Source organism: Parapedobacter soli (assembly GCF_025460835.1).
Lineage (GTDB): Bacteria > Bacteroidota > Bacteroidia > Sphingobacteriales > Sphingobacteriaceae > Parapedobacter > Parapedobacter soli.
Genome location: NZ_JAMXAY010000030.1, coordinates 1 through 57,671, shown reverse-complemented (window position 1 = coordinate 57,671; position 57,671 = coordinate 1). Strand labels below are relative to the sequence as shown.

At 50.6% G+C, this 57,671-nt stretch carries 47 protein-coding genes (1 of these 47 running past the window's edge); 28 read left to right on the top strand and 19 right to left on the bottom strand.

Annotated elements, in window-relative coordinates; all coding sequences use genetic code 11:
- Positions 1–502: the end of a methionine--tRNA ligase gene (gene metG / locus NGM62_RS13565; RefSeq protein ID WP_262248708.1), read on the top strand. 1,574 nt of this gene lie to the left of the window's left edge; only the last 502 of its 2,076 coding nucleotides appear in the window; the start codon falls outside the window, past its left edge; it ends in the stop codon at positions 500–502.
- 35 nt (positions 503–537) lie between these two features.
- Here the strand turns inward: metG and folP are convergent, their stop codons facing one another.
- The 4 genes from folP to NGM62_RS13545 all read right to left on the bottom strand — a co-directional run bounded on the left by folP (position 538) and on the right by NGM62_RS13545 (position 3,302).
- On the bottom strand, positions 538–1,344 hold the full coding sequence (gene folP / locus NGM62_RS13560) for a dihydropteroate synthase (RefSeq protein WP_262248707.1): 807 nt from the start codon (positions 1,342–1,344) through the stop codon (positions 538–540).
- 1 nt (position 1,345) lies between these two features.
- Complete coding sequence (locus NGM62_RS13555) at positions 1,346–1,825, bottom strand: DUF4920 domain-containing protein (RefSeq protein WP_262248706.1); 480 nt, start codon at positions 1,823–1,825, stop codon at positions 1,346–1,348.
- 76 nt (positions 1,826–1,901) lie between these two features.
- Positions 1,902–2,480 (bottom strand): L-threonylcarbamoyladenylate synthase, encoded by a 579-nt coding sequence (locus NGM62_RS13550; RefSeq protein ID WP_262248705.1) that lies wholly within the window; start codon positions 2,478–2,480, stop codon positions 1,902–1,904.
- Between the two features lie 3 nt (positions 2,481–2,483).
- Positions 2,484–3,302, bottom strand: coding sequence for a 2,3,4,5-tetrahydropyridine-2,6-dicarboxylate N-succinyltransferase (locus NGM62_RS13545; RefSeq protein WP_262248703.1), 819 nt, complete (start codon positions 3,300–3,302; stop codon positions 2,484–2,486).
- Positions 3,303–3,419: 117 nt separating this feature from the next.
- Between NGM62_RS13545 and NGM62_RS13540 the strand changes: the two genes are divergently transcribed.
- On the top strand, positions 3,420–3,818 hold the full coding sequence (locus tag NGM62_RS13540; protein WP_262248734.1) for an RNA-binding S4 domain-containing protein: 399 nt from the start codon (positions 3,420–3,422) through the stop codon (positions 3,816–3,818).
- On the opposite strand, the gene NGM62_RS13535 is transcribed toward NGM62_RS13540, so the two are convergent.
- The 5 genes from NGM62_RS13535 to NGM62_RS13515 form a co-directional block, all read right to left on the bottom strand.
- A complete protein-coding gene (locus tag NGM62_RS13535) occupies positions 3,815–4,576 on the bottom strand; it encodes a hypothetical protein (protein WP_262248701.1) in 762 nt (253 codons plus the stop codon). The genes NGM62_RS13540 and NGM62_RS13535 overlap by 4 nt on opposite strands.
- A gap of 107 nt (positions 4,577–4,683) precedes the next feature.
- Positions 4,684–4,809 carry a hypothetical protein gene (locus NGM62_RS13530; RefSeq protein ID WP_262248700.1) on the bottom strand — a complete coding sequence of 42 codons (126 nt, stop codon included), beginning with the start codon at positions 4,807–4,809 and terminating at the stop codon, positions 4,684–4,686.
- An 11-nt stretch (positions 4,810–4,820) separates the two neighbouring features.
- Positions 4,821–5,324: a 6,7-dimethyl-8-ribityllumazine synthase gene (gene ribH, locus NGM62_RS13525; protein ID WP_262248699.1), complete on the bottom strand. Its 504-nt coding sequence runs from the start codon at positions 5,322–5,324 to the stop codon at positions 4,821–4,823.
- A 17-nt stretch (positions 5,325–5,341) separates the two neighbouring features.
- On the bottom strand, positions 5,342–6,025 hold the full coding sequence (locus NGM62_RS13520; protein ID WP_262248698.1) for a tetratricopeptide repeat protein: 684 nt from the start codon (positions 6,023–6,025) through the stop codon (positions 5,342–5,344).
- 72 nt (positions 6,026–6,097) lie between these two features.
- A complete protein-coding gene (locus NGM62_RS13515) occupies positions 6,098–8,029 on the bottom strand; it encodes a polysaccharide biosynthesis protein (protein ID WP_262248697.1) in 1,932 nt (643 codons plus the stop codon).
- Between the two features lie 202 nt (positions 8,030–8,231).
- Between NGM62_RS13515 and NGM62_RS13510 the strand changes: the two genes are divergently transcribed.
- Genes NGM62_RS13510 through NGM62_RS13500 form a run of 3 tightly spaced genes read left to right on the top strand, consistent with a single transcriptional unit; the run spans position 8,232 to position 11,244 of the window.
- On the top strand, positions 8,232–9,443 hold the full coding sequence (locus tag NGM62_RS13510) for an alanine dehydrogenase (RefSeq protein ID WP_262248695.1): 1,212 nt from the start codon (positions 8,232–8,234) through the stop codon (positions 9,441–9,443).
- Positions 9,444–9,495: 52 nt separating this feature from the next.
- Positions 9,496–10,368, top strand: a complete 873-nt coding sequence (locus tag NGM62_RS13505; RefSeq protein ID WP_262248693.1) for an alpha/beta hydrolase — start codon at positions 9,496–9,498, stop codon at positions 10,366–10,368.
- An 18-nt stretch (positions 10,369–10,386) separates the two neighbouring features.
- A complete protein-coding gene (locus NGM62_RS13500; protein ID WP_262248692.1) occupies positions 10,387–11,244 on the top strand; it encodes a glutamate--tRNA ligase family protein in 858 nt (285 codons plus the stop codon).
- On the opposite strand, the gene NGM62_RS13495 is transcribed toward NGM62_RS13500, so the two are convergent.
- The gene (locus NGM62_RS13495; protein ID WP_262248691.1) at positions 11,209–12,489 is read right to left on the bottom strand and encodes a replication-associated recombination protein A; all 1,281 of its coding nucleotides are present in this window, start codon (positions 12,487–12,489) and stop codon (positions 11,209–11,211) included. The two genes, NGM62_RS13500 and NGM62_RS13495, sit on opposite strands and share 36 nt — an antisense overlap.
- An 89-nt stretch (positions 12,490–12,578) precedes the next feature.
- Between NGM62_RS13495 and NGM62_RS13490 the strand changes: the two genes are divergently transcribed.
- The 10 genes from NGM62_RS13490 (at position 12,579) to bglX (ending at position 31,147) form a co-directional block, all read left to right on the top strand.
- Positions 12,579–13,715: a tetratricopeptide repeat protein gene (locus NGM62_RS13490; RefSeq protein WP_262248690.1), complete on the top strand. Its 1,137-nt coding sequence runs from the start codon at positions 12,579–12,581 to the stop codon at positions 13,713–13,715.
- A gap of 133 nt (positions 13,716–13,848) precedes the next feature.
- The gene (locus NGM62_RS13485; RefSeq protein WP_262248688.1) at positions 13,849–15,966 is read left to right on the top strand and encodes a carboxy terminal-processing peptidase; all 2,118 of its coding nucleotides are present in this window, start codon (positions 13,849–13,851) and stop codon (positions 15,964–15,966) included.
- Between the two features lie 538 nt (positions 15,967–16,504).
- Positions 16,505–19,546, top strand: coding sequence for a SusC/RagA family TonB-linked outer membrane protein (locus NGM62_RS13480; RefSeq protein WP_262248687.1), 3,042 nt, complete (start codon positions 16,505–16,507; stop codon positions 19,544–19,546).
- Between the two features lie 23 nt (positions 19,547–19,569).
- Positions 19,570–21,105 (top strand): RagB/SusD family nutrient uptake outer membrane protein, encoded by a 1,536-nt coding sequence (locus NGM62_RS13475; RefSeq protein ID WP_262248686.1) that lies wholly within the window; start codon positions 19,570–19,572, stop codon positions 21,103–21,105.
- Positions 21,106–21,135: 30 nt separating this feature from the next.
- Positions 21,136–22,212 (top strand): LamG domain-containing protein, encoded by a 1,077-nt coding sequence (locus tag NGM62_RS13470; RefSeq protein ID WP_262248685.1) that lies wholly within the window; start codon positions 21,136–21,138, stop codon positions 22,210–22,212.
- A gap of 7 nt (positions 22,213–22,219) precedes the next feature.
- The gene (locus tag NGM62_RS13465; protein WP_262248683.1) at positions 22,220–24,208 is read left to right on the top strand and encodes a glucoamylase family protein; all 1,989 of its coding nucleotides are present in this window, start codon (positions 22,220–22,222) and stop codon (positions 24,206–24,208) included.
- Between the two features lie 14 nt (positions 24,209–24,222).
- The gene (locus tag NGM62_RS13460; protein WP_262248681.1) at positions 24,223–25,578 is read left to right on the top strand and encodes a glucoamylase family protein; all 1,356 of its coding nucleotides are present in this window, start codon (positions 24,223–24,225) and stop codon (positions 25,576–25,578) included.
- Between the two features lie 17 nt (positions 25,579–25,595).
- Entirely contained in the window at positions 25,596–27,089 is a 1,494-nt protein-coding gene (locus tag NGM62_RS13455) for a sulfatase family protein (RefSeq protein WP_262248680.1), read from the top strand.
- A 23-nt stretch (positions 27,090–27,112) separates the two neighbouring features.
- Complete coding sequence (locus NGM62_RS13450) at positions 27,113–28,834, top strand: family 43 glycosylhydrolase (protein WP_262248679.1); 1,722 nt, start codon at positions 27,113–27,115, stop codon at positions 28,832–28,834.
- A gap of 9 nt (positions 28,835–28,843) precedes the next feature.
- A complete protein-coding gene (gene bglX / locus NGM62_RS13445; protein WP_315975870.1) occupies positions 28,844–31,147 on the top strand; it encodes a beta-glucosidase BglX in 2,304 nt (767 codons plus the stop codon).
- A gap of 3 nt (positions 31,148–31,150) precedes the next feature.
- On the opposite strand, the gene NGM62_RS13440 is transcribed toward bglX, so the two are convergent.
- The 4 genes from NGM62_RS13440 to porX all read right to left on the bottom strand — a co-directional run bounded on the left by NGM62_RS13440 (position 31,151) and on the right by porX (position 34,804).
- Complete coding sequence (locus NGM62_RS13440; RefSeq protein WP_262248677.1) at positions 31,151–31,774, bottom strand: alpha/beta hydrolase; 624 nt, start codon at positions 31,772–31,774, stop codon at positions 31,151–31,153.
- Positions 31,775–31,777: 3 nt separating this feature from the next.
- Positions 31,778–32,716 carry a ring-cleaving dioxygenase gene (locus tag NGM62_RS13435; RefSeq protein ID WP_262248675.1) on the bottom strand — a complete coding sequence of 313 codons (939 nt, stop codon included), beginning with the start codon at positions 32,714–32,716 and terminating at the stop codon, positions 31,778–31,780.
- Positions 32,717–32,805: 89 nt separating this feature from the next.
- A complete protein-coding gene (gene tsaE, locus NGM62_RS13430; protein WP_262248673.1) occupies positions 32,806–33,228 on the bottom strand; it encodes a tRNA (adenosine(37)-N6)-threonylcarbamoyltransferase complex ATPase subunit type 1 TsaE in 423 nt (140 codons plus the stop codon).
- A gap of 22 nt (positions 33,229–33,250) precedes the next feature.
- A complete protein-coding gene (porX, locus tag NGM62_RS13425) occupies positions 33,251–34,804 on the bottom strand; it encodes a T9SS response regulator signal transducer PorX (RefSeq protein WP_262248671.1) in 1,554 nt (517 codons plus the stop codon).
- A 172-nt stretch (positions 34,805–34,976) separates the two neighbouring features.
- Between porX and NGM62_RS13420 the strand changes: the two genes are divergently transcribed.
- The 6 genes from NGM62_RS13420 to NGM62_RS13395 are packed head-to-tail and all read left to right on the top strand — an operon-like array spanning position 34,977 to position 41,416.
- Complete coding sequence (locus NGM62_RS13420; RefSeq protein ID WP_262248669.1) at positions 34,977–36,239, top strand: HD domain-containing protein; 1,263 nt, start codon at positions 34,977–34,979, stop codon at positions 36,237–36,239.
- 31 nt (positions 36,240–36,270) lie between these two features.
- Positions 36,271–37,311, top strand: coding sequence for a UDP-3-O-(3-hydroxymyristoyl)glucosamine N-acyltransferase (gene lpxD, locus NGM62_RS13415; RefSeq protein WP_262248668.1), 1,041 nt, complete (start codon positions 36,271–36,273; stop codon positions 37,309–37,311).
- A gap of 43 nt (positions 37,312–37,354) precedes the next feature.
- A complete protein-coding gene (locus tag NGM62_RS13410; RefSeq protein WP_262248667.1) occupies positions 37,355–38,764 on the top strand; it encodes a bifunctional UDP-3-O-[3-hydroxymyristoyl] N-acetylglucosamine deacetylase/3-hydroxyacyl-ACP dehydratase in 1,410 nt (469 codons plus the stop codon).
- Entirely contained in the window at positions 38,761–39,555 is a 795-nt protein-coding gene (gene lpxA, locus NGM62_RS13405) for an acyl-ACP--UDP-N-acetylglucosamine O-acyltransferase (protein WP_262248665.1), read from the top strand. Before NGM62_RS13410 ends, lpxA begins: the two co-directional genes overlap by 4 nt.
- 3 nt (positions 39,556–39,558) lie before the next feature.
- The gene (locus NGM62_RS13400) at positions 39,559–40,179 is read left to right on the top strand and encodes an ABC transporter ATP-binding protein (protein ID WP_262248730.1); all 621 of its coding nucleotides are present in this window, start codon (positions 39,559–39,561) and stop codon (positions 40,177–40,179) included.
- 4 nt (positions 40,180–40,183) lie between these two features.
- Positions 40,184–41,416 carry a glycoside hydrolase family 76 protein gene (locus NGM62_RS13395; protein ID WP_262248663.1) on the top strand — a complete coding sequence of 411 codons (1,233 nt, stop codon included), beginning with the start codon at positions 40,184–40,186 and terminating at the stop codon, positions 41,414–41,416.
- Here NGM62_RS13395 and NGM62_RS13390 read toward each other — a convergent pair whose 3' ends face one another.
- The 3 genes from NGM62_RS13390 to NGM62_RS13380 form a co-directional block, all read right to left on the bottom strand.
- Positions 41,417–41,917 carry a phosphoheptose isomerase gene (locus NGM62_RS13390; RefSeq protein WP_262248662.1) on the bottom strand — a complete coding sequence of 167 codons (501 nt, stop codon included), beginning with the start codon at positions 41,915–41,917 and terminating at the stop codon, positions 41,417–41,419.
- Between the two features lie 190 nt (positions 41,918–42,107).
- Entirely contained in the window at positions 42,108–44,192 is a 2,085-nt protein-coding gene (gene feoB, locus NGM62_RS13385) for a ferrous iron transport protein B (RefSeq protein ID WP_262248661.1), read from the bottom strand.
- Positions 44,193–44,195: 3 nt separating this feature from the next.
- Positions 44,196–44,447, bottom strand: coding sequence for a FeoA family protein (locus NGM62_RS13380; RefSeq protein WP_262248660.1), 252 nt, complete (start codon positions 44,445–44,447; stop codon positions 44,196–44,198).
- 148 nt (positions 44,448–44,595) lie between these two features.
- Between NGM62_RS13380 and NGM62_RS22125 the strand changes: the two genes are divergently transcribed.
- The gene (locus NGM62_RS22125; RefSeq protein ID WP_315975869.1) at positions 44,596–46,812 is read left to right on the top strand and encodes a helix-turn-helix domain-containing protein; all 2,217 of its coding nucleotides are present in this window, start codon (positions 44,596–44,598) and stop codon (positions 46,810–46,812) included.
- Positions 46,813–46,858: 46 nt separating this feature from the next.
- A complete protein-coding gene (locus NGM62_RS13360; protein ID WP_262248658.1) occupies positions 46,859–49,744 on the top strand; it encodes a DEAD/DEAH box helicase in 2,886 nt (961 codons plus the stop codon).
- Here NGM62_RS13360 and gltX read toward each other — a convergent pair.
- Positions 49,725–51,257, bottom strand: a complete 1,533-nt coding sequence (gene gltX, locus NGM62_RS13355) for a glutamate--tRNA ligase (protein WP_262248657.1) — start codon at positions 51,255–51,257, stop codon at positions 49,725–49,727. The two genes, NGM62_RS13360 and gltX, sit on opposite strands and share 20 nt — an antisense overlap.
- A gap of 156 nt (positions 51,258–51,413) precedes the next feature.
- Here gltX and NGM62_RS13350 point away from each other — a divergent pair, with 156 nt between their 5' ends.
- The 4 genes from NGM62_RS13350 (at position 51,414) to NGM62_RS13335 (ending at position 55,763) form a co-directional block, all read left to right on the top strand.
- Positions 51,414–52,637 (top strand): sensor histidine kinase, encoded by a 1,224-nt coding sequence (locus NGM62_RS13350; protein WP_262248655.1) that lies wholly within the window; start codon positions 51,414–51,416, stop codon positions 52,635–52,637.
- The gene (locus NGM62_RS13345; protein WP_262248653.1) at positions 52,618–53,133 is read left to right on the top strand and encodes a DinB family protein; all 516 of its coding nucleotides are present in this window, start codon (positions 52,618–52,620) and stop codon (positions 53,131–53,133) included. The genes NGM62_RS13350 and NGM62_RS13345 overlap by 20 nt, the downstream gene beginning before the upstream one ends.
- Before the next feature lie 345 nt (positions 53,134–53,478).
- Positions 53,479–54,714 carry a sugar MFS transporter gene (locus NGM62_RS13340; RefSeq protein WP_262248651.1) on the top strand — a complete coding sequence of 412 codons (1,236 nt, stop codon included), beginning with the start codon at positions 53,479–53,481 and terminating at the stop codon, positions 54,712–54,714.
- Between the two features lie 197 nt (positions 54,715–54,911).
- A complete protein-coding gene (locus NGM62_RS13335; protein WP_262248649.1) occupies positions 54,912–55,763 on the top strand; it encodes a DUF2911 domain-containing protein in 852 nt (283 codons plus the stop codon).
- An 11-nt stretch (positions 55,764–55,774) separates the two neighbouring features.
- Here NGM62_RS13335 and cdaA read toward each other — a convergent pair whose 3' ends face one another.
- Positions 55,775–56,563, bottom strand: coding sequence for a diadenylate cyclase CdaA (cdaA, locus tag NGM62_RS13330; RefSeq protein ID WP_262248647.1), 789 nt, complete (start codon positions 56,561–56,563; stop codon positions 55,775–55,777).
- Positions 56,564–56,650: 87 nt separating this feature from the next.
- On the opposite strand from cdaA, the gene NGM62_RS13325 reads away from it, so the two are divergent.
- Complete coding sequence (locus tag NGM62_RS13325; protein ID WP_262248645.1) at positions 56,651–57,367, top strand: pyridoxine 5'-phosphate synthase; 717 nt, start codon at positions 56,651–56,653, stop codon at positions 57,365–57,367.
- The last annotated feature ends 304 nt before the right edge of the window (positions 57,368–57,671 follow it).

Below are 57,671 nucleotides of genomic sequence, written 5' to 3'. Positions count from 1 at the left end.
GTGCGACTGGGAACAGGCAGGTAATAGTACATTGCTGCCGGCAGGCCACCAGCTCGGAGAAGCACAGCTGCTTTTTGAAAAGATTACTGATGACCAGATAACGGCCCAGCTCGCCAAATTGTCGACAGCTGTAATCGATAGCAAAGAACCCACAGTCGAATTGGTCGATGCAAAGGACCCGATCGAGTTTGAGGATTTCGTGAAAATGGATATCCGGACAGGTGAAATCCTGGCAGCGGAAAAGGTGGCGAAAACCAAGAAATTGCTCAAGCTTAGCATAGACACCGGTATCGACCAGCGAACTGTTGTATCCGGTATTGCCGAATTCTTTGCCCCGGAAGAAATCATAGGTAAACAGGTGGCTATTCTGGTCAACTTGGAGCCCCGTAAAATCAAGGGAATCGTATCTCAGGGAATGATTCTGATGGCCGAGGCCCCGGACGGTCGGCTCGAATTTGTGTCGCCGCAATCGGCTATGCGGACGGGTAGCGTAATCCGATAGCCTATTGGGCACGATACCTATTGGGCAATAGTGGCCTACCGGAGCAAAGCGATGGCCTCCTTGGCGGCTTCCACGTCGTGCACCCGCAGGAGCTGCACCCCTTTCATCAGCAGTACGGTGTTGAGTACCGTAGTGCCGTTTAAGGCAGTATCCGGTTTGATGCCCAGCTTCCTGTAAATCATAGATTTGCGGGAGATGGCGCCGAGTATAGGTAACCCGTGCACATGCAATGCTTCTAGCCCATGTAGCAGCTCGTAATTCTGCTCCAACGTTTTGGCAAACCCAAACCCAGGGTCGAGGATGATATCTCGTACGCCCAATTGGCGTAGCGCTGCCACTTGTTTGCCAAAAAATGTGCTCACATCGTTGATGATGTCGTCGTAATCCGTCAGTTGCTGCATCGTGTCGGGGGTGCCTCGCATATGCATGAGGATATAAGGTACCTGCAGCTCGGCGACGGTGGCGAACATCCCACTGTCGAGGGTGCCTCCGGAAATATCGTTGACGATGTGTGCCCCGGCAGCCATGCAGGCGCGTGCTACATCGGCTCTGAATGTATCGATAGAAAGAACGGCTTCGGGAAATCGGGTGGTAATCGCCTCGATTACGGGTAGCAATCGGGCGGACTCTTCTGCTGCACTCACATCTGCGGCCCCGGGCCGGGAAGAGTATGCCCCGATATCGAGTATGTCGGCCCCCGCAGTGAGCAGTTTTTCAGCTTGTGCCAATGCGGCAGATACTGTGTTGTGGCGGCCGCCATCGTAAAACGAATCTGGTGTGATGTTCAATATGCCCATCACTTTTGGCTCAGAAAGATCGATTAATCGGCCGCGTACATTCATTTTATCGTACCACAACTACACCATCGGCGATGATGTTGATAGCTAATTTGGGCTCGGTGATTTTGGCGACCTCTTCTGCGTTTTTACCGGCATCTTCGGCAAAATGCTGTTGCTGTGCTACAGAAACCTCCCGCACTTTCGCCTGGCCCTCCAATACTACCGTTTTGCCTACGATATCCTGCGGCATGAAAAAGCCGTAATCCTTAAACCGTACCAAAATCGGGTCGCCTTCGCCACCCCGGGCTACACGGATGAAGCAACCTTTCTTTTTACACACTTCAACCACCTCGCCCTCAATCTTCCCGCTGTAGGTGGAGTCTGTATTCAATTTAATTTCCAGCTGCTGCACGCTGATGGAACCGTCTTTGGAAATGGCTTGGCCGTATTGCGTGCCCGGCAGTGCAGGGGGGATTTCGCTTTGAGCCATTACCGCCGTAGCGAAGCAAAAAAGCAGGGCAAATAGGGATGTTATCTTTTTCATGGCATACTATTTTTTTAGTTCTTCTCGATGGGCAAATTTAGCTGAATTCGTTGTCATAAATTGCTTTCCTAGTGTCTTATCTGCGTATAAATGAAAACCTACCATTAGGTTCGAGCTTCATTACTGTAGACGCCGTCCCTCCCTGCGGGTCATCTTGGCCATAGTTCACCACGTAGTCCACTCCCTCGAATATGGCAGGGTCGATCTCACTGAAGCTGGCCGGTGCCGGAAGGCCACTTACGTTGGCCGACGTGGAAACAATAGGCTTGCGGAACCGCTGGAGCAGTACCGAACAAAATGGATGTCGCACGATACGGATACCGATGCTCCCGTCTTCTGCGAGCAGGTTGGGGGCCAGGTTTTTGGCTCCCGAGTAAACGATGGTAAGTGGTCGCTCTGCATATTCAATAAGCTGGTAGGCAATATCGGGGACTTCCCGTACATAACCGTCCAACTTGTTTTCGTTATCGAGCAAAATGATGAGGCTCTTCGCCTGGTCACGTCCCTTGAGCCGGAATACACGCTCCACAGCATCAGGGTTTGTAGCATCACAACCAATGCCCCATATCGTATCAGTGGGGTAGAGGATAAGGCCACCCGCGCGTAGCGTTTCGAGCGCCTCGCGGGTATCCGTGGGTTTTACCTCGCTAGCCATGTGTTACACCGCCACACTGTGCTCGCGCAACGCATCGTTGAGCGATGTTTTCTTATCGGTCGATTCCTTACGCTTACCGACAATCAAGGCACAGTTTACTTGGTATGCGCCGGCTGGAAACGTTTTGGTATAGGACCCCGGGATAACCACGGACCTTTCGGGCACCACACCCTTGTATTCAATCGGTTCCGGGCCACTGACATCGATGATTTTGGTCGATCCGGTAAGTACCACATTGGCCCCTAGAACGGCCTCTGCACCCACGTGGACCCCTTCTACCACGATAGACCGCGAACCGACGAAAACATTGTCTTCAATGATTACAGGAGCAGCCTGTATCGGCTCCAACACACCGCCTATACCCACGCCGCCACTAAGGTGCACATGCCTGCCGATTTGTGCACACGACCCTACGGTGGCCCAGGTATCGATCATGGTGCCTTCATCTACGTATGCGCCGATGTTGACGTACGACGGCATCATGATGACGCCCCGCCCTAAATAGGCCCCGTAACGCGCAATACCGTGGGGGACTACGCGCACACCCGACTCTTTAAAGTTAGTTTTTAACTTCATTTTGTCGTGAAATACGAACGGCCCGGCCGCTACTTCTACCATTTGGCGGATGGGGAAATACAGGATGACGGCCTTTTTAATCCATTCGTTCACATGCCAGCGGGAGCCGATGGGCTCGGCTACCCGTAGTTCGCCGCTATCCAATCGTTGAATTACCGTCTCAATCGCTTCCCTGTATTCTTTATACTCCAAAAACTGCCGGTTTTCCCAAGCGTCTTCCACAAGTCCTTCTAATTCTTTAATCATATTTGAGTCGTGTATCGAAAGTTGTTCACACAAATAACGCAATTTCTTCCGACTTACGCTCGCTGGGGAGGTAGAAAACTTTTCGCTATCATCTACATTTTGGCTAAGTTTGCCATGATGGCTGAAGTTGAAAAACTACGTGTAGATAAATATTTATGGGCTATTCGCGTATTCAAGACGCGTAGCTTGGCAACGGAGGCATGCCGTGCCGGGCGGGTGAAACTCGACGGGCGCAGCGTTAAGCCCTCGGCGTTGGTGAAGGTCGGCGATGCCTACCACGTCCAAAAAGGGATGGAAAAGAAAGTATTGGAAGTGACGGGTTTATTGGATAGGCGCGTCGACGCCAAAACAGCCGTCACATTTTATAAAGACCTTACCCCTGTGGAAGATACCTACGGTTACAAATCGATGTACCGGGCATCCGTTCCGACGCGCGATCGCGGTACTGGGCGGCCCACCAAAAAGGAGCGCCGGGAGATTGATAACCTGCAAAACGACTGGTGGGACGAGGATTAAGGCTTGTTGAATTTCTGACCCTCGATATGTACCAATGCCGCGGCGATCGGAAAAGTAACACTTGCTGCACTATCACTGTTGGTGAAGCGCGTGGGCAACATCAGCCCGCTCCCGATTGCTTTATAACCACCCACGGAAAAGCCGGAGCCCTCGTGGCTGGGTCGCCATTCTCGTATCCGCCCAGTTTGTGAGTCGATATATAATTGACCTACTATGGCAACATCGGTATTCGTATGCTTATTTTCTATATCAACTACCGTAATACGCTGGGAGCCGATCAGCTTTTCCCCGGAGATGCTATAAGAAACGTGATTGTCATCCAAAATTGTCGGTAAAAAGAGAAGAAGGGCGTCTTTAGTGAACTCTTCGGTGATTTCGGCAACGATATCCGCTGTGGTGCGGGGATTATCGAGCTCCGTATCATTGATATAGGCCGCCCCCTTGCCGGTCCTGATATTAAACAGGGCAGTTACCGCCTCATCGTCGGTGGTAACGCCATCGAAACGGCAATTCCCCGTTTGTTTGTCCCAAAGGTATCTGCGCTCACCTTGTACGAAAGAATGGCGGCCCCCAACACAGCTGAACATAAAGTAACGGGCATTTTGCCAGTTCTCCTGCCCCCCTATGGCCTCCCAAAGTTTCTTTTCCAGTTTTACTTCCGTGTTGGGCGAATCGACCTGTCCGTTCGCCACTGCCATTGCGCAGTACCATAAGGCAATCGCCAGGTTTAGCTTGAGTTTGACAGAACGTTGCATCATCTTTATCATTCTTGATTTTTCAGCACAACTTATCACGTGAGGGGCTGAAAACGCGGAAAGTATTAATGACCGCAAAAAAGCGTTGTTTATCTGACCGATGATAACAATTACCGGAGCCGTTTTGTTTTCGGATACGTATTGTAGGCTGGGCAGGTTTTGGGCGAACAGGATTGCAATGACAGCAAAACGACTGTAAATAATGCCATGCCGATAATGACTGTCTTTTTTTTCATGCTCTAATGGTTTAACTGTCCTCGTTGGGCTCGCGAGCACTCAGTTCTGCCATCTGAATGGCGGTGATGGCAGCCTCTTCTCCCTTATTGCCATGTTTCCCGCCGGCCCTGTCCAGCGCTTGCTGCAAGTTATCAGTTGTTAGAACGCCGAAGATAACAGGTTTATTGTGTTTCAACGAAACATGGGTGATGCCATGGGCAACAGCACTGCAGATAAAATCGAAATGCCTGGTTTCCCCTTGAATCACGCAGCCGAGGCATATCACGACATCCAATCCCCGGTCGCGGAGGAGGATGTCTGCACCGCCGGTGAGCTCATAGCTGCCCGGTACCTGTACCACCTGGATATTATCGTCGGAGGCACCGTGTTTTATCAATGCCTGATAAGCACCATCCAAGAGTGCACCCGTCACCTCAGCATTCCATTGCGAAACCACAATCCCAAAGCGGTAGGGCGAGGCAGAAGCAACGTCGATATGGGAGAAATCCGAAAGATTTTTGTGGTGACTTGCCATGGGCGGTAAAATAAAGGTTACAGCTGCGCCGCCGCCCTTGCTATGTAACTTTCGATAGAAGTGGCTTCGTGGCTTTCGGGGAAGTCAGATTGGATACGCTTGTAAGCCGATACTGCGTTTTCGAAATCGTTCTGCGCTTCGTATACCAAGCCCAACTTCTTCAGCAGTAGGGGGGATGTGAACGCATTCGTATTTTTATCGGCTGCTTTTTTATAGTAAGAGGCCGCTTTTTTATAGTCTTTGAGCTCGGAGTACGCATCGCCCAAAAGGCCGATAACCAGTGGATCGAGTATAACACTGCCTGTATTGGTGTATTTTTCAAGCGCTTCAATAGCTTCTTGGTAGTTGCCTTGGCGGAGGTATAGGCCGCCCAGATACGCGTTAGCGATATTGGCCGATTTGGTGTTTTCGTATTCGGCAGCTATTTCCTTGAAGCCCGGATAAGATCCATCGCCATCAATGGCGCGTTGCTGCAGGGTATCGATAGTAGCATACGTTTCTGCCTTGAAAAGCTGATTGGCGGCCGTTTCGGCACGTGGTGCGAGGTAAAAGCGTTGGTAGCCAATGTAAAGCAATACCAATACGACTATGCCACCAACGATGAATACCAAACTCTTTTGGTTTTCCAGAATAAAACTGCTGTTTGTTGTACGCTTGGCGCCGGTTGATACCTTCGCCTTATGTTTTTGATTGTTTGACATTTCTGTTTCTGAATTCGGACTGCAAAAATACACTTTTACAACTTATATCCAAGTGCTTTTTACATGGGTACGTCAAACGTTGATCCCATTTTTATGTTTTTGGTCGAGTTCTTCATAAACGGAATTGTTGCTTTTGAATTCAGGGACTAGCTCTTTCATTTTCAATACAATCTCCCGCTCGTTCTGGTTTTTGGTTATGTTAATCAACGTGCTGACCTGTGCTTCCACCTGTTCGAAGTCATATTCCCGTACTTTAGCAACCATGATTTTATGATGGTGGGTGGGTAAAGTATTTTCCAAGTCGTTGAGTAGTTCCTCGTATAATTTCTCGCCCGGCCGCAACCCGGAGTACTCTATGGAAATGTCCTTATTAGGTATGAGCCCGGATAGTTTGATCATTTTCGTTGCCAACTCCACTATCTTCACCGACTTGCCCATGTCGAACACGTAAATCTCCCCGCCTTTGCCCATAGAGCCTGCCTCCAGTACCAATTGGCACGCCTCGGGGATAGTCATGAAATACCTAGTGATTTCCGGGTGGGTAACCGTAACGGGTCCTCCTCTTTCAATCTGGGCCTTAAACCGGGGTATCACCGAACCGTTGGAGCCCAGTACATTCCCAAATCGCGTAGTGATAAACCGGGTTTGCGGACCTTGAGCATCACCATTGAAGAGTGTGCGCCGCTGCGAGAGATGGTTGAAATATGTTTGAACATAGATTTCAGCAATGCGCTTGGATGCACCCATCACATTCGTAGGGTTGACCGCTTTGTCCGTAGATATCATGACGAAGTTTTCCACTCCGTAGGTTACCGCCAAACGCGCAAGTAAACGGGTACCCATAATATTGGTCCTGACCGCTTCTACCGGGTGGTTCTCCATCATGGGTACATGCTTGTATGCGGCCGCGTGGTAAACATAATGGGGCTTGAAGGTCTTGAAAAGCGCTAGCATTCGGTCCTCGTCGCGGATATCTCCGATGAACGCATGATATACTTGGTTTTTCTGCAGGTCTTCTAGCTCCATCTGCAATTCGTGCAACGGGGTTTCTGCTTGATCGTTGAGGATAATCATCTGGGGATTGTATTTACCCAGTTGCCTTGCTATTTCACTACCAATGGACCCCGCCGCTCCCGTCACCAATATCCGCTTGCCGGTAAGCTGCTGTTGGATAGACTGGTTGTTGATTCTGATGGGCTCACGCTCAAGCAAATCTTCGATACGCAATTTCTGTATCTGGTTCGCGGTTAGCTCGCCGTTGATCAGCCGGTGTACCGGAGGCATCGTCAGTACATTGATGTTGCGCTCCAAGCAGAGGTCAACGATGTTTGCTTTCTTCTCCACCGGGATGTTGTGGGTGGAAATGATAAGCTCATCCACCTTACCCTGAATAATAAGCTGCTCGAAATAGTCAGTGTGGTAAATATGTATGCCGTCGATGATTTTGCCGACCTTTTGCAGATTGTCGTCGATAAAACCGATAACCACGTTTTCCGCGTGATGATCGTGGTCAAGTGTCCGTTTGGCAGCAATGCCTAAATCGCCCGCACCATATATTACGGTCCGCTTCCGCGTAGATTTGAGGTTCTTGATATAAAGGAAAAACAATTTTACCGTAGAGCGGTAGGTAATCAACAACAGAAAACTCATCAAGCCATAGGCAATGAGCAGGCTATTCGACATCAGCGGCGGCCGGTTGATTGCAATCAGCACGGTATTGATCAGGAATAAGCCAGCAATGCTCAGCGATACGGATGAGAGAATGCGTACCGAATCAAGCGCGCTGGTATACCGCACAATGCCGGCATACATTTTCAACCAATAAAAAACGAGCGCACTTACCGCGAGTACCACGAGCAACTTTCTGCTGAAATCAGTGGAGTTAATGGCTTCGTAGGCGAAGCGGTTTAATAATAGATAAGCACAGAATAGAGCTATCGCACTGCAGCCCAAGTCTAGCGTGAAGATAATCCAGCGGGGGACGATATTGAATCTATCAAACATCCAGTGGGGTTAACATGCAGCATTACTTATGTCACCATATTGTAAATGCGTTTCAAATATAGGTATTTTCTATTACTAAACAAGATTAATTATATTTTAAATGGTTCTAGTCAAGCAAGTTGAGCCGGCCAGCACCGATTTTATTAAAAGTTTGATTATTTTCGCACGATGAACCCTAATTGTTTGATAAAGTGAGCGCATCATGAATGAGCTATCGAAGTTGGCGCGTCAAGCATTGCTGCAGCCGCAGGAAGCGTTGCTTGAGACAGGGAAGAAAAAGAACAGCCTTTACATAGGCATACCCAAAGAAATCAGTTTCCAGGAAAACCGCGTTCCGTTGACACCGCTTTCCGTTGCACTGCTTGTAGAATACGGACACGAGGTCGTTTTGGAAAGTGGGGCCGGCGATGCCGCTAATTTCCTAGACCACCATTACAGCGAACAGGGTGCATGTATCGTGCATGATAAGGCCGAAGTATACAAAGCGGATATCATCATTAAGATATCCCCGCCCACGCTTGAAGAAGTGACAATGATGCAGACGGGGCAGGTCCTACTCTCGTCGCAGCAGCCATCGTTGATGAGCATCGAACTGCTGCAGGCCCTTATGAAAAAGAAGGTAACGGCACTTTCTTATGAATATCTGCGCGATGAGGGGAATACATTGACGGTGGTGCGAGCCATGAGCGAAATCGTCGGAGCCACCTCTGTGCTTATCGCTGCGGAATACCTGAGCAATGTGTTCGATGGGAAGGGGCTGATGCTGGGCGGAGTAACAGGAGTGCCGCCGACAGAGATGGTGATTATTGGCGCAGGTACCGTGGGTGAGTTTGCGGCACGTACAGCCATTGCATTGGGAGCACAGGTGAAGGTGTTCGACAGCTCGGTTTATCGCTTGCGCCGCTTGCAAAACAATGTGGGAAGCCGTGTATTTACTTCGGTAATCCAACCGATAGTACTCCGTAAAGCAGTAATCGGCTGCGATGTGGTGATTGGTGCCATCCGCGCAACCCATGGTCGTAGCCCATGCATCATCAGTGAAGAGACCGTATCGCGGATGAAACCCAATTCGGTATTGATTGACGTCAGTATCGACCAGGGTGGGTGTTTCGAGACATCCGAAATCACCAACCACGAGTCGCCGATATTCCGTAAATACGATGTGATCCACTACTGTGTGCCCAATATCGCATCGCGCGTGGCACGTACCGCAACGTACGCACTCACCAATATCTTCACGCCCATACTGATAGATATCGGAGAGATGGGAGGTATCATGAACCTCATTTGGGCCCGCCCTGGCGTGCGGACAGCCATTTACTTATATCAAGGGCATCTTACGAACAAGGACATGGCGCACAAGTTTAACTTGACGCCCAAAGATCTGGACCTGCTGGTCGTATCCAACCACTAAATGAAAGCTAATGCAATATTTAAAAGGTATTTGTTGTGTAGCCATGTTAACGATGGGCACATTGACAGCTAGTAGTCAGGAAGAGATAGCACTGTACGGCACGGAAGTGCCCAATAGCAAACCATTTCCACTGGAAGAGGTGCAAACCACCGATGACAACGGCATTACCCGTGTTACCGGCGTCACTATTCCTACGTTGACAGCATACTTTCCGCCGGAGGGGGTTGCAAATACCGGAAAGGCGGTCGTTATTTGCCCCGGTGGCGGCTACGCCATATTGGCCATCACCCACGAGGGACACGATGTGGCCAAACTGCTTGCCGCGAATGGTATCAGCGCCTTCGTGTTGAAATATAGGCTGCCGAAAGACGAAATCATGCAGGATAAACGCATCGGGCCGCTCCAGGATGCCCAGCGGGCCATCCAACTGGTGCGTGAGAAAGCTCCTGAGTGGGGTATTTCCCAGAACGAGATCGGGATTGCGGGGTTTTCCGCCGGGGGGCACCTGGCAGCCACGCTATCAACCCATTATAAAGATCCAGTTATCGCCAATCCAAAACACACGTCGTTGCGCCCTGACTTTTCCCTGCTGGTATATCCCGTAATCAGCTTAAAAAAGGAGATGACCCATGGCGGATCGAGAACAAACTTGCTGGGCAGTGATCCGAGTGTAGACGATATAAACCGGTTTTCAAACGAATTGCAGGTTACGGCAGACACGCCGCCGGCTTTCTTGGTCCATGCCGAAGATGATACCGCAGTGCCTATCGCCAACAGTGAAGCTTATGCAGCGGCGCTCAAGCAGCACGGCATCGACGCTGAACTTATCACGTACCCCGAAGGTGGGCACGGATTTGGCCTCAATAATAAAACCACGCAAGATAAGTGGTTCGACCACTTTTTGAGTTGGCTAACCAAACATTGATTCCTGCTTTCGTACGTTATGCAGCAGTCTGTACGTACCCGTATTGCTCCAACCCCGAGCGGCTACCTACACTTGGGTAATGCGCTTTCTTTCGCAATCACCGCCGTACTGGCCCGGCAATCCGGGGCTAAGACCCTGTTGCGCATCGACGATCTCGACCAACCGCGTGTGCGGCCCGCATACGTTGCCGATGTGTTCGATACGCTGGCATACCTCGGGATACCTTGGGACGAAGGTCCTATGGATTATGATGCGTATCGGGCAACCTATTCGCAGGTTCATAGGCTAGGGCTGTATCAAGCGGCGTTGCGACAGCTGCGTGCGCAGGGTAAGGTCTTCGCATGTGATTGTTCACGGACCACGTTGCAGCACAACCATCCGGTCGGTGTTTATACCGGAAGGTGCAAGCATCGCGGCTTACCATTGGATGGCAACGGCTATTGTTGGCGTATCGATACCGACGAAGCGGACCTGCCGCCGAGCATGCATTACTTCATTGTAAGAAAGAAAGACGGTATGCCGGCATACCAATTGACATCGTTGATAGACGACGTGCATTTCGGTGTCGACCTCATTGTGCGGGGGCAGGATTTACACGACTCAACCGCTGCGCAGTTATTTTTGGCCCAGACGTTAGGCCACCGCCGGTTCGGCGATGCTACCGTGGTGCATCACAAATTGTTGCAAGCCGCCAACGGTGAGAAGTTATCCAAATCGGCCGGGGCCACAGCCATCCGTTCCCTGCGTAGTGCAGGGAGTTCCAAGTCAGCCATCTACCGCGAGATCGGCAAAATGGCGGGTTTGCCCACGCCGATTTCCGGGTGGGAAGATTTGATACCTTTAATATCCGTATTTATCCTTCCAGTTAAACCGTAGCTTTTCCCGTAGCTTCTCTTCAGCGGGGTTTTTACCGGGGTCATAGAGCTTTGTGCCGGCTAGGTCATCGGGCATGAACTCCTGATCAACAAAATTGCCCTCGTACGCATGGGCATACTGATAGTCCTTCCCATATTCCAGTTGTTTCATCAATTTGGTGGGCGCGTTCCGTATCGGCAGAGGTACCGGCAGGTCGCCCGTTTGCCGCACCAGTGCCTGCGCTTTATTGATTGCCTCGTAGGCTGCGTTGCTTTTGGCGGATGAGGCCAGGTACGTGACAGTTTGGGAAAGGATGATCCGCGATTCGGGCCAGCCGATCACATTTACGGCCTGAAAGCAGTTGTTGGCCAGCAATAGTGCATTGGGATTTGCATTGCCGATGTCTTCCGAAGCAAGGATGAGCAGCCGGCGGGCAATAAACGAGGGGTCTTCGCCGCCCTCTATCATGCGCGCCAGCCAGTATACCGCGGCGTTCGGGTCGCTGCCGCGGATCGACTTGATGAAAGCAGATATGATGTCGTAATGTTGTTCGCCCGTTTTGTCATAGCGAGCCATATTCTGCTGTACCTGTTTAAGCACGAAATCATTGGTGATCTCCAGGGGTTCTCCGCCCCCAGCATTGACCACCAACTCGAGCACGTTCAATAGCTTGCGGGCATCGCCGCCCGAGAGGCGGAGCAGTGCACCGTGCTCCTTCACGGTGACGGGCAAGTCTCGTAAGTGCTCATCTTCTTTCAGGGCCTTATCGATGATACTGATCAATTCATCCTCACTAAGGTGTTTTAACACATACACCTGGCAGCGTGAAAGTAGGGCGGAAATAACCTCAAACGATGGGTTTTCAGTGGTGGCCCCAATCAGCGTTACCAGCCCGCGCTCCACGGCACCTAGGAGTGAGTCCTGTTGCGACTTCGAAAAGCGGTGGATTTCGTCGATGAAGAGAATAGGTAGCTCCTGTTGGAAATCACGTAGTTGGGTGGCTTTCTCTATAACTTCGCGCACGTCTTTCACACCTGAGTTGATAGCACTCAAGCTAAAAAAAGGACGGTTCAGCTGCTTGGAAATAATCGAGGCAAGGGTAGTCTTACCCACCCCTGGCGGCCCCCATAAAATCATAGAGGGGATGTTTTGTTGATGGATGGCCCGGTATAATACGGCTCCTTCACCGATGATGTGCTGCTGCCCCACGTAATCGATAATTGTCGTGGGGCGCATGCGTTCTGCTAATGGGATTTTCGTTACCATGATTCTTAGCAAAAGTAATGGGAATTATAATACGCAGCGAACAATTCAGGAACAATTTTTGTATCTTGGTGCGCTGATTGGAATAATATATGAAGGTGAAACAGCCACTATGGCGATTTTCAGGGTGCTTTTGCCTCTTGCTATGGGGTGGTTTAATGAGTGGCTTCGGTCAGGAAAACATTGACTTTTCCGGCGTCATAACCAAATATGACAGTACTTTTTCGGGGATCGGACCCAAGGTTTATTTTCTCCCACCACCCAAAACAAGTGCAGAATTGTTGGACGACCGGTATGCGGAGAAAGAAATAGACTCTGCATTGGTAGAGGAATATGTAAAACGAATGCAATATTACCACCGGTTGGAGATGACCGGGAATGGCGACGTGGCCGAAAAGTATGTGCCTATCCGCGAGTCGCAGACATCCAGTGTGGAAGGCAAGTTGCTGATGGCGGTAGTATATAATGTTGCCAGCCATAACCTCAATGCACTGGCCGACGTCCAAAACAGACTGGCTATGGAGTATGTCGCAATCGGGACACTGGACTTTGCGGTGGAGTTTTTCGAGAAGGCCGTGCAAGCCAAAAAGGCGGTGGGTAATCAGTCTGATTGGGAGACCATTACCCAAAACCTTGCCGTAACCTACGAGTACCTCGGGCAATTGGATAAGGCCTATGCACTCCGGCAGCAACTGTATGAACAAGCCGTTAAGAACCATAATAATCGCGATCAGGCAAATGCACTGATGGAGCTGGCCCTGATTAAAGCGAAGCGGGGCGGGTGGGACGAAGCTGAGCGTGATATCATCCGGAAGGTGGTACCGCTGTTCCGCCGGTTACGGGATGAAGCCGGCCGGGCTTCGGCATACAGCACCTTGGCAACCATCTACACGCTCCAACAGAAGTACCCCGAAGCACAGTGGTTTTTAGTGCAAGCAAAAACGATTGTCGACCGGGAAGGAATCAGCGACCAACTGCCGGAAATTATTTTCAATCTTGCCGAAACAAAGAAGTATGCAGGCAATCCGCGGGTAGCCATTGAGGAATACAAGGTGGCTAGTGACCTCGCCAAGAAAGACCATCGAATAGGCATGCAGCTCGCCATCCAAGATGCACTGGGCAACCTATACCACGAGGCAGGTGATTACGATGGTGCGGCGCTTGCGCTGAATCAATACGACATACTGAAAAACATGTTGTTCAAAGGGGTGGCGCCGGTCGACAATTAATCACTGGCCTGAACAGATGACAAATAGCTAATAAAGATAATCGGATTTTTAATTACATTTAGCAACTTGAATAACGCTGGATTGTGGCTTGTCGCAATCGGGATAAAGGGATAGAATTACCAGTATGGAGAATATGTTGAAGAAAGTTTTTTTTGCTTTATTTGTAGTTGCCATAGCGGCATGCGGGTCTAAACCGAGAGTCAATCTCGATGCAGAGGTCGGGGCATTGCAACCCACGGCTCAGCATGCCGTGATTGCAAAAGATGTCGTAGGGTTATTTGAATCGGTGAGCTACAAGAAAGTCCCATTCAACGATTCCATTTCCTCCATCGTCTTCGATAACCTGATCAAAGCGGTGGACCAAGGGAAGAACTACCTGATGCAATCGGATATCGATGAGTTTGAGCAGTACCGCAATACGCTCGCACAAGACTTCCGTGATGGCGACCTGAGCGCGGCATATCATATATTTAACGTGTATCTGGAACGGTATCTCGATCGGTTGGATTATGCGCTTGGCCAAGTGGGAGAACCGCACGACTTTACGGTCGATGAGGTGTATGTCTACAACCGGGAAGGAGCAAATTGGTTTGCTTCGGAGGCCGAAGCAGATGAGCAATGGCGCAAGCGGGTTAAATACGACCTGCTCAACCTGCGCATCAGTGGCGATGGTAGCGACTCAACGGCGGCCAAACAGAAAGAAACGCTGACAAGCCGATATCAAAACCTGATTTCAATGGCCAAAAAGACCGATAATAATGAGGCCTTCCAGATTATCATGGCAGCACTTACTGACGCCATCGACCCACATACCAGTTACTTTAACCCATATTTCGCACAGCGGTTCAACGAGGAAATGGCCAATACCTTCGAAGGCATCGGCGCCCGGCTGACCATCGAGAACGAAGTAGTGAGAGTGGCCGACGTCATTGTTGGCGGGCCGGTATACCGGGAGAAAGCATTGCAGATCGATGACCGTATTATTGGTGTAGCCCAAGGCGCCGACGGTGAATTCGAAGATATCATCGGCTGGAAGCTGGACCACGCCGTTACTAAAATTAAAGGACCCAAGGGCACCATCGTACGCTTGAAAGTGATTCCGGCAGGGCAGGAGCTTACCGCCGAACCGAAAATCGTATCGCTTACCCGAGACCGCGTGGTGATTGAAGACGAGTCCGCCAAGCGTGAAATCAAGGAAGTGGTAGGAGAAGACGGGAAAACCTATCGGGTGGGTATCATCAGCCTCCCGAAATTCTATATCGATTTTGAAGCGTACCGTAAGAACGATCCCAACTATAAAAGTACAACCCGCGATGTGCGCCTGCTGCTGGATTCGCTTAAGCAAGACAATGTGGATGCGGTGGTGATGGATCTGAGGTTCAACGGTGGCGGCTCGTTACAGGAATCGATTGAGCTGACGGGGTTGTTTATCGATAAAGGGCCGGTGGTGCAGGTGCGCGACACACGCGACCGCATCGAAGTGAATAGCGACCGTGAGGAAGGGGTGGCTTGGGATGGGCCGTTAGGCGTTATTATCAATAGGTTTAGCGCCTCTGCCTCCGAAATATTTGCTGCCGCCATACAGGATTATGGACGGGGGATTATTTTAGGCTCCCAGTCTTACGGTAAGGGCACGGTGCAATCAGCCATCGATATGGGGCGTGTAATCAGCCCCACAGACCGCCTGCTGCTCAAAGCACGATCGAATGATGCCGATGGGTTACCGACCGGAGCACCGCAGTTCGGCCAGATCAACATTACACTGGCTAAGTTCTACCGCATTACGGGCAGCAGTACCCAGCATAAAGGGGTGGAACCGGATATCGAATTCCCGTCGATGTATGCTGCCGATAAGTATGGGGAAAGTTCGGAGCCCTCCGCATTGCCTTGGGATCAGATCTCAGCCACCGACTTTGCACCGGTTGCCGACTTAAGTTCGGTAGTCGGGCAATTGGCTATGAAGCATCAACACCGTATGGACAACTCTCCCGCCTATGGATTTCTGCTTGAAGATATCGAAACCATGAAGAAGCAGGAAACCGAAACGAGCGTTAGCCTGATGGAGGAAAAACTCCGGAAGGAGCGCGAAGAGAGCCGGTTGAAACGGAAAAGCCGTACGGATGCCCTCCAAGAGATGAATATCAATATGCCATTGGGCGGCGCAGCTACGAGCGTCGACGAAGGGTTGGATTTTATCCAAGAAGAAAGCCTCGCTGTGATGGCCGATTACGTGTCGCTAGCGAAGAAGTAACAAGGCGACCTTCGAACTCGGCTTCGGGAACTCGGATTATAATACTTATACTATACTCGTATTGGTCTCGGACATACCTCAGTGTGTAACGGCTAATACGAGTATAGTATACGTATAGACGTGGCTCCGAAGCGGGTCCGAGAGAGTCCTGTGTATTCCAGATGAGATAGCCGCCGTCATGGCTTCGTTAAAAACTATCCAAGTACTTCCCGATTTATCGAACTTACTACATCATTACCTCTCATCCTGAAGAGTGTATGTTGTACACACTTGAGACTATTTTGAGCAGCCTGTGTGTAGCTTTAAGTTGTTTATTATCAGTGTTTTATTAGATTAATAGCAATAGGGTTGAGAAGTTTTTCTGTTCATGATGTAGGGATGTGCAAGCCTTTTATTTGGTGCCTCTCACTATACATCACAATTTTGTAAAACAATATGGCGAATACAGCTGTATGGTTAAGAAAAGCTAGTCAATCCCACAAGTAGGGTGGGGCGTGAATTAAAAGAAAGATTGATAAACCAACTAATCTGAGACAACATGAGGAATTTATTTACATGCTTCTTTTTGCTGTGTATGCTTCCCGCTTTTGCGGAGGCACAACACAGGGTAAGCGGCCGGGTAACTGATGCATTGACGGCGGGCGGGATACCCGGTGTTACCGTAATGGTGAAAGGCGCGGTGACGGCCACACAGACCAACGCGACGGGTAATTATACCATCGATGCGAATGCAGCAGATACCTTAGTCTTCCGCTCATTGGGGTACGCCATGCAAGAGGTACCCATTGCTAACCAAACAAGCATCGATGTGGTACTGGAAGGTGAAGGGACAGAGTTGGAAGAGGTCGTAGTGATTGGGTATGGTACCCAACGGCAGCGTGACCTTACCACAGCTGTTGCTACAATAAGGGCCGACGACATTGCGAAGACGCCTAATGCGCAGGCCATGCAGTCATTGCAAGGGCGCGTGGCCGGTGTCCAAATCGTGAGCAACGGGGCTCCGGGTGCCTCTCCGACGGTCCGGCTGCGGGGGATCGGGTCATTTGAAGGGAACTCAGCCCCACTGTATGTGGTAGACGGAATGTTTTTCGATAACATCGACTTCTTGAATCCCAACGACATTGCAACGATATCGGTGTTGAAAGATGCGTCGGCGTCGGCCATTTACGGTGTGCGGGCGGGCAACGGTGTGGTACTTATCGAAACAAAATCAGGTGCATACAACAAACCGGGAGAGATTGTCTACGATGCTTACTATGGCATACAGAATCCACAGAATGTGTTGAAGATGGCAAATACCCAGCAATTCGTGCGGTACATCAACGCAACAGGGAGCCAAGCCGACATTAGTTTGATAGCGAACGCGATGCAGCGGTATGGCCGCAGCCGGCTGGATCCTAATCTGCCGAATGTCAATACGGATTGGTACAACGAGATCATGACTCCCGCTCCAATCCAAAACCACAACCTTTCCTTCAGTGGCGGCGGTGAAAGCACCCGTTATTCTATCGGTGCCAGCTATTTCAATCAGGAAGGACTGCTGGATTTGCAACGCAACGATTACCGGCGGTTGAATTTCCGTGTAAAAGTGGATAGCAAGGTGAAAGATTGGTTAAACGTAGGTGGTAATTTTAACGTCAGCACGGCCCGCCAATACAACGGTGAAAATACCGCTTGGTTCCGGGCGTATTTTTCCGTACCGATTTTACCGGTCTATGATGAAGACAACACCGATGCGTCGCCCGTGAAATATGCCAACGCGCAAAAGCTTGGATATCGGGGTGTCCAGAATCCATTCTTCCCACTGGAATACATCGATAACCGCAACCATGTGGCTAAACTGGCGGGTAACTTCCACGCCGAGGTGGCCTTGTGGGAACAGAAGTTGAAGTTCCGAACACAGTATAACTACGGGCTGAGCTTCGTAAATACACGGCGTGTGGACTTCGAATACCACGATGGTGTAACGCAGCATCAATCGGCTATCCGAAGGCAGAATACATCGGACTACGATCAAGTGTGGGATAACTTCGTGACGTACGATGATGATTTCGGTAAACACAACCTGAACGTGGTGTTGGGTCAATCCTACCGCAGCGAATACAGCGAACTGCTGTTCGCACGGGGTACGGCCATCAGCCCTGCACCGTCGCGGGCGGCCGAACAATATTGGTACCTGACGAATGCGACCGACTTTGATTTAAATAACATTGGGGACGCGGACGGGGGCACCTTGAATGCTAACCTGCAGTTCCTCTCGTTTTTCGGCCGTGCGGCTTACAATTACGATGATCGCTACCTGCTGTATACCACTTTCAGGCGCGATGGGAACAATAAGTTCCAGAAGACGTGGGGTAATTTCGCCACGGTGGGCGCCGGGTGGGTGCTCTCACAAGAAGAATTTTTTGATGTTCCCGGTATCGATTTCCTGAAGTTCCGTGCATCATGGGGGCAGTTGGGCAACGACGCCATCAGCCCGTCGGTCGGACTGCCTACATTGCAGGAAAACAACGGCGCCATTGACGGTACCCGGGTTATCGGTAGACGCCTTAACCCAACGTTCGACCTCATTACGCAATGGGAAACCACGGTAGAGAAAAACTTCGGAGTGGATGCACAGTTCCTCAACAGCCGTTTGTCGTTGGAAGCCGACTATTTCATCCGCGATACGAGAAACCTAGCGGTTACCATCGTGCCACCGGTATTCGCGTCGGCCGAGCGCCGCAGTGTAGGTGAAATCCGGAACCAGGGGCTGGAGCTCAACCTCAATTGGCGCGATCACCTGTCGGAAGATTTCTCCTATAACATTGGTGGAAACATCGCCACGCTCAAGAACAAAGTATTGGGGTTGGGTGGTGCCGACGGCCTGAATGCCGGCTCAGCAGAGTTCCGCCAGCGTTCCATCATAGGCCAGCCGTACCAGGCATTTTACGGCTATGAGGTAACGGGTGTATTCGATACCGACCAGCAAATCCAAAGCACGTATAATGCAGATTTCGCAGCAGAAAAGAGCCTCGTACCCGGTGACCTGATCTTCAAAGACCAAAACGGCGACGGCCTCATCGACGACCAAGACCGCGTAATATTGGGCTCGTACCTGCCCGATTTCACCTGGGGTGCCAATCTTGGGTTCCGCTATAAGAAGCTGGAATTTGCAGCGTTGCTGCAAGGGCAAACCGGATACCACATCCTCAATAGAAAACGCGGTGAAATGATTTTTACCAACGATACCAACATCGATGCCGACCTGGCCACCAACTTCTGGACCGAAGAAGGGGGCTCCCCGAAGAATTACCCATCGGCGTCTGGGCTCCGTAGGTCGTGGAACCAGGTGATGAGCAGCTATTTCGTAGAACCTGGGTCGTATTTCAGGTTGCAGAACGTCCGCCTTTCTTATTCATTCCTGGGTAGGGAAATCAACGGTGTAACGTGGCCCGAAACGAGGGTTACGCTAACTGCCGACCGCCCCCTTACCGTATTCAAATACAATGGATTCAATCCAGAGGTGGCCAGCGGCGTGGATCGCGAGGTATATCCGATACCGGCCATCTATACCTTGGGCGTAACAATTAAACTTTAAACCATTAAGGAGAAGAGATTATTATGAAAGCGATACGAAATATCCAATTTGTGGCAATGGTTTCCATTGGACTATTGCTAGGCACATCGTGTAGCGGTTTATTGGATGAACCGTTGGAAAACCAGCAGATTGCTGAAGGGACCGATTATACGCAAACCCAGAATATGGTGTTGATGCTATATGGCGCATACAACCAATTGTATGATATGGGGTGGGAGGTTTACCCAACCATCAGTGTACGGGGTGACGATATCGATATCGGTGGTCGGGGCGACCAACCACTGTTTGCAGAAGCAGACAGCTTCAGGTACGACCGTAACTTCTGGGCTTTGAATAATGCATGGACAAGCCTTTATAGCGATCTGATCTACTGGCAGGGAGCCATTGAAGAGATCCAGAAATACCAGGAAGCAGGTGCAAACCAGGGTACCGCACAGCAATACATCGCCGAAATCAAAGTGATGCAAGGGTTTGAATTCCTCCAACTGGCACGTATGTGGGGCAGTATATTAATTCCTACCACCTCACAGCCCAGCCAGCTGTTCAACGCCGAGCTGTCGAGTTTCGAACAGGTGATGCAGCACGTTTCTGCACTGATGGATGAGGCAATCCCGCTGCTGCCAACCGTGCGCCCTAACCAGCGGACGGACATACCCGGAGGCATCACCCGCTATACGGCGTATGCGGTGAAAGCATTGGCCAACCTCGAATTGAAAAATTACCCGGCGGTGGCCGAAGCAACTGGGCAGATCATCAGCAGTGGATTGTTTAGTCTGGAGCCCGATTTCTACCACCTGTTCAAGCTGCAGGGCAAACTCAATAACGAAAACCTGCTGGAGCTGCAATATTCAGATTACGGCACCCCTACCGGTACGTCAAATAAATACCTGTGGGATTTCTTCGGCCCTACAAGCTGGACCCCCGCCCGTAGCGGATCAAGCGGTGGATGGGGCTTCTGGGAACCCAGCATGAAATATATCCAATTCATGCTCGACCGCGGCGAGCGCGAGCGGTTGGAAGCCACCGTGATATTTACCCCCGACGGCATCACTGAGTTACGCAATGCCTATCCCGGTGCGCCAAGCTGGATATCAAATGTGACGGCCGACGGCGATCAGTTCAACAACAGCGTGAGGACCAAGTTCTACAGTGGTAAACATTATTGGCCGTCAACCATGCTTACCCAAGGCCGTACCGCTTACGGTGAAAACAAAAATTTCACCTGCATACGCTACGCGGAGGTGTTGCTGATACACGCAGAGGCATTGGTGAATGGAGCTACGAGTTCGGCGATGACGGCCGATGCCGCGGTGAACGAAGTACGTGGCCGCGTAGGGCTTGGCCCACTCAGCAGCGTTACGCTAGACCAAGTGCTAGACGAGAAGCTTGCCGAATTTGCCGGCGAATGGGGTATCCGATTTTATGACCTCGTACGGAACGGCCGTACGGCCGAACTCTCATACGGCGGACGTACGTATGACGCGGCTACGGATAGGTTTTACCCCTACCCATTGCAGCAACAAGACATTTTACCCCAGTTGAGGGACCAGAATCAGTAAACCAGTTAGGGATTTAAATGAAATATGGAGATGAAAAAGATCTATAAAATGTTGGCTGTAGCTGTAGTGGCAGTTGTTGCTACCACTGCATGCCAAGATGGCTATATCGATGATATTACGGCTGTACAACCAGGGGCGGATGAGGCGCCGCCGCAGGTAACTATCGGCTATCCGACTAACGCAACACTGCTGATCCCGTTTACGGATGAGTCGACGCAGGTGAACTTTGAGTTTGAGGTAACAGACGATATCGAGATTGCCTCGGTAACCCTGGCGCTCAATGGAACTACGTTGGAAACGTTGACTGATTTCAAAGATTACCGGCGTATTGCAGCCTCGCATCTTAGCGAGACCCTGCCCGTTGGCGATTATACGGTCGACGTGACGGCTACCGATGTGTCTGGGAAATCGACAACGAAGAGTTTCGCATTTGAAATCAGTAACATATACCAGGCAAAGTATGACGGTGAGATTTTTTACATGCCGTTCGAGGGGGATATATACCTCGATTTGCTGGAAAATATCACAGCCACCAAAGTCGGTAACCCCGGCTTCGCAGCAGGCAAATCGGGCCGTGCCTACGCCAACACTACGGGCAGCTATATTTCGTTGCCCGCTGCCGATGTGATCAACAACGAATTCAGTGCGTCGTTTTGGTACAAAGTTAATGCAACCCCCGACCGGGCGGGTATCCTGACCATAAGCCCACCGGGACCTACGAATAACAATCGGACGAGCGGTTTCCGGTTATTCCGGGAAAATGCGGGCGGGAAGCAGCGTATCAAGTTGAACGTGGGTAACGGTACAGCAGATAATTGGTTTGATGGCGGGGCTGCAGCGGATATCGATGCGACCAGTGATTGGGTACATGTGGCGTTTACCATCGCCGGCGACCAATGTGCAGTATATATTAATGGAAATGTAGTAAGCCAAGGTACCTATCCCGGTATCAGCTGGGCAGATTGCGATGGGTTGACCATCGGTTCCGGAGCACCCAACTTTACCGAATGGAATCACTTATCCGACCTGAGTCTCATCGACGAACTGCGGATTTTCGATAAGTCACTGACCCAAGAAGAAGTGAAAACCATTTTTGAAGATAACTAGCGATAGGATGGTAAACGCAGGAATGCCGATACGGATTATATGTTCATTATGCCTCGCCTTGTTGGTGGTACAATGTAAAAAGGACCGTATCGGCATGCTTGCGCTGCAACGTGTGATGATTGGCGACGTGGAACTGACATTCGATAGTGTAGTGTCCGATTTGCCTACTGACCGGAGCATCACCCTGGAGTTCTCGGGGCCCGTGAACACCTCTTTGGCCAATACAGCGATTACGCTCTCACATGATGGCGGAACAACGCCAATAAATTTGAGCTTCCTTTCAAATGGAGCTACCGTGGTGGTGCATCCCGCTGGTCCTTTGTTAAGCAATACGGTGTACACAATCGATGTTTCCGAGCAGTTGAAAGGTAGTGACGGTAGTGGTGGCCAAGCATACAAGGTACGGTTTAAGACAGTGATGGACAACTTGGCGGTTACCGCCATCGAAATACAAGGTGAGCCCGCCGGCCAATCGACCATCTTATTCGATGTGCCGCTTGATTTGGGGATAACCATCCGCTTTTCAGGTCCGTTGGATGCCGCTACAGCACAACAGGCCGTTGCTTTGGTGGGCGCCGCCGGTGCGGTTGCCCTCAACGTGGCGCTTGCCACCGATGGCCAATCGCTAAGTATAACCAGCAACACACCGCTGCTTGACTTCACGAAATACGAATTGCAGATTTCGGATGCATTGGTTGGTGCAGGGGGGGAAAGGTTCAAAGGATTGGAAAAAACCATATACACCACGGCGGCCCCCGAGCCGAAATTCCCTGTTATATCAGACGAAGAGCTGCTCACCTTGGTGCAACGGCAAACGTTCAAGTACTTCTGGGACTTCGCGCATCCCGCTAGCGGGATGGCGCGCGAACGCAACACGTCAGGTGATCTCGTCACCAGTGGTGGCTCCGGGTTTGGTGTGATGGCACTTATCGTGGGTATAGAGCGCGGTTTCATTACGAGGGACGAGGGGCTAACCCGGCTGGCAACGATACTGTCGTTTTTAGAGACGGCCGATCGGTTCCACGGAGCGTGGTCACATTGGATCAATGGCAGCACAGGTGCAGCCATACCCTTCAGTACCAACGATAATGGCGGCGACCTGGTAGAAACAGCGCTATTGATGCAAGGGCTGATTGCCATGCGACAGTATCTTTCAGCCGGCACGCCAGCCGAAAAGCAGCTTATCGATCGCATCGACGACCTATGGAAGTCCGTAGAGTGGGATTGGTACCGGCGCGATGGCCAGGATGTGCTCTATTGGCATTGGTCGCCGGACAAGGAGTGGGCCATGAACCTGCCGATACGGGGATGGAACGAAAGCCTCATTACCTATGTGCTGGCGGCAGCCTCACCTACGCATAGTATTGACGCAGACGTATACCACAGCGGCTGGGCGCGGGATGGCGCTATGCAAAATGGCGGGACATACGAAGGAGTGGAACTACCACTCGGTCCACCATCGGGCGGCCCCCTCTTTTTCAGCCAGTATTCATTTTTGGGTATCGACCCCCGTGGACTGAGCGATGATTACGCCGACTATTGGATTCAAAACATGAACCACACCTTGATCAACTACCGTTATTGCATGCGCAATCCGCGTATGTATGTAGGCTACGGCCCGTCAGCCGGGGGTTGGGGACTTACCGCCAGTGATAACCACGATGGTTACTCGGCACATTCACCCACTAATGACCTAGGCGTGATCACCCCGTCGGCTGCCCTGTCGGCATTCCCGTATACCCCGGAAGAGTCAATGGCCGCATTGAAGTTTTTCTATTATACGTTGGGCGACCGCCTTTGGGGTACGTATGGGTTTTACGATGCCTTTAACCTTACCGAGCAGTGGGTAGCCGGCTCGTACCTAGCGATTGATCAGGGGCCAATTATTGCGATGATTGAAAACTACCGTACCGGCCTCCTTTGGGACCTCTTCATGAGCGCGCCCGAGGTGCAGGCCGCATTGCGTAAACTGGGCTTCGACAGTCCGAAATTATAATGTTAAAACAAATCATGAGTAAAATAATAAATATCATACTGATAGCCCTAGTGGCCGTAACCGGATGCACAGGCGCGTCGCAAAAGGCTGCCGGCGACGATGGAGCCACGCTGTCGGACGACTCCCTGATGACGCTCGTCCAACGGCAGACTTTCCAATATTTCTGGGATGGCGCGGAACCTATATCGGGGTTAGCGCGCGAACGTATCCACATCGATGGCGAGTACCCGCAGAATGATCAGCAGGTCGTCACCATTGGAGGCAGTGGTTTTGGGCTGATGGCAATCATCGTCGGTATTGAACGCGGATTCATAACGCGGCAAGCCGGCGTGGACCGTTTTGAGCAGGTGATTGATTACCTGGGAAAAGCTGACCGTTTCCACGGGGCATGGCCGCATTGGCTGGATGGCCCCACGGGTAAGGCCAAGCCGTTTAGTAAGAACGATAATGGTGGTGATCTGGTAGAAACCGCGTTCATGGCACAAGCATTGATATGCATTAGGGAATACTTCCAGCAGGGCAATGAACAAGAGAAGCAATTGGCTGCACGCGCGGACGCCCTCTGGAAAAGCATTGAATGGGATTGGTACCGCCAAGGGGGGCAGGATGTGCTTTATTGGCACTGGAGCCCTACCGCCGGGTGGGCCGCCAACCACCCCATTCGGGGGTATGATGAGTGCCTCATTACCTATGTGCTGGCAGCCTCATCGCCGACGCACGGCGTGCCTGCCGAAGTGTACCACCAAGGGTGGGCACGTGGAGGTGCCATCACCACCGATGCCGAGCGTTATGGCCACCCACTTATCCTCAAGCACAACGTGCCGGATAGCAACGGCGTAGGACCCCTGTTCTGGTCGCATTATTCGTACCTCGGTTTAGACCCACGTGGCCTGAAAGACCGGTATGCGGATTATTGGGTGCTGAACCGCAACCATGCCCTCGTCCAGTACGACTATGCTGTGGAAAACCCAATGGGATACAAGGGGTATGGACCGCCCGATGGCGGGTGGGGATTTACCGCCAGCTATTCCGTAGACGGCTATTCGGCGCACAACCCTGACAACGACCGGGGTGTAATTTCGCCAACGGCAGCGCTGTCGTCAATTCCCTATACACCCGAACAAAGTATAGCGATGATGCGTTACCTGTATGAACAGCTAGGCGATAAAATGTGGGGGAAATATGGTTTCTACGATGCGTATAGCGAAACGGAAAACTGGTATCCGCAGCGCTACTTGGCCATAGATCAAGGGCCCATTCCGGTGATGATCGAGAATTACCACACCGGGCTGCTTTGGGAATTGTTTATGGCAGCACCGGAAATTCAGGAAGGATTAAGAAAACTCGGATTTGAAAGCCCGAAAATGTAGATTTATTGACGAGTAAGATGAGAACGATCTGTTTTTTGGTAGCATGCTACTGGTGCCTGGGCGCATTCGCCCAGGCACCCGATAAGCCCTATAACGTGGTGTTCATCTTAAGCGATGATCACCGATTTGATTTCATGGGCTTTATGAACAAGGTGCCTGGATTGGAAACACCGTTTATGGACCGAATGGCCAGGGAGGGTGCACACCTGCAGAATGCCTTTGTATCCACTGCGCTGTGTTCGCCCAGCCGCGCTTCCATCCTTACCGGGCAGTATGCCCACACGCATACCATCGTGGATAACAGTGCTCCCTTACCCGAGGGGCTTACGTTTTTTCCCCAATACATGCAGGCCGAAGGCTATAAAACGGGCTTCTTCGGCAAGTGGCATATGGGGAATATGGACGGCAGCCCGCAGCCGGGTTTCGACCAATGGGTGAGCTTCCGCGACCAGGGGGTGTATTACTCGCCTACTTTCAATATCAACGGCATGGAGGTCAAACAGCCCGAAGGCAGCTATACCACCGACCTACTCACCGATTACGCGATCGACTGGCTGAATACGCTCGAAGGCGGCCAGCCCTTTTTTCTCTACCTCTCGCACAAAGGGGTGCATGCCGAGTTCAATCCGGCAGAGCGGCACCGGGGCACCTACCAAGACATGCCCATCATTTGTCCGCCATCCATGTACCTCACCGCTACCGATAGCAGCATGCATGTGGGTGTCGAAACACCGTACGACGGCCCCGTCAACCTCGATGGCATCCCCGATTGGGTGCGTAAACAGCGGTACAGCTGGCATGGGGTAGACCATATGTACGATGGGCAGATTGCATTTGCCGATTTTTACCGCCAGTACTGCGAAACTCTGCGCAGCGTGGACGAAAGCATCGGCTCTGTTCTCGCTTGGCTCGAACAGCACGGACTAGCTGAAAATACATTGGTCTTCTACATGGGTGATAATGGTTTTTTGTTCGGTGAGCAAGGGCTTATCGATAAGCGAAATGCTTATGAGGCCTCCATGCGCGTACCGTTGCTAGCGTGGGCACCCGGCCTGATAGAGCCGAATACCCAGGTGAAGCAGATGGTAATGAATGTGGATATCGGACCGACAATCTTGGATATAGCGGGGATTGGCACCCCGGCTCAGATGCAAGGCCATTCGTTCCTGCCCCTATTGGAGGGTAAACCCATCGCCGGGTGGCGCGATCGAGTTTTCTACGAATACTATTGGGAATGGGCCTTTCCGCAAACCCCCACCGTGTTCGCCATTCGGACAGACCGTTATAAATACATCTTCAACCACGGGCTATGGGATACCAACGAGCTGTACGACTTGCAAACAGATCCGCATGAAATGAACAATCTCATCCGCGACCCTGAGTCGCAAGACGTTGCGGGCCAGCTTAAACGGGAACTGTGGGACTGGCTGGAGTCTACCGATGGGTTGCAGATACCGCTCAAGAAAATTTACCAGAAACGCATCGATCACCTTTATCGGGGCACCTATTGACGCTCCCGGAAAAAATTCGTAGGATGAGACATTCCAAAGAAATTATACTCATCCTATTGACGTTAATAGCACTTGAAAGCTATGGTCAGGCGCTCCGGCAGCAGACCTACTGCAATCCACTCAACCTGGATTATGCCTATGCCACACGGTTTGACAGCCTATCGTACCGCTCGGGTGCCGACCCCACTGTGGTGGGGTTCCGGGGCGAATACTATATGTTCGTCACCCGGTCTATGGGCTATTGGCATTCGCCAGACCTCCATACGTGGTCCTTCGTCCGCCCCGAGAAATGGTATTTTGAAGGGTCAAACGCACCTACCGCACACAACTACAAAGACTCCGTGCTATACGTTACGGGAAATCCCTCAGGATCGATGGCTATCCTCTATACCGATAACCCGAAGAAAGGCGATTGGAAGGCGGTGCCCTCCGTGCTGGCCGATTTGCAGGATCCGGATCTTTTTATCGATGACGACGGCCAAGCTTATATGTTTTGGGGTTCCTCCAACAAGTTCCCCATCCGGGTGAAGACACTCGACCGCACCAACCGTTTCATTCCTTCTTCGGGTACCATCGAACTGTTCAACCTCGACGGCGAAAAACATGGCTGGGAGCGATTTGGCGAAAACCACAGCGATACGGTACTGCGGGGCTATATCGAAGGGCCGTCCATGGTGAAGCACGGCGGCAAGTATTACCTGCAATATGCGGCTCCAGGTACGGAGTTCAATGTTTATGGCGATGGGGTATATGTCGGCAGCACGCCGTTAGGGCCGTATGAATATGCGCCCAACAATCCATTTTGCTACAAGCCGGGTGGATTCATCAACGGGGCAGGGCACGGGAGCACCGTAAAAGGGCCCGCCAACATCCATTGGCATTTTGCTACCATGGCTGTCGACGTGAACATAGGCTGGGAACGGCGTATAGGTATGTTCCCGACCTACTTCGATGCGGATGGGTTGATGTATTCGAATACCGCCTATGGCGACTACCCCCACTATGCGCCGGATGTACCCGGAAAGATGGGCGAGTTCACCGGCTGGATGCTGCTCTCGTACCGCAAGCCCGTGAAAGCCTCGTCATACATCCGTGATCATCCGGCGGCCAGCATCACCGACGAACATATCAAAACGTTTTGGGTGGCCGAGCAAAACGACAGCCAGCAATGGCTCGAAATAGACCTCGAAAACACCGGGACAGTCCATGCCTTCCAAGTGAACTATAACGACTACAAGTCTGATCTGTATGGTAAACCCGGTGGACTGTACCACCGTTACCTGATTGAAGGATCGTTGGATGGCAAAGATTGGCGCATTTTGGTTGATAGGAGCCAGAACTATCGGGAGGTGCCCAATGATTACGTCGAATTGGGTGCGCCCGAGCGGGTCCGCTATATCCGGTACCGCAACATCCAGGTGCCGACACCTTACCTTTCCATTTCGGAAATAAGGGTGTTCGGCGTGGGTGAAGGTGATGTGCCCACATCGGTAGATAACCTTGAAATAAGACGCGGCGCCGATCGGAGAGAGGCGTTGCTCACATGGTCCGATCCCGGCAATACACAGGGTTTCAATGTGCGGTGGGGTATTGCGCCCGATAAGCTGTACAGCTCATGGCTGGTATACGACCAGTGCGAGCTAGAGCTTAGGGGGCTTAATGTGGACCAAGAATATTTCTTCACGGTCGAAGCATTTAATGAAAACGGGATATCCGAGCGCACAACGGTCACAAAGGCCGAATAAACAACAATTATGGGAAAAGTGAATGTAGTATGGTACGTGCTCATTTTGGGTGCATTCCTATTGACAGGTCCAGTAAGCCAGCAAGTATACGGACAGGGCAAAGCCAAAATGGATCGTTTTATCGATGGACTGATGCAACAGATGACCATCGAAGAGAAAATCGGTCAGCTCAACTTGGTTACCGCTGGTGAGGCGACCACCGGGGCCGTGGTAAGTACCGATGTGGAAGGTAAGATCAAAGCTGGAAATATCGGCGGTATCTTCAGTATGACCAGCGTGGCACGCATCCGTGCCGCCCAGGAGCTGGCTGTTACCCAATCACGCCTGAAGATACCGCTTATCTTTGGCTTAGACGTTATCCACGGCTATAAGACCATATTTCCCATCCCGTTGGGGCTGGCGGCTACGTGGGATCTCAGGTTAATCGAAGAGTCGGCACGGATAGCAGCCGTGGAAGCTTCCGCCGATGGGCTGAACTGGACGTTTTCGCCCATGGTCGACATTTCAAGAGACCCCCGTTGGGGCCGTATATCTGAAGGATCAGGTGAAGATACTTACCTAACCGCTCGGATCGCCGAGGCCATGGTGCATGGCTATCAGGGCGACGATTTGGCAGCATATAATACGCTCATGGCCTGTGTGAAACACTTTGCGCTATATGGCGCAGCCGAGGCAGGGCGCGACTATAACACCACCGACATGAGCCTGCACCGGATGTATAATGAATACTTACCACCCTATAAAGCCGCCATCGATGCCGGCGCCGGGAGTGTGATGACCTCCTTCAACGACATCAATGGCGTACCTGCTACGGCCAACAGATGGCTCATGACCGATGTACTTCGTAGCCAATGGGGCTTCGACGGTTTTGTGGTAACAGACTACACAGCTATCAACGAGTTGATAGACCACGGCTTGGGTGATTTGCAGGAAGTGTCGGCACGGTCGCTCAAAGCAGGCGTGGATATGGATATGGTAGGTGAGGGGTTCCTCAGTACGCTGAAGAAATCACTGGATGAGGGCAAGGTGAGCGAGGCGGACATCAACCTCGCCTGCCGGAGGATATTGGAAGCCAAATATAAACTGGGTCTTTTTGATGATCCGTTCCGTTATTGTAACGACGAAAGGGCCGAGCAGGCCATTCTCAATCCCACTCACTTGGCCAAGGCACGCGAAACCGCAGGGAAATCGTTTGTACTCCTGAAAAATGAGAGCCAATTGCTGCCGCTGAAGAAAACAGGTACCGTAGCCTTAATCGGCCCGCTTGCCAATACGGGGAGTAATATGCCCGGTACGTGGAGTGTAAGTGCCGATCTGGAGCACACCCCCTCCTTGCTGGAAGGGATGCGGGCAGTTTTGGGCAACGAGGTGAAACTGGTGTGCCACCATGGGTCTAACCTGCTGGAAGATGCGGCATACCAAGAGCGGGCCACGATGTTTGGCCGTACCATCCCACGTGATGACCGGGCGGAGGCCGAAATCCTAGCCGAGGCGGTGGCCACCGCGCAGCAGGCTGATGTGATTGTTGCGGCACTGGGCGAAAGCTCCGAGATGAGCGGCGAATCATCGAGCCGCACAGACATAGGTATCCCCGATATCCAGCAACGTCTGCTGGCCGAACTACTGAAGACGGGTAAGCCCGTGGTGCTGGTACTGTTCACCGGCAGACCGCTAACGCTGAGTTGGGAAAACGAGCATGTGCCTGCCATACTCAACGTATGGTTTGGGGGTACCGAAACGGGCAAAGCCGTGGCCGATGTGCTGTTTGGCGACGTCAATCCGTCGGGCAAGCTACCGGCAACATTCCCACAAAATGTGGGTCAGATACCGCTTTACTACAACCATAAGAATACAGGGCGACCACTTGCCGAAGGACAATGGTTCCAAAAATTCCGCTCCAACTACCTAGACGTAGCGAATGAGCCGCTTTACCCCTTTGGCTATGGCCTGAGCTACACCACCTTTGCCTATAGTGAGGTTATGCTGAGTGCCGATACCTTAGTGGCGGGAGGCAAACTGGAGATAAGCGTGGACGTTCGCAACGTGGGCGACTGCGGCGGCGAAGAGGTGGTGCAGCTCTATGTCCAGGATGTGGTAGGGTCAGTTACGCGCCCCGTCAAGGAACTCAAGGGCTTCCGAAAGATATGGCTAGACCCCGGCCAATCACAGCACGTGACCTTCGAGCTGACAGCTGAAGACCTCAAGTTCTACGACGCCGATTTAGATTATGTGGCCGAGCCCGGCGAATTTGCCGTGTTTGTCGGCACAAATTCGCGCGATGTGCAGGGCGGTCGGTTCGTGCTGGTCGACTGATGGTTATGACAACACCACCTTGTTGGCCAGCAGGGTCTCATCGGGACTGATGCTATGGGGCTTGCCGGGATAGATCTCAAGGGTCACCTTTGCACCGAGTCCACGCAATACCGATGCACTTTCCTCAATCCGGTATAGCGGTACATGCGGGTCGTTGTCGCCCGAAGTAATCAGTATGGGCGTGCCCCCAAAATCGCCGGTGTAATTACTAAGCGTCAGCGATTCACCGATTAACCCCCCGGTGAAAGCGATGACGCCACCATAGGGTTTGGCATTCCGCCCTACGTACTCCAGGACTAGGCAGGCCCCTTGCGAGAATCCCACGAAGTACAGCGCATTTGGGGCGACCCCCAATTGCGCCGCTTTAGCCTCCGCTTCGCCCACCAGCCCCAATGCTGAATCCAGCGCCGGTTGGTTGTTTGCCACGGGTGCCAGAAAGCTGTATGGATACCAAGAGTTGTTGGTGGCCTGCGGTGCAAGCAGTAGCGCATCATCCAACTGAAGGTGGTGGCTTAGTGAAAGGATGCCCGAAGCGGAACTGCCCCGCCCATGGAGCAGTACCACAGCCTTTTTGGCGTGTGCAGCCAATTTGCCAGCTTGTATAAGTTGCTTTTCGTGTATGTACATAGTTTAATCCAATTGTGGTAAAACCTTTTCCAGATGTTCCCGATGGGTTTCGTATTGGGACGGCAATTTCAATCCGCTGCCCAATTCTGCCACAGGCTCGTCTACGGCAAAACCTGGGTTATTGGTGGCAATTTCAAACAGCACCCCACCGGGTTCACGGAAATAGAGTGAATAGAAATAATTGCGGTCAATTTTCTCGGTGATGTGCAGTCCCTGTGCAATTATTTTTTCCCTGAAATGCATCAGTGTGGCTTCATCCGGAACGCTGAATGCTACATGGTGTACCGAGCCTCCGGCAACAAGCCCTTCGGCCTCGCCCGGCGCCTCCACCAGATCTACCAAGTTTGCGTAAGGGGTGGAGTCAGTGATGAATCGGTAGCGATTCACTTCCTCCTGCAGCAGCCGGTACCCGAAAATATCGGTGAGTATGCGTGCGGTGGCATCCATCTTTTCTGTGGTGATAGTCACATGATGGAACCCGCGCGTAGCGTGTTCGCTGCCCACCTCGTCTGTTGTCCACGGCGTACGGGTATCTATCTCTTTCGCTACGGTCAATTCAAATTTAAGGCCGTCGGGATCGAGGAAAGTGAGGTATTTTTCGCCAAATTTCTCAGCAGGATTGTTATAGATAATGCCATTTGCCTCAAATCGGTTCTTCCAGAAGTCGAGGCTCCCCGCCGGTACGGAATAACCAATTTCGGTGACCTGCTTCGTGCCACGGCGACCCGGTTTTACACGGTCGCCCCAAGGAAAGAACGTAAGGATCGAACCCGGTGTGCCTACTTCGTCGCCGAAATAGAAGTGGTAGGTCTGCGGGTCGTCGAAGTTGACCGTTTTCTTTACCAAACGTAGACCTAGTATCCGGGTATAAAAATCGTAGTTGCGTTTGGCATCCCCCGCGATAGCGGTGATGTGGTGAATGCCTAAGATGTTGTTGTCCATGATTATACTCCTTGTTTTTTTATTATAATACAAAGATACGGCAGCAGTTGTTCTGCCACATTAACCTAGGACAAGAAGTGAAAAGTATGTTACTGAGACTCGGTACCTACCGTGATGCGTCGGGTACCGTCGCCAGTTACCGCGATACGGATGTGTGCTGCATCGGCTGGAAGCAGCCCCTCTATTTTCTCGGGCCACTCAACGAAGCAATACGAGCCGGAGTAAAAGTAATCTTCGTAGCCTAAGTCAAAGGCTTCTTGTTCAGACTTGATACGATAGAAATCGAAGTGATATAACGGTCCCTGTGTGCTGTGGTACTCGTTGACGATTGCAAACGTGGGGCTGGAAGGGGTGTCAGCCACGCCCAATTGGCGACAGATGGCACTGATGAGTGTTGTTTTGCCGACACCCATTTCACCGTAGAACAGTAAAATGCGGCGGGTGCCCACCGCGGCCAATAGCCGGTTTGCGGCATCGGGCAACCCCTGCAGATTTACAACGTTGATGATCATTCCTGCAAAAATACGCTTTTTGCTATTTTGTGGTGTATGTTGCAAATGGAATGATCATCTCTTCGAGCGATATGCCACCGTGTTGGAACGTTTCGTTGAAGTAGTTGACGAAGTGGTTGTAATTATTGGGGTACACAAAATATGTGTCTTCGCGTGCGAAGATGAAACTTGAGCTAACATGCAATTTCGGCAGCATGGCATCGTGTGGGTTTTTTACGTGGAACACGTCTTTGGCAATGAAATTCAGGTTTTTCCCCTGCTTATAACGCAAATTGGTGTTGGTATTCCGGTCGCCGATGACCTTGCTGGCATGTTTTACGCGGATGGTGCCGTGGTCTGTTGTGATAATCACGCGGACGGGTTTCTGCGAGAGCCACCTTAATGCATCGAGCAGCGGTGAATGTTCAAACCAAGAGAGGGTAAGCGATCGGTAAGCGGCCTCATCATTGGCCAGCTCACGGATCATGGCCATGTCTGTACGGGCATGGGAGAGCATGTCTACAAAATTGTACACCAACACGTTGAGGTCGTTTCCCATGAGGTTGCTAAGGTTGTCCGTCACGTCGCGACCCTGTTCCAGGGTAAGTACTTTTGTGTATGAATGTCTACATTCTTTGCGGTACAAACGTTTGATCTGATCGGTCAGGAATTTGCCTTCATGGAGGTTTTTACCGCCCTCATCTTCGTCGTTCTGCCAAACCCCGGGGTACTGGCGCTCCATGTCGAGCGGCATCAAACCGCTGAAGATTGCATTGCGGGCATACTGGGTAGCGGTGGGTAAGATACTATAGTAGCTATCTTCCTCTTCGAGCCGGAAGTAGTTGGTGATGACCTCGTTGATAATACGCCACTGGTCGTACCGAAGGTTGTCGATCAGGAAAAAGAAAGTCGGCCTGGCTTCCTGAAGCGTAGGGAATACCTTTTTGCGGAAGAGCTGGTGCGACATGGTCGGCCCGGTTTCGGGCTCCTTTATCCATTGGAGGTATTTTTTTTCGATAAACTTGAAAAATTGCATGTTGGCTTCCGCCTTTTGCAAGGTAAGTACCTCATGCATACCCGCATCTTCCAATTTCTCGAGTGATAGCTCCCAATATATCAGTTTTTTGTACACATCCGCCCACTGTTCGTAGTCGAGATTGTCATTGAGAATCATACCGAGGTTCCGGAAATCCTGCTGATAAGCCATCGATGTTTTCTCACTGATTAGCCGCTTGTTTTCGGTGAGCTTCTTAATGGTGAGCAGGATTTGCTTCGGATTTACGGGCTTGATAAGGTAGTCGTCGATTTTGGAGCCGATCGCATCTTCCATGAGATGTTCTTCTTCGTTTTTGGTAACCAATACCATCGGTACGGCGGGATTGATGTTTTTAAGTTCGGAAAGTGTTTCCAGCCCGGTCAGTCCAGGCATATTCTCATCCAAAAAAACCAGATCATAGAAGCCTTTTTTGAAGGCATCCACCGCATCATTGCCGTTGGTTACCGTTTTTACAGCATACCCTCTTTCGTTTAGAAGCATGATATGTGGCTTCAGTAAATCAATTTCATCGTCTGCCCATAGTATATTTGTTTCCTGCATGTTGATTCTCCAATGTGTTGTCTCGCCCGATGCGAGCCGCCAGATAAGAGGCGAACTTAGTGAAAAGTTTGCCGCTATTGACAATTTTAACATAAATTAACAGCGCGGTAACGTATCTTTGCCGCATATAAATGCGGTCGGCGATTACGTCTCTCCGCAATGAAAATAGCGGTTGAACAAAAAGAAAATAATCAACGATCCTGTATATGGATTTATATCCATTCCGTCCGGTTTCATTTATGACCTGATTCAACACCCCTATTTCCAGCGTTTGCGGTACATCAAGCAGGTGAGTATGACACATCTGGTATATCCCGGTGCACTACATACTCGTTTCCAGCATGCGCTTGGTGCGATGCACCTCATGGGGCTTTCGTTGGAAACCTTGCGGGGCAAGGGTGTTGCCATTTCAGAAGAAGAGGAAGAGGCGGCACTGGCTGCTATTTTGCTGCATGATATTGGCCACGGGCCGTTTTCACACTCATTGGAACACACCTTGGTAGAAGGCGTTTCGCACGAACTGCTCTCCTCGCTCATGATGAATGAACTGAATGAGATGGTGGCGGGGCGTCTGGACTTAGCCATTGCAATTTTCAACAACCAGTACCCAAAGAAATTTCTGCACCAGTTGGTGGCCGGCCAGCTCGATACGGACCGGATGGATTACCTCAGCCGCGATAGTTTTTTTACGGGTGTAGCCGAGGGCGTTATCAGTTTCGACCGTATCATTAAAATGCTTAATGTTGTTGAGAACGAACTTGTTGTTGAGCAGAAAGGTATTTATTCGGTGGAGAAATTTCTCATCGCCAGGCGGTTGATGTATTGGCAGGTGTACCTGCATAAGACGGTAATCAGTGCAGAGCAGATGCTGCTTAAAATCCTGAAGCGTGCCAAAGAGCTTTGCGGAACGGGTACTTTACTCTTCGCTTCGCCATCCTTGGAACATTTTTTGCGCACTAAGGTAACCCGGCAGAATTTTACCGAAGATGCCCTACATTTAGTGCATTTTTCGCGTCTTGATGATACGGACATTTGGTCTGCCGTGAAGACTTGGGCATATCACAGCGACCCTATTTTGCGTATGTTGTGCTCACGGCTGATATCGCGGTCGTTATATCACACGGAGTTGCATGCTATACGCCCTCCGGAAGGATTGATTGAACAGTTGAAAGCGGAAGCCGTGGATTATTTTGATATTGATGTGGCCGATGTGGATTATTATGTGTGGTTGCAATCTATAGAAAACAGTGCGTATGAACCTAAAAATGGTACCATCAAAATTTTAATGAAAGATGGCAGTATACAAGACATTGCTGAGGCTTCCGATTTGTCTAATTTGGAGACATTATCACGGAAAGTCCAAAAGTTTGCGGTTTCCTTTCCGAAAGAGTTGACGCATACGCCGCTCTCAACAGATAGAGTCAGTAAAATTTAAATTATTACCGTTTAAACTTATACATTTGCAGATGCAATTTTCCGCACATCAAATAGCAACGCTCGTTAACGGCACCCTTGAGGGGGATCCGGATGTGGTGGTGAGGCAATTGGCCAAGATCGAGGAGGCGTCGACGGGTTCGCTCTCTTTTCTGTCTAACCCGAAGTATGAGCAATACCTCTATACAACCAAAGCATCGGTAATCATCGTCAATGATGATCTGAAATTAGACCATCCAGTACAGGCCACGATTGTGCGGGTTAAAAATGCATACTCGGCTTTTTCCACCCTGCTGGAACTATATAACAAAATGCGATTGGATAAAACCGGTATTGAAGACCGGGCAGTTATCGATGCAAACGCCAAGGTCGGAAACGACGTATATATTGGTGCATTTGCGTATATTGATCGCGGGGCTATTATAGGTGATCGATGTAAGATTTATCCCCATGTTTATATCGGTGAGAACGTCAAAATCGGTGATGATACTACATTGTTTCCAGGGGTATCGGTTTATTTTGATTGTATTATCGGAAAACACGTCATTATCCATTCGGGAACGGTTGTGGGTAGTGATGGTTTTGGCTTCGCACCCCAGGATGATGGAACTTACAACAAGATCAGCCAGATAGGGAACGTGATTATCGAAGATGATGTGGAGATTGGCGCCAATTCGGTGATCGACCGGGCGACAATGGGATCGACCATTATAAGAAAAGGTGTGAAACTGGATAATTTGATCCAAATTGCACATAACGTGGAGATAGGAAAACATACTGTGATTGCAGCCCAATCGGGGATATCCGGAAGTACCAAAATCGGCGAGTATGTCGTAATCGGTGGGCAGGTGGGTGCTGTGGGCCATATCAGCATAGCCAACGGTAGCCAGATACAGGCGCAGTCGGGCATTAACCGGACAATTTTGGAAGAAGGGAAGAAATGGTCGGGTACACCTGCGGCTCCCTACAACGCACAAATGCGTTCGCAGGTCGTGTACGCACGCTTGCCGGAGCTTGAGCGCCGCATTGAGGAGTTGGAACAGCTATTATTAACAAAAGAATTGTCGAAATAAAACAGCTTTAAATCCGTCTGCTTGCGGATAAGCATAATTAAAGATGAACGTAAAACAACGCACGATCAAATCAGACATTGTCATTTCTGGGGTAGGGCTGCATACCGGGAAGCCCGTGACCATGACCCTAAAACCAGCCCCGGAACATCATTGGTATAAATTTAGGCGTATCGACCTCGAAAACCAGCCGGTAGTACTTGTCGATGCTGAGAATGTGTCGGATACTTCACGCGGAACGACGATATCACAAAATGGGGCACGTGTAAGCACTATCGAGCACTTGATGGCGGCATTGGTGGGCCTTCAGATCGATAATGTACTTATTGATATCGACGGGCCGGAGGTTCCCATCATGGATGGCAGTTCAGCACCATTCGTTAAAGCAATCGAAGAAACCGGTTATGTAGACCAGGCAGCAGATCGTGACTATTATGAGATACCACATAATCTACACCATACCGAGCCCGACCGCAAAGTTGAGATGGTTGCGATGCCGCTTGATGGGTACCGCTTTACCTGTATGATCGATTTCAATTCGCCTGTGTTGGGCAGCCAGCATGCCTCCATCAGCAGTATCGACGAATTTTCCAAAGACATCGCGTCATCGCGTACGTTCTGCTTTCTCCATGAGCTGGAGATGTTGCTCAAGAACAACCTCATCAAAGGAGGCGATTTGAATAATGCGATTGTGGTGGTCGACAGGGAAGTGAGCAAAAACGAGCTGCGGCACCTGGCCAAGCTGTTCAACCGGGAAGATATCGACGTGGCAAAAGAAGGTATATTGGATAATATTGAACTCCGCCACCAGAATGAGCCAGCCCGGCATAAATTGCTGGATATGATTGGTGATTTGGCGTTGGTAGGGCGGCCTATCAAAGGCCATATTATGGCCGCACGGCCCGGCCACGCGGCCAACGTAGCGTTTGCCAAAAAGATAAAAGCGCAGATAAAAAAGGAAAAAGGACGCAAGTATGCTAAGGTATATGACCCCAATATGCCGCCACTGTATGATACTGTCCAGATCATGAACATCCTGCCGCACAGGCAGCCGTTCTTGATGATCGATAAGATACTGGAACTGACCAAATCACATGTGGTTGGACTGAAAAATGTAACCATGAATGAGGATTTGTTCTTGGGCCATTTCCCGGGGGCACCCGTTTTTCCCGGGGTGCTGCAGATAGAAGCAATGGCGCAAACCGGTGGGGTGTTGGTACTAAGCACAGTGCCCGATCCTGAGAATTATCTTACATTATTCCTGAAAATAGAAAACGCCCGGTTTAAAGCGCAGGTGAACCCCGGTGACACCATCATCTTCCGCTGCGATTTGTTGGAGCCGATCCGTAGGGGGATTGCCCAGATGAAAGGTGTAGGGATGGTTGGCGAGAAAGTGGTAGTAGAGGCCGAGTTGATGGCCCAGATTGTAAAAGTAAAAGAGAGCCAAGCATCATGATACAACCGTTAGCATACATACATCCCCAGGCAAAGATCGCTGGGAATGTGGTGATCGAGCCATTTGTGACCATCCATAAAGACGTTGTAATCGAAGATGGTACGTGGATCGGCTCCAATGTCACCATTATGGATGGGGCTCGTATCGGTAAGAACTGCCGTATTTTCCCCGGTGCGGTTATTTCGGGTATTCCCCAAGATCTGAAATTTGACGGCGAAGAAACCACGGCCGAAATCGGCGACAATACCACTATCCGCGAATGTGTGACAGTAAATCGTGGGACGAAAGATAAATGGAAAACTGTTATCGGAAAGAACTGTTTGATCCAAGCATATAGCCACATTGCACACGACTGTATTGTGGGCGACAACTGTATTTTCTCAAATAACAGTACGTTGGCAGGGCATATCATAGTCGGTGATTTTGTAGTGCTGGCGGGCATGGTTGCTGTGCATCAGTTTTGCCATGTGGGCTCACATGCATTCATTGCGGGTGGCTCGCTGGTGCGCAAAGATGTACCCCCATTTGTGAAGGCGGCGCGCGAACCACTTGCCTATGTGGGTATCAATTCGGTAGGACTGCGGCGGCGGGGGTTCTCATCCAACCAGATCAACGAAATCCAAGATATCTACCGTGTATTGTTTGTCAAGAACAACAACCTAACCAAAGCAATGGATATCATTGAAGCAGAATACAAACCCACCGAGATACGTGACGAGATACTCGATTTCATCCGCAATTCCAACCGTGGGGTAATGAAGGGCTTCGGCCAAAGCAAGGGCGTACTTTAGGTGATGGAAGTTATTCTGGAAGACATTGGCAGACGGTTTAACCGGGATTGGGTCTTTCAGCATTTGAACTACCGCTTTACCACGGGCGCGCGCTATGCCGTCTTGGGGCCCAACGGTTCTGGCAAGTCCACCTTGTTGCAGGTTGTCTCTTCGGCACTGATGCCATCTGCCGGCCGGATTGAGTACCGTGACCAAGGCCAAATTATCGCGCCCGACGATATTTACCAATACCTATCGATAGCGGCACCTTATCTTGAGTTGATCGAAGAGTTCACACTTAGCGAGCAAATCCGGTTTCATTTCGCCCATAAACGGTTCCTCGGGGGCTTCGACGAAAAGCTCCTGATAGAACGTCTTGGGCTTACCCACGCTCAGGACAAACAAATTCGCTATTTTTCCTCAGGTATGAAACAGCGGGTCAAATTGGGCTTGGCATGCTATGCCGATGTGCCAATCGTACTGCTGGATGAACCCACTTCCAATTTAGACGAGGAAGGTGTAGATTGGTACCTGCAGTTGGTGGCGGGTACCAGTGCAAACAGGCTGTTTCTAGTGTGCTCCAATCAGGCACGAGAGTATGGATTTTGTGAACATACGATAAAAATTACCGACTACAAATTATAACGACGTGGCTGTAAATAAACGTAACCTTTTCGGCATTGCTTTGACAATCGTACTACCGGGCTTAATGTATGGCCACGGGTTCTGCGCAGTAGGTATCGATAGTGTGTCTCAAAAGAATTCCCCGCTGGCTTGGGCTGGCGAGTTGACCACGCTGGTTTATGAGCGTTACGCGGTAGAGGGTACACCGTTGCTTCGTGAAAACTATCCGCACGACCAGGCCTACCGAGCGGACTATCTTGCAGAGGGCACCGATAGTGCGCCCAATCCCTATTCATACCTATGGCCATTTTCGGGTATGCTTTCAGCATCCAATGCACTCTTTGAAACAACGGGCGATAAACGTTACTTACGGATGGTAGACGACCGTGTGTTGCCCGGTTTGATGCGTTATTATGACGACAACAGGGCTCCGGCCGGCTTTGCTTCATACGTGAATGACGCGGAGCAATCCGATCGGTTCTACGATGATAACATTTGGTTGGGGATTGATTTTGCCGAGCTTTACCTGGCCTCCGGTGAAGATCGGTACCTGGACATGGCCGAAGAGATTTGGAAATTCGTGAAAAGCGGTGAAGATGATCTTCTCGGTGGCGGTATCTATTGGTGCGAACAAAAAAGGACTTCCAAAAACACCTGCTCTAACGCTCCGGCTGCGGTATTTGCATTCCGGATGTTTGAAGCAACGCGGGATAGCCTTTATTTCTATGCCGGGAAGAGGTGGTACGATTGGACCAAGCGCCATTTACAGGATCCGGAAGATGGACTGTATTGGGATAACGTAAACCTTAAAAGTAAGGTAGACAAACGGAAATACCCGTATAACAGCGGGCAGATGCTCCAAAGTGCCGCGTTACTGTATCGGTTTACGGGGGATGCCGGCTATCTGAAAGAAGCCCAGCGTATCGCGGCGAGCGGGTACGCATATTTTTTTGAACCGTTTACATCGCCCGGCGCGCAATCGTTCCGTCTGTTAAAGCGGAGCAATAACTGGTTTATCGCTGTGATGATGCGGGGTTATGTTGAACTGTACCGCGAAGATGGCGATCGCCGGTATTTAGAGGCATTTGCAAAAAACCTGGATTACGCATGGAACCATACGCGCGACGATAATGGTCTATTTGGCAAAAGCTGGGATAGTGTAAACCAAGAATCGCGAAAATGGCTGCTTGACCAAGCCGCGATGATCGAGATGTACGCGCGGATAGCTGGAATAGCTGGTTTTATGGCAGTTGATTAGCTACCTCCCGAAATCATCTTGCACCCGCACGATGTCGTCTTCATCCGATGGGTTGTCGGCATCCGTGTGTTGCCAGATTTCGGCCAGTACACCCCATCCGTCCAGGCCCACAAGCCGATGGCGCTCACCTTGGTTAAGCCGGATCACATCCCCCGGATGCAGTAATTTCAATTCGTGTTCCTCATCGGTATCACTGGTCACCACACCAACGTCACCCCTTACCACTTGCCAGATTTCCGCACGGCGGTGGTGGTATTGCCACGAAAGGCGCTTGCCCGGTGCAACAACAAGTATCTTCGGGCTTAGCTTGCCCGAAATCTTGAGCTCCTGTACGTCGATTCCGTTGAAATAGGTATTGGCAAATTGCTGCGCTTGCGACTCTTCAATCACGAAAAAGCCGCCCCACGGCCGGGTCTGGTCTTGTTGTACCACTTGAAAGCCTTGTCCAGTCAATACGGCTTCGATTTCGTTGAAGAGTGCTTCCTTTGTTTGGTAAGTCATGGTTATCTGTTACGCGATTAAGTTAATACGATGTCTTTTTGGATGGTTCGGTGAATTCGCAGCCGCACCCTTTCGAGCACGATTGTTTCCCCCTAAGTGACTTTTTGGTCCGCCGGACCAAAAAAACTACAGCTGCCACAAACAGGGCGCTGATAACGATGTACTGTATAGCGATTGCATCCATGTCATGTTATTTTAGTAGTTGGTATGCCACTAGTGCGGCAAGGTACGCAAATCCAGTCATAAATACCAACTGGATAATGGTCCATTTCCATGAGTTTGTTTCTTTGCGTACAATGGCAATGGTACTCATGCATTGCATGGCGAAAGCGTAAAACAAAAGCAACGAAATACCCGATGCGAAGTTGTAAGCTGGCCGTCGGGTATTCGGGTTGATTTCACTCGCCATACGCTCGCGGATGGTCAATTCATCATCGGTGCTGCCGAGGCTGTACACGGTAGCCATTGTGCTTACGAATACTTCGCGTGCAGCAAACGATGCAATAAGTCCGATACCCATTTTCCAGTCGTAGCCCAACGGCTCGATAGCTGGCTCGATAAAGCGCCCTAATGTGCCTAAAAACGAATATTCCAGCTTTTGCGACTGTACCTCGTTTTCCAGTTCTTCTGCCGACAGTCCCTGGTTTTCCAGTTGGACGATCCGCTCGGCGTCGGTAAACCGTTCACCTACGCCGAATGAGCCAAGTACCCACAGAATGACGCTAATGGCCAAAATGATTTTACCAGCACCCCATACAAACCCCATGGTCTTTTCCCATACGTGTACCGCAACGTTCCGAAGTACTGGCAGCCGGTAGGTGGGCATTTCCAGGATCAGGAAGCTCTTGTAGTCCGATTTCAGGAAAAGTTTGAGCAACCAGGCACTTCCCAGGGCCGCCAGTACGCCCAAGGCGTACATGCCAAATAAGACCAACGCTTGTAACTCCATGCCAAGCACCCGTCCTTGTGGGATGACCAAGCCGATAATGACGATGTAAATCGGTAACCGCGCAGAACAGGTCATAAACGGAGTGACCAATATGGTAATCAGGCGTTCTTTATCGTTTTCGATCGTACGGGCAGACATGACTGCCGGGATGGCACATGCAGCACCAGACATCAATGGAACAGCACTCTTACCACTTAGCCCGAAAGGCTTGAGCCATCGGTCCATCAGATAGACAACCCGGCTCATGTAGCCAGACTCCTCCATCAGTGCGATGAATACAAACAGGATGGCAATCTGGGGAATGAAGATGACAATACCCCCTATACCGGCAATGATGCCGTCTGTAAGCAGCCCGTTGAGGGGGCCTTCGGGCAGCCAATTTGCCGTACTGCTTGCGAGCCAGGTAAACCCGTTGTCGATGGCATCCATAAAAGGGCCTGACCACGTGTAGATGGCTTGGAAGATGAGTAGGAGCAACCCGAAGAAAATCACGTATCCCCAGACGGCATGTATCATCAACTTATCCAGGCGCTCGGTAAAATGCTCGCGTTTTTTTGTGGGGTCTTTGATGATGTCTGCCAAGTCGCGGTCCAGCTTATCGTGCCTGGCCATGGTCTCTTGGATCTGCAGCCGGTAGGGGTTGAGCCCGTGAGTATTCCGGATCGCCTCGACAGCAGTGGGTAGCGTGGCGTGCGAAGCAGCATTATGCTTATGGGAAAGTGCTAACCATGCCCGGTAATCGTTGGTCTCTCCAGTCTGGTTCTTAACTTCTTGTATTACATGGTGATATTCGGTAGGGACCGGGAACAACGGCGCCGTTGTGGAGGGCTTGAAAGAAAGGGCTGCCTTCAGTGCGTCGATACCCCTGCCGGAACGTGCATCGGTCAGGACAACCCTGGTGGCCAGTAGGCGTTCCAGTTTTCCGGTATCGATAGAGAGCCCAGCGTGATCGGCCTCATCGGCCATGTTGATTACAAAAATAGCCGGAACACCGATGTCGCGGATCTGCTGGTACAGGAAAACTGCTCGCTTGAGGTTAAATGGATTGCCGACCACTACGGCCAGGTCCGGGTGGTTCGGGTTGGTCTTGTCGGCCAATACGTTATACACAACTTCTTCGTCCAACGACGACGGGTGTATGCCATAAGCGCCGGGTAAGTCGACAACGTGGTACTTGGTATCCCCATTGGTAAAACTACCTGTTTTTTTCTCTACAGTGATGCCGGGGTAGTTGCCGGCTTTCTGGCGTAAGCCGGTCAGTTTGTTGAACAAGGTGGATTTGCCGACGTTGGGATTCCCTACCAACGCGATATTTATTTCCGTCATAGCTTACGATAAAGGTTCGATGAGGATGAAATCCGCCTCAGCCCTCCGTAATGCGACGCCATTCGGATTGCCTTTGATCTGCAGGCAAATGGGGCCGTTCAGAGGTAAACGCTGCTTTAACGAGAATACTACTCCCGGTAGCAGCCCCATTTCGTAGATTTTAAGGGGAACTTCACCGGGAGCATACCCCACGATAGTGGCTGTCTCGCCCTTTCGTAAGTGGCTTATGGATTTATTTTGGATTGTGGTACGCATAATGAAATACGGTTCAAATGTACTAATTTATAATAAATCTAAACGTCCAGTTGTCAATTTGTTCCCAGTTACCGGTATATATCGGCCAGTGTGGCCGTTCAGTCTTTTTTGCTACCTTTGGAAGCCATACTAAATCCGGTGTCTGGAAATGACAGTATTAGATGCTCAAAATACGGCTTTCGTGCAGGCGGTATCTTTTGTAAACCATACCAATCGCAATATTTTTCTAACGGGGAAGGCCGGTACGGGGAAAACCACGTTTTTGAAGTATATTAGGCAGCATAGCTACAAGAAGATGGCTGTGGCCGCACCCACGGGGGTGGCGGCGATGAACGCGGGGGGCACAACCTTGCATTCCCTGTTTTGGTTGCCATTTGGTCTCTACATCGAAGACTACGAGCTGGCGTGGAATGAGGACGATAACCATATTTACAACCGCCGCCGACTTTTCGGCAAGGTGAAGCTTACCAAGCAGCGGCGTGCACTATTGCAGGAAATCGAGTTGTTGGTCATCGATGAGGTATCGATGTTGCGGGCGGATACGCTGGACGCCATTGATGCAATCTTGAAAAATGTACGGCGCGATGCCCGGCCATTTGGTGGGGTGCAGGTACTTTTTATCGGCGATATGTACCAACTGCCGCCCGTGGTCAAAGAGCACGAAAGGACGGTTATGGCAAAGTACTATCCCAGCCCGTTTTTTTTCGATGCCAAGGTGTTGCGTGAACAGCCCCCCATTCTTCTCGAACTGAAGAAAATCTATCGCCAAAGTGAGCAGGCATTTATCGATATCCTCAACGACATCCGAAACAACTGCTGTACGTTACAGCAATTGGAAGAGCTCAACAGTTATTATAAGCCGGATTTTGTGCCTCCACCCGCAACACCCTATATCACGCTTACCACCCATAATAACCGTGCGGATACCATCAACAGGCAAGAACTGTCTACCCTTCCCGGTAACGCGGTGGTGCTAGAGGCTAAAGTGGCGAACGATTTTCCAGAAAACATGTATCCCGCAGAAAAAGAGCTGACACTGAAAGTGGGAGCACAGGTGATGTTTATCCGTAACGATAGTGGCGACGAACGGCGTTACTACAATGGAAAAATCGGTTACGTGAAACATATCGACTCCGCAGGCAATAGCTTACTCGTGGAATTTAAAGACGGTAGTGACGCGGTGGAAGTAAAGCGGGAAGAATGGGAGAACATCCGGTACAATTACGACAAATCGAGTGATAAGATAGAAGAGGAGGTGCTGGGGACCTTCGCTCAGTTCCCGCTGCGGTTGGCCTGGGCCATTACCATCCACAAAAGCCAGGGGCTTACCTTCGATCGGGCTATCATTGATGCGGGCGCCTCTTTTGCAGCCGGCCAAGTGTATGTTGCGTTGAGTCGTTTACGCACGTTAGATGGGCTTGTGCTCCACTCGTATATACCGCCCTCCAGTATCCGTACGGACATACAGGTGACCGATTTTTCACAGAATACGGTGTCAGAAAACGAAATTGCCCCTTTGTTGGAAGCATCGCAACGTAGTTATATCGGGCAACTGCTTCTGCAGGCGTTTAGATGGGACCGTATCGTCGAAACCGCGCAGACACAACAGGATGATATGGCAACCCGTAACATTGCAGACCAAGAGAAGGCAATGCAATTTGTCGGCACGATAAGTGTAGCTTGCGAAATGCTGATGGAGGTGGCCAATAAATTCCGAAATCAGCTGAATAGATTACTTAATAAAAACGACGTGGTGGATTACGCTCTTGTTCATGACCGTATTGTCAAAGCCACGGAATGGTTCTTGCCGCGGTTAGAAGCTTCCCTGATCGCTCCTCTCGAGATGCATATTGGCGATTGGGCCATCAAAAAACGGACAAAGAAGTATGTTTCTGAATTGAAGGAGTTATTGATAGACCTTAAGCGGAAACGGGAACAACTTCGGCAATGTGTGGCTATCACCGAGGCGTTGGCAAAAGGGGAGCCACTGCAAGAACTCATGGTCAAGTCAGTCGATCTGGCAACTGTCGCCATCGATGCCGATGAACTACCCAATACCTCAAAACCAAAGAGCCCCAAAGGCACGACCAAACGCATCAGTTTCGATCTGTTCCAGTCGGGCAAAACCATCGACGAAATATCGGCCGAACGCGGTTTAACCAAGGCCACTGTCATCGGCCACCTCATTGACTTTATCGGCAAGGGCGTGGTAGCTACCCAGTTGATGGATGCAACGAAGCTCGCGTCGATTCAGCGCGTATTGCGGCAAAATCCCGACATGCCTTCATCTGCGGTCCGTGCGCTACTGGCCAATCAGGTGGAATACTACGAGATTCGTATCGCCAAAGCATCCATTGTCCACTAGTTTGTATATCTTTACTGTTTTTATTTTTAGATACTACCGTTGTTAAATGCAGCAAGTTGATACTACGCAACCTTATGAATTGATTTACTCGCTTTGCGAACATCCATACCTGGGTTATTTAATAGAGCCGCATGTGGTGCAGCTCAATCCCAATGGTGGTTATTCGCTGACCCACCGCCGCGTGTTCAGTCATACGGCGGTAGACTATGCACCCATATTGGATGAGACGGACCGTAAGCTGATCAAGTTACTGGAAGAGGTAGAGCAAACGAATATCATCAAACGCTATTATAAGAAACCGATACGCCCGGTAGATTTTTTTGCAAAACATTTTAACGAGCAATTCTTCGAATATATACGGCCTAAAATTGAGGCCCGCCTGCTGCAGGCGCTCGAATTGCTGAGCGACAAGCCGTTGTTTCTCATGAGCAAAGATGGGTACGCGGCAGACCAACGGCTAACTATTGCGCCGCAACCTGCTTCGGTGCTGTTTCACTTCAGGCGCAACAGTGAGGAGACACGTTACTTCCCCACCATCAAATACGATGGGCAGCGCATCGAATTTATGTATAAAAACGCCCAGGTGGTGGTCAACCAACAGGCATGGCTACTATTGGAGAACGTACTTTACCATTTTGACCAGTCGTTGGAAGGGAAAAAGCTGTCGCCCTTTTTGCAAAGGCGCTATATTGCCGTGGCGCATGCTACGGAACGTAAATATTTCGCAACCTTCGTGCGGTCGCTCATCGAAAAGCATCACGTATACGCGGAGGGATTCGATATCGAAACGCACCAGCACAATGCTATACCGGTGATTAAGCTCCTCTACGTGGAGAACGGCGTTTCCCAACTGCAACTGCACTTCCGTTATGGCCCTTACCTGTTTGCATCCGGAGGCCAGAATAGGGTAACGGTGCAGATGCAGTATGACGAGGGAGCAGACCATTACACTTTCCACCGCATCAAACGGTCGTTGCAATGGGAAGAGACCCGGATGCGGGAATTGCTGGATATGGGCCTCCACAGGCCCGCCGAGCTGTTCAGCAATCTCGAGCCGAAGGCCAATGGAACAGATGCCACATCGGCAATGGACTGGCTCCGCGACCGGAACGACGAGCTCCGCCGGCGCGGTTATGAAATTATGCAAGACGACCCGAACAAGCGGTTCTTCTTCGGGCGCACCGAACTTAATCTATCCGTTGAGGAGCATAACGACTGGTTTGACGTACGTGCCATTGCCCGTTTCGGTGAGTACGAAATTCCCTTTAGCCAGTTGCGTAACCATATCCTTACGAATACGAAGGAGTTTGTTTTGCCTAATGGAGAGGTGGCCGTGATACCCGAAGAGTGGTTTGCCCGGTACAACCACCTCTTCCAGTTCTCGCAAAATAAGAAAGATATCCGGTTGGGAAAATACCATGTGGGGCTGCTCAATGACATCTCCGAGCATGTCGCACTGACGATGGATCGTAAAATAGCACGATTGGCCGATTTTGATGCAATTGAAAATGTTGAAAAGCCGCAACGGTTTATGGGCGAGCTGCGGCCCTACCAGCAAGCGGGGTACAACTGGTTCCATTTCCTGCAGGAATACCATTTCGGTGGCTGCTTAGCAGACGACATGGGCTTGGGTAAAACCATCCAGACACTGGCACTGCTCCAGAAGCAGAAGGAGGGGGCAGGAAAGAGGGGAGGGCCATCTACGTCGCTTATCATCATGCCTACCTCATTGATATACAACTGGGAAAATGAGGCGATGAAGTTCGTGCCCGACTTGAAAATCCTCATCCACACCGGTATAGGCCGGGCCAAGGACGCTGCTCTATTTGAGCCATACGATTTGGTAATCACCACCTACGGCATCGCTCGTATCGATGAAGAGTTGTTGAGCTCGTTCTATTTCAATTACATCATCCTCGATGAAAGCCAGCTGATAAAAAACCCCTCTTCCAAATCGTTCAAGGCGGTGAAGGGGCTAAAGGCGAAGCATCGGCTGGTGCTGAGCGGTACACCGGTTGAAAATTCGGTAGCAGATCTGTGGGCACAGATGGCATTCTTAAACCCCGGCTTGTTAGGTAGCTACCGCTACTTCCAGCAAGAGTTCGTACAGCCCATCGAAAAGAAAAAGGACGATGAAAAGGCCCAACGCCTGCAAGCCATGATCAAGCCCTTTGTGCTGCGGCGCACCAAGGACCAAGTGGCTACGGAGCTCCCACCCAAATCGGAACAGGTATTTTACTGTACGATGGGTGAAGAGCAAGCTGAATACTATGAGCGCGTGAAGTCGGAGTACCGGAATGCCATATTGGAAAATATCGGCGACGAGAAAGTGAAGCCGCCGCAGATTGCCTTGTTACAGGGGCTCACCAAGCTGCGCCAGCTTGCCAACCATCCTGCCATGGTCGACGCCGGGTTCAGCGGCGAGTCCGGCAAGTTCGAGAGTGCCATCCACACATTGGAGACCGTATTGCAACGGGGTAATAAGGTACTGGTGTTTTCACAGTTCGTGAAACAACTGGTGTTGTTTAGGCAGTATTTCGACAAGCATGGTATCGGGTATGCATACCTGGATGGCGCCACCAAGAACAGGAGTGAGGTGGTGCGTCAATTCCGCGAAAATAAAGAGACCCGCTTGTTCCTCATTTCGATTAAGGCTGGCGGCGTGGGGCTCAACCTGGTGGAAGCCGATTATGTATTTATCCTCGACCCATGGTGGAATCCTGCCGTAGAGCAGCAGGCCATTGACCGCACACACCGAATCGGCCAAACGCGTAATGTGTTTATCTACAAATTCATTACCAAGGGTACCGTGGAGGAAAAGATACTGGCATTGCAAAACCGCAAGAAGACCATTGCCGATACCCTCATCACCACCGAAGAAAGCTTTATCAAGTCACTTTCGAGGGAAGATATCAGTGAGCTGCTTGGTTAAATGCCTGCAGGCCGGCCTTCATGCGTGCTACCGTTTCTTCCCGGCCCAAGAGGGCAGCGATATCAAACACGTGAGGTCCAAATTTGCCACCTACCAGCATGATACGGAACGGGAGCATCAACTCGCCCACTTTCATCCCTGATGCTTGGATGGCGAGCTTATAGAGGCTCTCGAGCTCCGCACTGTGCCAAGGATCGAAGTTTGCCAGCTTAGCGGTCATATCAACGAAGAATGCGGTCTTTTCCGGATTCCAGCGTGGCCGGACAGCAGCTAGATCGTAGTTATCGGGCCGTTTGAAAAAGAAAGATGCCTGCTCCCAAAAGTCGGTGAGCAATGTGAGCCGGTCCTTGACCAGTTCCAGCACGCTGGAAAGGTACTGTCGGTCCACCCCGTAAACCCCATGGTCGGCTAATAATGAAGTCAGGTAAGGTACAAGGGTACGGTCATCGCTCCGTTTTATCCATTCGTGGTTGAACCATTTGGCTTTTTCAAAATCGAACTTAGCGCCGGCTTTGCTGATCCGTTCCAGGGAAAACCGTTCGATTAATTCGGCGATTGTGAAGAGCTCTTGCTCAGACCCATCGTTCCAGCCCAGCGTTGCCAGCAGGTTGACGAACGCTTCAGGGAGGAAGCCCATTTCACGGAAGCCTTTGGTGACGGTTTCCGTTTTTGGATCTTTCCAGTTCATGGCATACACCGGAAAGCCCAGTCGGTCGCCATCCCTTTTACTTAGTTTGCCGTTGCCATCAGGCTTGAGGATAAGCGGCAGATGCGCCCACTGTGGCATGGAGTCGCGCCAGCCGAGGTATTCCCACAGCAGGATATGCACCGGTGCGGAGGGCAGCCATTCCTCGCCACGGAACACGTGGCTGATTGCCATATGGTAATCGTCGACTACCACGGCAAGGTGGTAGGTGGGCATGCCATCAGCTTTAAGTAGTACTTTGTCATCTACCAGCGAAGAATCGAAACTTACGTGGCCCCGTATCAGGTCGTCAAAGCTGATGGTTTCATCGACGGGCATTTTAATACGGATGACATGGGGATGTCCCGACTCGAGCAGGTGCCGAGTTTCAGCAGGATCGAGATTGAGCGAATTGTGCAATTGCGTCCTGTTTTCATGGCTGTACCTGAAATTGGGATGTGCCTTACGCTGTGCTTCCAGCTCTTCAGCTGTATCGAATGCGTAGTATGCGTGCCCATTAGCAACGAGCTGTTCAGCATATTGGCGATAATTGGATTTGCGGTCGCTCTGGCGGTAGGGTCCATAATCACCACCGTGCTCAGGGCTTTCGTCGGGCTGAATGCCGCACCAGGCGAGGCACTCCTGGATATAGGTCTCCGCACCCGGTACGAAGCGGGTCTGGTCGGTATCTTCGATCCGGAGCACGAACGAGCCATTGTGCTGGCGGGCAAACAAATAGTTGAATAATGCTGTGCGCACGCCGCCCAAGTGTAGCCCGCCGGTGGGGCTGGGAGCGAAACGGACCCTTACCTTTCTGTTTTCATCCATGGGGCAAACTTAGATAAATTTCTCTGGATTCGCCGGTACTCGCCTCGCCTTTGGCTGGTTGTTTTTTCAATAGAACTGGAAAAAATGCACCCGTGGAAATACCATCCAAAGGGAAATATGTATTTTGGCAGAAATTTGCTTTACATAATAGCGTAGATGAACCCTTATCAGTACAATCAGCAACGGTGGAAATTTGCCTTATTGATCTTCGCGGCACTCATTGCGGCAGCGTCGTTGCTTTACACCAATTTCCTGGTAAGGAACCTTTCGAAGTCTGAGCGTACCAAAGCCGAAGTGTGGGCAATGAGTACGCGGAGCATCATCACCATGCCCGATGTGGATGACGAGATGATTACGTTCATTTATGCTGTCCGCGATAGCCTGTCGTTGCCGGCCATTATTGCCGACGAACGGGACAGCATCATTTACTGGCGGGATCTGGACTCGACCAAAACCAATATCCTTGCAGGCGATATCGAATCAGACGTGGCTTACGACCCAGCGTATTTTGAGCGCCAGTTGGCCATCATGAAGAAGAGCCACGCCCCAATCGTCATCGATAATCTACCGAATGGTGGGCAGTGGTTTGTCTACTATAAAGATTCGCTGTTGCTTAACCAGCTACGGTTTTTCCCTTACGTACAGCTTACGCTTATTGCCATTTTTCTGGGTATTGCTTATACCGTATTCAATTCTATCCGCAAGTCCGAGCAGAACCTCGTGTGGGTAGGCCTGGCCAAAGAAGCAGCCCATCAATTGGGGACACCCATATCATCGCTGATGGCGTGGCTGGAACTGGTGCGGGCAAAGTTCGATGCCGAGAATGACCCGCTACTCAATGAAATGGAAAGCGATGTGAAGCGGCTGGAAGTCGTGGCTGATCGCTTCTCCAAGATCGGATCCGCCCCGGTGTTGAAAAGTCAAGCAGTCTACAAGACGGTAGTCGATTTTGTCAACTATTTCAAAGTACGGACAAGCGACAAGATTATTTTCAATGTTTCGGGTGAAACCAAGGCGGAGGCGATGCTCAATGTGCCACTGTTTGACTGGGTGCTCGAAAACTTGTTAAAGAATGCGGCGAATGCCATCGAGTCAGCAGGCAGGATTGATATTGTTATTTCAGAAAATATTGCCAAAGAGCAAATTTTTGTGGATATTAGCGATACCGGGAAAGGGATACCTCGGAGCCAGTTTGACGCGGTCTTTCAGCCGGGATTCACTACTAGAAAGCGCGGTTGGGGGTTGGGGCTTACGCTTACCCAGCGCATGATCGAATACCACAAGGGCCAGGTCTTCGTCAAAGAGTCGGAAATTGATAAAGGAACCACATTTAGAATCGTATTACCAAGTAGCCAAACTTATGAACCCGCTCAAATCTGATGAATACCCAGCAGTGTACGCTCCTTATATTGAAACTGTTACTGGAGATGTGGTGGAATTGCTCCGGGAGCAGATTGCCTCGTTTCCTGAGTTTTTGTCCAATATACCTCCCGGTAAATCAGAATTCGCATATGCCGAAGGTAAGTGGACCATCAAGGAGGTGGTAGGACACATTATCGATACCGAGCGGGTGATGGCTTACAGAGCTCTCCGGTTTGGCCGAAACGACACCAAGGAGCTGATTGGCTTCGAGCAGGAAGACTTCGTGGCCAATGCGCGATTCAACGAACGGTCGTTGGCAAGTTTTGCGGACGAGTTTGTACTCGTGAGAAAATCGAATCTCGAACTTTTCAAACACTTCAATGACCACGAACTCGCACGTAAGGGCATCGCCTCCGGGCGCTTAACCAGTGTGCGCGCCTTTATGTATATTATCGCAGGGCACCTCAACCACCATAAAAATATCATCCGGGAGCGATATTTAGGCGACCAATGAGCCGCGGGCGATTGATTCATGTTTCGTGCAGAAATAAAAAAACAGTGAATGGAAAACCTTTTTCAATTCATTTTGTAGTTATAGTATCTACGAAACCATTTCCATGGTTTTATGATACGGTTTAGGTGTAGGAAATGTCCCGATTAGTCGGGACGTTTCCTATTTTTAAGCACGCTCCTAACTTGCCATTTCCTAGCCCGAGAAAAGAGAACAACCGTTTGCATCATCTTTTTTGTTTCAAATGTTAATTTTATTTTATAGTCTTGCAGTGCGTGAAATTAAAAGTATACTAACTAATCAACAATGAGCGTAAATTCCACATCCCAACGGTCTACTTTGGGTCCAATGATTATCATCGGAGCCCTTTTTTTTATTTTCGGATTTGTCACTTGGTTGAATTCAGTGCTGATTCCCTATCTGAAGATAGCTTGTGAGCTTAACCATTTCCAATCGTACCTCGTAACATTTGCGTTTTATATTGCTTATCTGCTCATGGCGCCCGTATCCACGTTAACGCTCCGGTATTTCGGATTTAAAAACGGGATGGCCGTTGGCCTTGTTGTGATGGCCGTTGGTGCCCTGTTGTTTATTCCCGCAGCAATGAGCCGGACCTACTTGCTGTTTCTTGTCGGGTTGTTTGTGCAGGGCGGTGGCTTGGCCATCCTTCAAACAGCTTCGAACCCTTATATTACCATCATTGGCCCGCCCGAAAGTGCCGCACAGCGCATCAGTATTATGGGCATCTGCAATAAATTTGCCGGTGCATTGGCACCGGTGGTGCTGGGCTTTTTCCTGCTGAGCGATACCGATGGGCTGACCGAGCGGATTGAAGCGCTATCGGAGGTACAGCGTGCTGCCGAGCTGGATGCACTGGCGGCGAAGGTTATTGTCCCTTATTTGGGCATCGTTGGGGTCTTAGTGGTATTGGCTTTTGTTATTTTCAAATCGGCATTACCGGAGGTGGATACCGATGCTGAAGACGAGGAAGTGGCGGCATCGAATACGGGTAAGAAGAGCGTGTTCGAATTCCCGCATGTGCTGTTAGGTGTATTGACCCTTTTCCTATATGTTGGTGTGGAAGTTATTGCTGGCGATACTGTGGTGAGCTACGCAGCTAGCGAGGGCGTGTCGCTCACGCAAGCCAAGTTTTTCACGACGGCCACTATGGTGTCGATGATTGTGGGCTACATCATAGGGATCATTACCATCCCTAAATACATAAAGCAAGAACGAGCGTTCGTTATTTGTGCACTGCTGGGGTTGGTATTTTCGTTCGGAGCGCTGGCTACCTCGGGTGTAACGTCAGTTGCATTTATATCGTTGCTCGGATTGGCGAACTCGCTGATGTGGCCCGCCATCTGGCCACTGGCTCTTGCCGGTGTAGGCCGATTTACCAAGGCGGCGTCATCATTGTTGATTATGGGGATTGCAGGCGGTGCGATCATCCCGCTGGCATACGGAGCACTGGCTGACCATTTTAGCCCACACCAAGCGTATTGGATTACCATTCCCTGTTATTTATTCATTCTATATTACGCGCTAAGTGGCCACAAGGTAGGAAAAGCCAAGGCAAATGGTTAGTAGTGGCTGTTGTGCCTGATTTTCCTGCACCGGTGTGATGATGGTGCAGGAAAACAGGACTTGGTGAAATAAATAGTACCCTAATAACGCGGCGTGCTGTTCTACTATTATTCAAGAATTGTAATATTTCCGTAATGTTGGATGGATGCTTGGTTAATATGTTTAGATTCGAGGTCTTGTAACTAACAATGAATAAGATGAGAAAACAGTTATTAATCACCGCCCTAATCACCATCACGATTGCCATGGGTTGGCAGTCGGCAGAAGCCCAGCTGAAATTGCCGCCGGCGAGCAGCTCGCAAACGGTTACCCAGAGTTTAGGTATTGGTACCGTCACATTGAAGTACAATAGGCCAAACATCAATGGCCGGAAGATTTTCGGTGCACTTGTGCCTTTCGATGAAGTATGGCGTACCGGTGCGAATAGAATCCCTACGTTGACCTTCGATGGCCCGGTAACGATCGCAGGAAACCAGCTGGAAGCCGGTACGTACGGCCTGCTGACCATACCTGGGAAAAGCAAATGGACCATCATCTTAAGTAAAAACAGTGAACAATGGGGAGCCTATACCTATAAGCAAGAAGAAGATATATTCCGTTTCGATGTAACCCCAGAGCGGCTTAAAAAGCCGGTGGAGTCGTTTACCATATCGTTTTCTGATGTGCATCCGCAACGCTCCCGGCTGAATATTGCATGGGACCGCACGGCGGTCGGCTTTGATTTGGTTGTCAACCAAGATGCAGAGATTATGGCCTCTATAGCAGAAGCGATGAAAGGGGAGCCGAAGCCTTATTTCCAGGCAGCCCAGTATTACTACAACAACGGCAAAGACATCCAGAAAGCTGTTGAGTGGATAAATGAGGCTGATAAATCGCCGAATCCCGCGACATATATCAAATATTGGAAAGCCCGTATCCAATTAAAGGCAGGCGATAGGGAAGGAGCCATTGCAACGGCAACCCAGGGAGTTGAGCTGGCTAAACAACAAAATAACGCCGAGTATGTGAAACTCAACGGCCAAGTGATCAGCGAAGCGAAGAAAAAATAGTCCGGCTCTTGTTATAGCGATGCGTTCAGCAACTCCTCCAGCTCTTCGTGGCTGATGTTCATATTCACGTTGCCGTCTTTCGCAAACGATATTTCGCCGGTTTCTTCCGATACCACCACCGCCACGGCGTCGCTCACCTCCGTAACGCCGATGGCGGCGCGGTGTCGCAATCCGAAATGCAGGGGCAGGTCTTCGCTCTCAGAGAGCGGCAGCACACAGCTCGCCGTCATGATTTTGAAATCGACAATAACGACCGCACCATCGTGCAGCGGGCTGTTTTTCTGGAATATACTCTCCAGCAGACGCTTGGATAGATGGGCGTCCAGGTATTCGCCGCTAGTCTGATAATACTCCTCGTCGAAATACTTGGCGAAAACAATCAGTGCACCTGTGTATGACTTGGAAAGGCTCCGACAGGCATCGATAATTGGCTTGAGGTGGGCGTGGTGGTCATGCTCAGCGGTCTTTTTACTCACAAAAATCGACCACAGGAAGTTTTTCCGCCGTACCGAGATGTTCTTGCCGATGTGGATGAGAAACCGGCGTATCTCTTGCTGGAAGACTACCACAAGGGCCAGTGAACCGACACTGATGAAGCCTCCAAAAATTTCGGTAAGCAGATGCATATTGAACTGCTTAACAAGTATGTAGATGATATAGATGAGTCCCAGACCGAAGAGGATATTAACTGCGATGGTACCCCGTATCAGGCTATATACATAGTAGAGGATGACAGCCACCAAGAGGATGTCCACAATATCCAACAGTCGGAAGTTGAAGTCTAAGCTCTGCAAGTCCATATACTGGGCAAGGTAAGAAATTCCCTATAAAAGCGCTCCATACAATTTGAGTAAGTTTCTATCTTTGTTGGATAAAAAAAAAAGACCATGACTAGACTTTCTGTCAATATCAATAAAATCGCCACGCTCCGCAATTCGCGGGGCGGTAATAATCCCAACGTGCTGGAAGCCGCATTGGCCATCGAACGTTTCGGGGGGCAAGGTATCACGGTGCACCCCCGGCCAGACGAGCGGCACATCAGGTACCGCGATGTGTTCGACCTGAAGGGTGCCATTCGGACCGAGTTGAATATCGAGGGCAATTGCCGCGAGGAGAAATTCGTGCGCCTGGTGTTGGATGCGCAGCCGGCACAGGTCACGCTGGTGCCCGACGACCCGGGGCAGATCACGTCCAATCATGGTTGGGATACCGTAAAGCACCGGTCTTATTTGCAGGATATGAGTGCGTTGTTTAAGGGCGAAGGTATCCGGGTTTCCATTTTCGTGGACCCAGATCCAGTAATGGTGGCTGCAGCTGCCGAAACCGGCGCCGACCGTATTGAACTGTATACCGAAGCCTATGCACAGGAGTATACGGCCGACCCCGAGCGAGCCCTGGTACCTTACCTCGAAGCGGCCAAAGTCGCCCAGCAGGTCGGCTTGGGGCTCAATGCAGGCCACGACCTCGATTTAAATAACCTTCGATATTTCGCCCAGCATATACCCGGCTTATTGGAAGTGAGTATCGGCCACGCATTGATTGCCGACGCATTGTACCTTGGGTTGGAAGAAACCATCCGGCGATACAACGAACAGTTGCGGTAGCAGAGGTAAACGTGCTTTCGTCAATGCGGGAAATTAACAGCTAATCGCCCTATTATCCATCGGCGGCCGCAATTACGAAACACTGGTACTAACGGCCAGCCTCACCATCACACCAGCGACAAGGACGCTGGACTTTCCGGGATTGGCACGGAAAATCTATGGCGCCACCGATTTCGAAGTAGGTGCGACGGCCAGCAGCGGAGCCGGTTAGCTACACAAGCAGTAATACCGATGTCAGCCGTAGCAGTGGCATACACTGCTTATTTAGTCAACCCTTAAAAAGCCCAATATTTCTTTTTTGAAG

What these genes read in the sequence shown, in the direction of transcription:
- folP (WP_262248707.1), bottom strand. Translation starts at nt 1,344, where the DNA reads ATGAATGTACGCGGCCGATTAATCGATCTTTCTGAGCCAAAAGTGATG.
- NGM62_RS13555 (WP_262248706.1), bottom strand. Translation starts at nt 1,825, where the DNA reads ATGAAAAAGATAACATCCCTATTTGCCCTGCTTTTTTGCTTCGCTACG.
- NGM62_RS13550 (WP_262248705.1), bottom strand. Translation starts at nt 2,480, where the DNA reads ATGGCTAGCGAGGTAAAACCCACGGATACCCGCGAGGCGCTCGAAACG.
- NGM62_RS13545 (WP_262248703.1), bottom strand. Translation starts at nt 3,302, where the DNA reads ATGATTAAAGAATTAGAAGGACTTGTGGAAGACGCTTGGGAAAACCGG.
- NGM62_RS13540 (WP_262248734.1), top strand. Translation starts at nt 3,420, where the DNA reads ATGGCTGAAGTTGAAAAACTACGTGTAGATAAATATTTATGGGCTATT.
- NGM62_RS13535 (WP_262248701.1), bottom strand. Translation starts at nt 4,576, where the DNA reads ATGATGCAACGTTCTGTCAAACTCAAGCTAAACCTGGCGATTGCCTTA.
- NGM62_RS13530 (WP_262248700.1), bottom strand. Translation starts at nt 4,809, where the DNA reads ATGAAAAAAAAGACAGTCATTATCGGCATGGCATTATTTACAGTCGTT.
- ribH (WP_262248699.1), bottom strand. Translation starts at nt 5,324, where the DNA reads ATGGCAAGTCACCACAAAAATCTTTCGGATTTCTCCCATATCGACGTT.
- NGM62_RS13520 (WP_262248698.1), bottom strand. Translation starts at nt 6,025, where the DNA reads ATGTCAAACAATCAAAAACATAAGGCGAAGGTATCAACCGGCGCCAAG.
- NGM62_RS13515 (WP_262248697.1), bottom strand. Translation starts at nt 8,029, where the DNA reads ATGTTTGATAGATTCAATATCGTCCCCCGCTGGATTATCTTCACGCTA.
- NGM62_RS13510 (WP_262248695.1), top strand. Translation starts at nt 8,232, where the DNA reads ATGAATGAGCTATCGAAGTTGGCGCGTCAAGCATTGCTGCAGCCGCAG.
- NGM62_RS13505 (WP_262248693.1), top strand. Translation starts at nt 9,496, where the DNA reads ATGGGCACATTGACAGCTAGTAGTCAGGAAGAGATAGCACTGTACGGC.
- NGM62_RS13500 (WP_262248692.1), top strand. Translation starts at nt 10,387, where the DNA reads ATGCAGCAGTCTGTACGTACCCGTATTGCTCCAACCCCGAGCGGCTAC.
- NGM62_RS13495 (WP_262248691.1), bottom strand. Translation starts at nt 12,489, where the DNA reads ATGGTAACGAAAATCCCATTAGCAGAACGCATGCGCCCCACGACAATT.
- NGM62_RS13490 (WP_262248690.1), top strand. Translation starts at nt 12,579, where the DNA reads ATGAAGGTGAAACAGCCACTATGGCGATTTTCAGGGTGCTTTTGCCTC.
- NGM62_RS13485 (WP_262248688.1), top strand. Translation starts at nt 13,849, where the DNA reads ATGTTGAAGAAAGTTTTTTTTGCTTTATTTGTAGTTGCCATAGCGGCA.
- NGM62_RS13480 (WP_262248687.1), top strand. Translation starts at nt 16,505, where the DNA reads ATGAGGAATTTATTTACATGCTTCTTTTTGCTGTGTATGCTTCCCGCT.
- NGM62_RS13475 (WP_262248686.1), top strand. Translation starts at nt 19,570, where the DNA reads ATGAAAGCGATACGAAATATCCAATTTGTGGCAATGGTTTCCATTGGA.
- NGM62_RS13470 (WP_262248685.1), top strand. Translation starts at nt 21,136, where the DNA reads ATGAAAAAGATCTATAAAATGTTGGCTGTAGCTGTAGTGGCAGTTGTT.
- NGM62_RS13465 (WP_262248683.1), top strand. Translation starts at nt 22,220, where the DNA reads ATGGTAAACGCAGGAATGCCGATACGGATTATATGTTCATTATGCCTC.
- NGM62_RS13460 (WP_262248681.1), top strand. Translation starts at nt 24,223, where the DNA reads ATGAGTAAAATAATAAATATCATACTGATAGCCCTAGTGGCCGTAACC.
- NGM62_RS13455 (WP_262248680.1), top strand. Translation starts at nt 25,596, where the DNA reads ATGAGAACGATCTGTTTTTTGGTAGCATGCTACTGGTGCCTGGGCGCA.
- NGM62_RS13450 (WP_262248679.1), top strand. Translation starts at nt 27,113, where the DNA reads ATGAGACATTCCAAAGAAATTATACTCATCCTATTGACGTTAATAGCA.
- bglX (WP_315975870.1), top strand. Translation starts at nt 28,844, where the DNA reads ATGGGAAAAGTGAATGTAGTATGGTACGTGCTCATTTTGGGTGCATTC.
- NGM62_RS13440 (WP_262248677.1), bottom strand. Translation starts at nt 31,774, where the DNA reads ATGTACATACACGAAAAGCAACTTATACAAGCTGGCAAATTGGCTGCA.
- NGM62_RS13435 (WP_262248675.1), bottom strand. Translation starts at nt 32,716, where the DNA reads ATGGACAACAACATCTTAGGCATTCACCACATCACCGCTATCGCGGGG.
- tsaE (WP_262248673.1), bottom strand. Translation starts at nt 33,228, where the DNA reads ATGATCATCAACGTTGTAAATCTGCAGGGGTTGCCCGATGCCGCAAAC.
- porX (WP_262248671.1), bottom strand. Translation starts at nt 34,804, where the DNA reads ATGCAGGAAACAAATATACTATGGGCAGACGATGAAATTGATTTACTG.
- lpxD (WP_262248668.1), top strand. Translation starts at nt 36,271, where the DNA reads ATGCAATTTTCCGCACATCAAATAGCAACGCTCGTTAACGGCACCCTT.
- NGM62_RS13410 (WP_262248667.1), top strand. Translation starts at nt 37,355, where the DNA reads ATGAACGTAAAACAACGCACGATCAAATCAGACATTGTCATTTCTGGG.
- lpxA (WP_262248665.1), top strand. Translation starts at nt 38,761, where the DNA reads ATGATACAACCGTTAGCATACATACATCCCCAGGCAAAGATCGCTGGG.
- NGM62_RS13400 (WP_262248730.1), top strand. Translation starts at nt 39,559, where the DNA reads ATGGAAGTTATTCTGGAAGACATTGGCAGACGGTTTAACCGGGATTGG.
- NGM62_RS13390 (WP_262248662.1), bottom strand. Translation starts at nt 41,917, where the DNA reads ATGACTTACCAAACAAAGGAAGCACTCTTCAACGAAATCGAAGCCGTA.
- feoB (WP_262248661.1), bottom strand. Translation starts at nt 44,192, where the DNA reads ATGACGGAAATAAATATCGCGTTGGTAGGGAATCCCAACGTCGGCAAA.
- NGM62_RS13380 (WP_262248660.1), bottom strand. Translation starts at nt 44,447, where the DNA reads ATGCGTACCACAATCCAAAATAAATCCATAAGCCACTTACGAAAGGGC.
- NGM62_RS22125 (WP_315975869.1), top strand. Translation starts at nt 44,596, where the DNA reads ATGACAGTATTAGATGCTCAAAATACGGCTTTCGTGCAGGCGGTATCT.
- NGM62_RS13360 (WP_262248658.1), top strand. Translation starts at nt 46,859, where the DNA reads ATGCAGCAAGTTGATACTACGCAACCTTATGAATTGATTTACTCGCTT.
- gltX (WP_262248657.1), bottom strand. Translation starts at nt 51,257, where the DNA reads ATGGATGAAAACAGAAAGGTAAGGGTCCGTTTCGCTCCCAGCCCCACC.
- NGM62_RS13350 (WP_262248655.1), top strand. Translation starts at nt 51,414, where the DNA reads ATGAACCCTTATCAGTACAATCAGCAACGGTGGAAATTTGCCTTATTG.
- NGM62_RS13345 (WP_262248653.1), top strand. Translation starts at nt 52,618, where the DNA reads ATGAACCCGCTCAAATCTGATGAATACCCAGCAGTGTACGCTCCTTAT.
- NGM62_RS13340 (WP_262248651.1), top strand. Translation starts at nt 53,479, where the DNA reads ATGATTATCATCGGAGCCCTTTTTTTTATTTTCGGATTTGTCACTTGG.
- NGM62_RS13335 (WP_262248649.1), top strand. Translation starts at nt 54,912, where the DNA reads ATGAGAAAACAGTTATTAATCACCGCCCTAATCACCATCACGATTGCC.
- cdaA (WP_262248647.1), bottom strand. Translation starts at nt 56,563, where the DNA reads ATGGACTTGCAGAGCTTAGACTTCAACTTCCGACTGTTGGATATTGTG.
- NGM62_RS13325 (WP_262248645.1), top strand. Translation starts at nt 56,651, where the DNA reads ATGACTAGACTTTCTGTCAATATCAATAAAATCGCCACGCTCCGCAAT.